Below are 56810 nucleotides of genomic sequence, written 5' to 3' on the forward strand. Positions count from 1 at the left end.
GTTCCCCAGGGACCGCGGCTGACGCCTTTCACTTGGCTGGAAGGCGGAAGCTCGAGATCCTCGGGCCCCTCCCCGGCGTTGTTCGCCGGCGGGCACAGGGTCCTCTCTTCCAGTCACCGATGACGCTTCCACTGGCCTGCTCGGCGAAGGTCGTCTGCGGACACGCGCCCTCACCGCAGCGGAACCGACGGACCTGTAACTCGATCACCAACCGACGCTGCCCGACCGCAAGGCCGCAAGGCCACGTACCTATCGGTGGTGCACCCACGCGGACCTCACCTCGCAGCCGGAACATCCGGCCCGCTCCGCAGTCGCCCGGGCCCGCACAACCACCAACGGGCGTACGAAGTTGCCTGGCTTTGGCAAGATTTTCGTAGGCGTAGATCATTTCGGTGCCGTGATCGACCGGTCCGCGCATTGGCGGCGGAGGTGGGCGATCAGGACGACGCGGTGGCGTAGAAGTGGGACACGGGCTCGTCCTGCCATGAGGCGCTTCTGGAGCTCGACGTCGGTGATGCGGCCTTCGTCGACAGCAGAACTGTGGATCGTGGCGATTCCTTGGTCGACAGCCTCCAGGTCTTCGCGCAGGGCTCCGGCGAGACAGGCAAGCGGTGGCAGTCCACTGCTGGCGGGTTCGTCGAGCCAGGCAGGCAGGGAGCCGGCGTCGCGGTTGTCGAGCATGACGGCGAACCGGCGGACCAGGTCGTGGGCGTATTTGAGTTCCGGGCAGCGCTCAAGGAGCCGGTGCAGGCGGGTGGTGACGTCAAGGCCGCGGCGATCGGGGTGAGTGGTTTCGCGCAGAAACCCGGACGAGCATCGGACTGGTCGATGTCGGCCGACGGCTCCGACGCCCATCTGGCCGCGTAGGTTCGCGCGCGCACCGCCTGGTCGGAGGTTCACCGCTAGTGGTCGCCGGGGGCATGCAGTCACACGACACTCAGCCGGTCGGGGCCGGTGAGCTCCAGCGCGTCCTCGATCGAGGGGAGCACTCCGTCGCGGCTGAAATCCCACTGGCGGCGCACATCGGCCGTGCGATTCGCTGCGGCCACGGAGGCAGGACGGAAGAAGGCCTCTGGGTTCGGAATGGACGTACTCGTCTGCCCGCCACCACACCCTGTCACCACCGAATGTGAGAAAGGACCGTTGATCAGACACTCCCGCTCCCCCTGGGCGGCGAGGCAAGGGCGCTGTCCAGGGGGAAGGAGGATCGGCGGCTGTGTCAGGGAGTTACGAGGCGTTGGTGAGCTTCTGGATCTCTGTGGGCAGGGGCTTGTCGAGGTCGGCCACGTAGATCTGCATCGTGTCGAGGGAATCGTCGACCGCGATGGCGATGCCGGGGTCGACACCGGGGATCTTGTATGCGGGCGATTCCGGCTGAGGGACGAGGCCGTCGTTGTTGTCGTCGGGTGTGTCGTTGCAGGCGACATGGACGGCCTTGCCCACCTTGTTCCCCGCCTTGAAGTCGTGGTGGACGGTGATGCCCGTGTAGACCTGGCCGGCGAATTCCACTTCCGCCGCGCAGGCGCTTTCAAGCAGCGGCGTTGCCGCCTCGGTCTTCGTGGTGGCGCCGTCGATGAGCTTCTGAACCCTGGCGGGCAGCTTCTTACCGGAGTTGACCACGTAGAAGACGTCGTCGACCGCGATGGCGATGCCGGGGTCGACACCGGGGATCTTGTATGCGGGCGATTCCGGCTGAGGGACGAGAGCGTCGTCCTTCCCGTCCGTGTCGTCGCACGTGACCGAGACGGCCCTGCCCGCCTTGCCACCGATTTCGAAATCGACGTTCTCGACGGCCCTGTAGACGCGGCCGTCGAACTCCACGTCGAGCGGTTCCGCGCAGGCAGCGGGGGCAAGCTGGGCCGGGCTCTCCGACCTGGTCTTCGAAATTGCCTGCTCCGGCTGGGACTTCGCGCTCGTGTCGTCCGACGTAGTCGACGAGCATCCGACGGCGAGAGAGGCGAAAGCAGCCGTCACCATCAGTATCTTCTTCACATTTCGGGCAGCAGTGATCGTAGTGGTCATGGTTCTTCTCCTTGATGACTGTTCGGCGGACAGGGAACTCTTCCCGTGCCGAGAGGGGGGCCTGCGTGGCTGCAGACCGCGATGCGAGGCCGCCGTACGGCGACCGAATGTTTCTGCCGCGCGTCGGATGCGGTGTGCCGACGTATGAGGCTGAAGTGCGATGGGGCGCCGCTGCGCCCCGCCAGCCGGGCGGCACGGCGCCTACCCGGGTTCGCTCATTTCCCGAAGGCCTGGCGGAACAGGTTCCTGTCCTGGTCCGTGGCCCGGACCGTTCCGCCGCACACCGGCACTACACCGTTCTCGGCGGTCACGAGGTAGTGCTGACCCGCCTCGAACACCCATCCCTCCGGCCAGTCCTCGTCGTTGCTGAGGCGGGCCGTGGTGGTGTCGCCGCCGCGGTACCAGTGGTCGATACGGAACTCGACCCTGTCGCCCGCTTCTGAGGTCACCGTGCCCTCGAAAGCGGTCGAATTGCCGCGCAGTGTGTCGACGGTGGGCTTCGCGCACGCGGCTGAGGGTGCCCCGCTGTCGACGCCCTCAACGGTCAGAGCCAGAGGGCCGGCCGAGGGCGACGGACCTTGGTTCGTCGTGATCCCCCAGGTGATACCGCCTCCCACGAGCAGCGCGGCGACCGCTGCCAGCGCGAGGAGGTTACGGCGGCCCGCGCCTGGGCGGCGCTTCGGCGGCAGAGCCGTGACGGTGGCGGCGCTGGGCGCCGAGTGGGTCCTGGTGTCATGGGTGATCGCGTCCTCCACAAGACGGTTGACGTCCGGCAATGGAGCGTTCGAGGTCAGTGCCGGGTCCACGGCCTTCAGGTGGGCCAGCAACTCGTCGTCGTTCACCGACTGCTCCTTCCTTCACTCGTCTCATGTCCGGCCGGTGCGCTGTTCTTTCGCTCGAGCAGTCCGGCGAGTTTCTTCTTCGCCCGGTGCAGCCGGATGCTCACGGCATTGGAGGTCATGCCGGTCACCTCCGCGATCTGGCGCGGCGTCAGCTCCTCCCACGCCCACAGGAGCACCACCTCACGATCCAGCGCGCCGAGCTTGTCGAGTGCGGCGTGCAGGTCGGTGTGGTCGGCCGGTGCGGTCGGGAGCGCCTCGCGCGTCCGGGTCAGCCGCTCCACCAGCCGCAGCCGACGTCTGTCCGCTCGGCGGGCGTTGGCCAGACAGCCGCGGGCCACGCCATAGCACCAGGGCAGTACGTCGTCGGGATCGACCGCGGGGCCTGCCCCGAGCCCCGGCACATCGTCGAGACGACGCCAGAGCACAAGCAGCGTCTCAGAGAGGACGTCATCGACCACGTCCACCTCCGCCCGCCGCACCAGATACCGGTACAGCGGCTCCACCACCACCTGCGCCAGAGCCTGGAAGCGGGCCTCTGGATCCCGGGTCGTTCCCTGTTCCGTCATAGATTCCACACCCTGCCCTGTCCGGCACCCGCCGCATCCTTTCAAATGAGCGACCCGGACCATCGGCAGGGAAACACCCCTGAGCGTGGGCCGTCACGCGCAAGCTGCTCGTGCGACGAGCGGCACCTGCGTGTGATGCGCTCCGGAGCGAGTTTTGCCCCGACGGTTCGTGCCCAGCCATCCGGTGGGCTGGACCGACAGATCGACCAGTGCAATCCGCGAAAATGCCTGGTCAAGAGTTCGATGGACAGGAGTGGGCGAGGCCGCCGGGTGAGTCTTGCTGCTCTGTGGCCGCTGCGGCGCCTCGCCGGATGTGTTGGCGTTCGGCGCGGGCCCAGCCGGTCTCCGCGCAGCTGTGGTTCGGCCGACACTGGGGTTATCGAATCATCAATGTCGAACATTCCGATCATCGCCCACGCCTTGTACCCGGCCGTCGCAGACGCGGACCACGTCGCGGACGCCCTGGTCAGGAAGGTGCCCGGCCGCCGGTCCCCGCCCACCATGTCCACGGCCACCCAACGGTGCCGGGTCGAGCCGTCGTGCACCCGGTCCGTGCCGAGCTCAGCGAAGAACTCGGTGATGTACTCGCTGGATCGGTAAGGGAAGTACTTCGGCTCCGACGAGGCGCCCGCATCGTCAGAGCCGAGGTTTCCGCACACCTACTCGCCCGGCGATTCGAGCGTTCCCTTCCTGGACTTCAGGGCAGAGCCCCCACGCCATCGCTGCCGCACCAGGTCGGCCGCGCGCACCCTGGCACGCGCATGAGCGCCCATGCACGTGACCTTCGCTGCCGCTAGGTCGATACTTCCTGCAGATGCGATCCCGCCGAGCCGTGCCCGACCACTCCAGACACCTGACGCCTCGTCATCAAAGTCAGCACTGAGTCCGCATTGAGTCAGCATTGAGTCAGCATTGAGTCAGCATCAGTACCGTTGGAGCCCGACCGCGACCGCCACGAACCGTCAAGGTCGACAACTGAACGAACCTGTGATGACCTGCAAAAGGCGCCGGCCGGAGGCTCGTCTCATCATCTCACCAGGAGGCACCCATGAAGATGTTGATCAACGTCGCGGAGAGCGTTGTCGCGGACGCGTTGCGGGGGATGGCGGCCGCGCATCCCGAGTTGACCGTGGACGTGGAGAACCGGGTGGTGGTGCGGCGGGACGCGCCGGTGGCCGGGAAGGTGGGGCTGGTTTCCGGGGGTGGCTCGGGGCACGAGCCGTTGCACGGTGGGTTCGTGGGGCCCGGCATGCTGTCGGCGGCCTGTCCCGGTGAGGTGTTCACGTCGCCCGTGCCGGACCAGATGGTCCGGGCCGCCGCGGCCGTGGACAGCGGGGCCGGGGTCCTGTTCATCGTGAAGAACTACACCGGTGACGTGCTGAACTTCGACATGGCGGCCGAACTCGCCGAGGACGAGGGCATCCGGATCGCCAAGGTGCTCGTCAACGATGACGTGGCCGTCACCGACAGCCTCTACACCGCCGGGCGGCGCGGCACGGGCGCGACCCTGTTCGTGGAGAAGATCGCGGGGGCCGCCGCCGAGGAGGGGCAGCCCTTGGAACAGGTGGAGGCACTGGCCCGGCAGGTCAATGAGAACTCCCGCAGTTTCGGGGTGGCCCTCAGCGCCTGCTCCACGCCGGCCAAGGGCAGCCCCACTTTTGATCTCCCCGCCGGGGAACTGGAGTTGGGCGTCGGCATCCACGGTGAGCCGGGGCGTGAGCGGCGCGCGATGATGACCTCGCGCGAGATCGCCGACTTCTCGGTGAACGCCGTCCTGGACGACATGAGCCCGCGCAATCCGGTGCTGCTGCTCGTCAACGGCATGGGCGCCACCCCCCTGCTGGAGCTGTACGGCTTCAACGCGGAGGTGCAGCGGGTCCTCACCGAACGCGGGGTCGTCGTCGCCCGCACCCTCGTCGGCAACTACGTCACCTCGCTCGACATGGCCGGCGCGTCGGTGACGCTGTGCCAGGTCGACGAGGAGTTGCTGCGGCTGTACGACGCGCCCGTGCGGACACCGGGACTGCGCTGGGGTGTGTGAGGCGGCCGACGGCCGCCCCGCCCGACGAAGGTCTCGCGACCGCGTCCTGACTGTCTGTCAATTCACGTATCACGCAAGGAGATTTTGTGCTCGACGCCGACTTCTTCCGTCGCTGGATGACGGTCGTCGCGGCCTCGGTGGAACGCGAGGCCGAGCGGCTCACGGCGCTCGACTCGCCGATCGGGGACGCCGACCACGGCAGCAATCTGCGCCGGGGGTTCGCCGCCGTGGCGGCCGTGCTGGAGAAGGAGGCGCCGGACACGCCCGGCGCCGTCCTCGTGCTCGCCGGACGGCAGCTGATCTCGACCGTCGGTGGCGCGTCCGGCCCGCTGTACGGCACTCTGCTGCGCCGCACCGGCAAGGCGCTCGGTGACACGGCCGAGGTGAGCGAGACTCAGTTGACGGACGCGCTGCGCGCCGGGGTCGACGCGGTGATGGCGCTGGGCGGGGCCGCTCCGGGCGACAAGACCATGATCGACGCGCTGGTCCCGGCGGTCGACGCGCTCGCCGAGTCGTTCGTCGCCGCACGGGCCGCCGCCGAGGAGGGCGCCCTGGCGACCACGCCGTTGCAGGCCCGCAAGGGCCGGGCCAGCTACCTCGGTGCGCGGAGCATCGGGCACCAGGACCCCGGTGCCACGTCCGCCGCGCTGCTGATCGCCGCCCTCGCCACCGCCGCCGGGAGCCCGGAGGCCACCGATGTCTGATGTGAAGCCGGTCGGCATCGTGCTGGTGTCGCACAGTGCCGCCGTCGCCGCCTCGGTCGCCGAGCTGGCGATGGGGCTCACCGGTGGGGGCGCCGCCGTTCCCGTCGCCGCGGCCGGCGGCACCGAGGACGGCGGCCTGGGCACCAGCGCCGAGCTGATCTCCGCGGCGGCGGCCTCCGTCGACCGCGGCGCCGGCGTCGCGGTCCTCGCCGATCTCGGCAGCGCGGTCCTCACCGTGAAGGCCCTCCTCGCCGAGGGCGACGAACTCCCCGCGGACACCCGCCTGATCGACGCCCCGTTCGTCGAGGGCGCCGTCGCCGCGGTCGTCACGGCCTCGACGGGCGCGGACCTCACGGCGGTGGCCGCCGCGGCTTCGGAGGCGTACGCGTACCGCAAGGAGTGATCATCCGAGGAACCCGGCACACGGGTTCGGGCCTGTCGCCCGATCGGCGACAGGCCCCGAACCGGTGAGGTCAGCCCGCCGCCCCGCCACGCATCGTCGCCCCTCTGCTCATCGCCACCCCTCCCACCCATTTCCGCGCCAGTTCCTCCCCCAGCTCCACCGCCGCCTCGTGGTCCTCGATCGGGGTCACCCTGGAGTCTTCGAAGAGGATGTAGGTGACGCCGGAGGCCGTACCGCCCTTGCGCGGGTCGGGGCGGATTCCGAGGGCCTCGGCCGTGGCGTACGAGGCCTCGCCGATGATGTTCTGGGGTCCGGTGTCGCCGACGACGGCGTACTGGACCCTGCCCTTGTACACGACGGCGGCGACCGAACCGCCCTTGATGCCGTGGACCCGGTAGTCCCAGACACGGCTCGCGACGGGGACGACGATGAACGGCAGGCTCTCGGAGCGTAGGTACCGGCCGTCGGACTGCAGGAACGACGTGGCGGGCTGGAACCACGGGTCGGTGCTCCTGTTGCAGCGCGGGCTCGGCCGACCGTCGCAGTCGATGTCCATGTCGGCCTTCCAGAACACCGCGCCGTCGACGCCGCAGACCGGGATGCCGGCGGGGGTGCCCGCGTCGCTTCTGTACAACCCCTCGGACACTCGGACGCAGCCACGCGCCTTGGCCAGCAGCTCGGCGGCGGTCACACCGCCCTCCCGGTGCACGGGCCGCTGCGGGTGGGCCAGGGCGGGCAGGGCGACGGGGGCCAGCAGGGCGGCGCCGACGGCGGCCAGCGTCAACGAGCGGACACGCACGATGAGGAACCCTCTCCTGGGGGAACATGACGGACACTCACCCAAAGGTGGTGCGCGTCGAAGAGGACGGCCACCGGGAGAGGGCCGGACGGATCACGGCGCCCGTCGCACAAGTGCGCGGCCGAGGGCCCGGGCCGGACTCGGCCCCGGCCGCTCGGCCGCTCTAGTCGGCGCGGGATCGGCGACGACAGCGGCCCGCGCCGTACGACGCGAACGGGCCTGGAAATCACGCGAGTTCACGCCGTGTCAGAGCACCAGCATACGTATCCGCCCGCCGTGCCGTGAACCGCGTCGCAGCCACCACGGCCATCGGGCGCGGCGCTGGGCGGCGGTCGTTCACTCCCCGCTCACCTCTTGATGTGACCGCGTCGGTCGTGCCATACAGGGAGATAGGTACAGACCAATCCCGCCATGGTTCGACGATCGGGGGGCAGGATCGTGCGACGCGTTCCCGTGCCGGCACTCGTCCCGGCACTCGTCCCGGTGTCGCTGATCTGCGGCGCGCTGCTCCTCACGTCCGCCTGCGCGACGGAGGAGAGCCCCGGTCGCCGGACGCCGTCGGCCCCACCCGGCGTGACCGCGGAGGCGGGCAGCGCCACCAGCGTGCACGTCATGTGGAACCGGGCATCCGGTGAGCCGGAGACAGCCGGGTACGAGGTGTACCGGGGCCGCACGAAGGTGAAGGACGTGCCGGGCGGTGAGCACATGGTGGACATCACCCGGCTCCGGCCGTCGACCACCTACGTGTTCACGGTCCGGGCCCGCGGCACCCACGGGGGCCTCGGGCCGCCCAGCGCGGAGGTCCGGGCCACGACGCCCGCCGCCGGGACGGCGGACCGCCGGGCCCCGACCCGCCCAGGGGGCCTCGGCGGAAAAGCGCTCGAGAGCAAGGCGGCGCAGTTGTCCTGGGGGCCGTCGACGGATGACCGGGACGTGGTGTCGTACGACATCCTGCAGGGCGACTCGAAGATCCACAGCGTTGGCGGGGAACAGACGGCGGCCGTGGTCACGGGGCTGCGGCCCGGCACCCGGTACTCCTTCACCGTGCGGGCGAGGGACGCGGCGGACAACGTCTCGCCCGCGAGCCGGGCGGTACGGCTCACCACCGAGCCGGGGGCGGACGACGGGCGGGGCACCGCGCCCACCGGGTTCCGCGCCGGCACCCGCCGGGCCGACGGGGCGTACTCCATCGACCTGTCGTGGCTGCCGCCGCGGGTCGACGGTGTGATCACGGAGTACGAGATCCAGCTCGACGGGCGGCGGGCGACCTCGCTCGTCTGGGGCGGGACCCCGCCCCGGGACCGGGCCTCCTACAGCTTCTACCTGGGCCGGGAGTCCGGGGCGTCATACCGGGTGCGGATCCGCGCGAAGCTCCCGGACGGGACCTGGGGCGGCTTCTCCGCGGAACGGACGGTGACCACCGGCGAGTGACCCGGGGACCCGGGACGCCATCGGCGAGTGACCCGGGAGGCCACGGCGGGCGGGTGAGCCGCGTCGAGCGCCGCCGGGCGAGCAGGTTCCCCCGCACGGCGGAGTCCGTCACCTGCCCGGGCCCCGTCCGCATGCGGTCGGGGCGAACTGCACGTTGGCTCACCCTGAGGCAGCACGGGTCTCCCGATCCTCGGCGGCGCACGGGACGTGCCGCCACCGTGCCGCTGGAGGGCAGACCATGCGTACGTCTCAGCTACTCCTCCGCTTCGGCCCGACCGCGGCCGCCGCCGTGCTGCCGATCGCCCTGGCCGCGCCGTCGGCCGTCGCCGCCCCCACGGGGATCTCGGTGAGCACCACGGGATCCGTGGTCGCCGTCACCACCAACGATTGCCCCACCAGCACCAACGGCACGTTCGGTACCGCCTCGCTGCTCTCCAGCGGGCAGGCGAACTTCTCCCAGGGTCGTCAGGCGACCCTCACCGGCACGAGCACCACCCAGGCCGCCTCCTGGGCGAACGTGGGCCCGGGTACGTACACCGTGATCGCGGTGTGCAAGGACGGAACCACGGCGGGCACCCAGTCCGTCATCGTCACCGCCTCCACCCCCGCCATCTCCACGACGGCCTCGCCTGCACGGGGCGTCATGGGCGGTGTCGGTGGCGCCACCCGGGAGTACGGCACCGTCACCCTCGTGGGCGGCGGGGCGCTGGTGGCCGTGGGCACGGGGGCGGCCGTCTGGTACCTGCGCCGCCGCGCGAAGCCCCACAGGCTGTGAGCCCCGGGTGCGCGGTCGCCCCGTGACGCGGACGGCCGCCTACTCGCTCCCCGTGCTCTCCGCACCGCCGCCGGTGCTCTCCGCACCGCCGCCGGTGTTCTCCGGCAGCGTCCCGAACTCCTCCAGAGCTTTCGTCAGCCACTGGGTCCAGAACGTCTGCAGGTCGATGCCCGCCCGCAGGATCAGATGCTGAAGCCGGTCCTGGGCCGTGTCCCGGCCGGGCCCGAAGTCCCGCTCCTCGATCTTCTCGTACTCCGCCAACTGTTGCCGATGCAGGGCGAGATGGCGCCGCAGATCGTCCTCCAGACCGGTCGTGCCCACGACAGCGGCGGCGCGCAGCCGGACGAAGAGCGCGTCGCGCCACGGCTTGGGGTCCTGGGGTGCCGAGGTCCAGCGGGCCAGTTCCTCGCGCCCGGCCGGCAGTACCTCGTAGCTCTTCTTCTGCCCCCGGGCGGGCCGCTCGGAGGGCAGGGCCCTGATGAAGCCCTCGCCCTCCAGTTTCCCCAGCTCGCGATAGATCTGCTGGTGCGTCGCCGACCAGAAGTAGCCGATCGACCTGTCGAACCGCCGGGTCAGCTCAAGGCCCGACGACGGCTTTTCGAGCAGGGCGGTGAGGATCGCGTGCGGGAGTGACATGGGCTCATCCTAGGAAGGCCGGAGATCACGACAGCCGCACGCACCCCGCGGCCAGGCTCCTACAGCGCCGCCGCCAGCTCCGTCCCCTGTTTGATCGCCCGCTTGGCGTCCAGTTCGGCCGCCACGTCGGCGCCGCCGATGAGGTGCGCGGACCGCCCGGCGGCGATCAGCTCGTCGTACAGGCCGCGGCGCGGGTCCTGACCCGTGCAGAGGACGACCGTGTCGACCTCCAGCACCTGGCGGACCCCGTCGACGGTGACGTGCAGTCCGGCGTCGTCGATCAGGTCGTACTGCACGCCGGGGACCATGGTGACACCGCGGTGCTTGAGCTCGGTGCGGTGGATCCAGCCGGTGGTCTTGCCGAGTCCGGCGCCGACCTTGGAGGTCTTGCGCTGGAGGAGGTGGACCGAACGCGGCGGGGCGGGGCGTTCGGGGGCGGCGAGGCCGCCGGGGACGCGGTAGTCCATGTCGACGCCCCACTGACGGAAGTACGCGGCCGGGTCCTCGCTCGTCTTGTCCCCGCCGTCGGTCAGGTACTCGGCGACGTCGAAGCCGATGCCGCCCGCGCCGAGGATCGCGACGCGGTCACCCACGGCGACGCCGTCGCGCAGGACGTCCAGGTAGCCCAGGACCTTGGGGTGGTCGACGCCGGGGAGTTCGGGGATGCGGGGGGTCACACCGGTGGCGACGACGACCTCGTCGTAGGCCGTGAGGTCGTCGGCCTCGACACGGGTGTCCAGGCGTACGTCGACGCCGTGCGCGTCGAGTTGGTGGCGGAAGTAGCGCAGGGTCTCGTCGAACTCCTGCTTGCCGGGGACCTTGCGGGCCACGTTGAGCTGGCCGCCGACCTCGCCCGCGGCATCGAACAGCGTGACCTCGTGGCCGCGCTCGGCCGCGCTCACGGCACAGGCGAGGCCTGCCGGGCCCGCGCCGACGACCGCGACACGTTTGCGCAGCCGGGTCGGGGAGAGGACGAGTTCCGTCTCGTGGCAGGCGCGCGGGTTGACCAGGCAGGAAGTGATCTCGCCGCTGAAGACATGGTCGAGGCAGGCCTGGTTACAGCCGATGCAGGTGTTGATGGCGTCGGAGCGGCCCTCACGGGCCTTGTTGACGAAGTCCGGGTCGGCGAGCATCGGGCGGGCCATGGACACCATGTCGGCGTGGCCGTCGGCGAGCAGCTCCTCGGCCACTTCGGGGGTGTTGATGCGGTTGGTCGTCACGAGCGGCACCGAGACCGCGCCCATGAGCTTGCGGGTCACCCAGGAGTACGCGCCGCGTGGCACCGAGGTCGCGATGGTGGGGATGCGGGCCTCGTGCCAGCCGATACCGGTGTTGATGATGGTCGCCCCGGCCGCCTCGACGGCCTTGGCCAGGATGACCACCTCGTCGAAGCTGGAGCCGCCGGGCACGAGGTCGAGCATCGACAGCCGGTAGACGACGATGAAGTCCTCCCCGACCGCCTCGCGCACCCGGCGCACGATCTCGACGGGGAAACGCGTCCGGTTCTCGTACGAGCCGCCCCAGCGGTCGTCACGGTGGTTGGTCCCGGCGGCGATGAACTCGTTGATCAGATAGCCCTCGGAGCCCATGATCTCGACGCCGTCGTACCCGGCCTGCCGGGCCAGGCGGGCCGCCCGCGCGTAGTCGTCGATCGTCTGCTCGACCTCGGCGTCGGTGAGTGCGTGCGGGACGTACGGGCTGATCGGGGCCTGGAGGGCGCTGGGCGCGACCAGGTCGCGGTGGTAGGCGTACCGACCGAAGTGCAGGATCTGCATCGCGATACGGCCACCCTCGCGGTGCACGGCGTCGGTGATCTCCCCGTGCTTCTCGGCCTCGGCGTCGGTGGTGAGCTTGGCGCCGCCCTCGTAGGGGCGTCCGGCCTCGTTGGGCGCGATGCCGCCGGTGACGATGAGGCCCACTCCCCCGCGTGCTCGGGCCGCGTAGAACTCCGCCATGCGCTCGAAGCCGCGCTCGGCCTCCTCCAGGCCCACGTGCATGGAGCCCATGAGCACGCGGTTGGGGAGCGTGGTGAAGCCCAGGTCGAGCGGGCTCAGCAGGTGCGGGTAACGGCTCATGGGGCCCTCCGTGCGTGGCGTCGTCATCAAGGTTGTAGACGACGCCACAGGGTTTATGCAACTAGTTGCACAATGGTTGAGGGCAAGGCCACATCAGGGCGCGGCGAGCCTTGAGTGAGCCCTTCGGTGCGTCAGGGTCTGGTGCCGAGGACCACGTGGGCGTACATCTCCTCCGAGACGGCCGTGCGTGCGGTGAGGCCGTTGCGGTGGAAGGTGTCGAGGGCGAGCGGCGCCTGGCGTTCGCTCGTCTCGACGAGCAGACAGCCGCCCGGGGCGAGCCATTCGGCGGCCTCGGCGGCGACTCTGCGCAAGACGTCGAGGCCGTCCCTGCCGCCGTCCAGAGCGACGAGGGGTTCGTGGTCGCGGGCCTCGCTCGGCAGGAGCGGGACCTCGCCGGTCGGGACGTAGGGGACGTTCGCCGCGAGGATGTCGACGCGGCTCCGCAGGCAGTCGGGCAGCGCCGCGAAGAGGTCTCCTTCATGGGCGTGGCCGTCGTGCGGGGCGATGTTGCGGCGGGCGCAGCGGACCGCCGTCGGGTCGATGTCGGCGGCGTGGAGTTCGGCCGCGTCGAGCGAGGAGGCCAGGGCGGCGCCCACCGCACCGGAGCCACAGCAGAGGTCGACGACTACCGAGGCGTCGGGGACGGTGGCGAGGGCCCGCTCGACGAGGAACTCGGTGCGGCGCCGGGGGACGAACACGCCGGGTTCCACGGTGATGCGCAGTCCCGCGAACTCGGCCCAGCCGAGGACGAGTTCGAGGGGCAGGCCTGCGATACGCCGGTCGACCATGGCGGCGGCCTCGTCCGGGGTGCGTGCGGTGGTGAGGATCAACTCCGCCTCGTCCTCGGCGAAGACGCAACCGGCGGCGCGAAGTGCCGTGACGACAGAGGAGGTTGAGAGAAGTGGCATGACAGCCGAGAAGCCTTTCGGTGGGCCGAAGGGCGCTCCCGCGGTGGCCTATCGGCGATGCACCGCGCCGCGTTGAGGTGAGAGCACCCGACCTGACACAGCGGTAATGGGTCCCACCTCCTCGGTTCACGTGCTGACTGGCCCGGTCACCCTACCCCATGATCAAGAGCCGTCTCCGAGGGTGCGACGGGCGAGACCGTGGTCCGCCTTCGCCCGCGCGGTCCGGCGGTGCCGGCACGACACGGGCCGGATCGGGTCGGGGCGGATCGGGGCGGATCGGGTCGGGTCGGGGCGGATCGGGTCGGGTCGGGTCGCACGGCAGGTGGCCGCCGCGATCGGCATCGCACCGCGCGCCGGAAGCTCCCGGCACTGCTGTGCGTCACCCGGCCCTTGGCCACGGCACTGCTTCCGGTCGTACGGCCGCCGGCCACAGCGGTCGGGCACGCATCGCACCACGGGAGGGGCCGGGCACATGTACTGTCCCACGGCAGCCGGCCGGCACGGCTTCCTGTCGCACCGTCGAGGCTCGGGACGCCCCCGGCCCACCGGTCCGGGCCCACCAGTCCAGGAGCGGGCTCCCCGCTCGGCCGCCCCCGGCCGAGCGGGGAGCCCGCTACACCACCACCCGCTGCTCCCCCGGCTCGACCACCGGCACCCTAGCCGCCATGAAGCGGGTGCTGCGGCGCAGGCGAAAGCCGAGGGATTCGTAGAGGCGGATGGCGGTCGTGTTGGTCGCGGCGGTGTGGAGGAAGGGGGTCTCGCCGCGTTCGCGGATGCCGTGGGCGACGGCGTGGACGAGGCGGGTGGCGAGGCCCGCGCCGCGGAAGGCCGGGTCGGTGCAGACCGCGCTGATCTCGGTCCAGCCCGGCGGGTGCAGCCGCTCGCCGGCCATGGCGACCAGGGCACCGCCCCGGCGGATACCGAGGTAGGTGCCGAGTTCGACGGTGCGGGGCAGGAAGGGGCCGGGCTGGGTGCGCTCGACGAGGTCGAGCATCTCGGGCACGTCGGCGGCGCCGAGGAGTACGGCCTCGTCGTCGGGGGCCGCGGCGACCCCGTCGTCGACGAGCTGTACGCCCGCCAGGTCGAAGGTCACCTCCCAGCCGGCCGGGAAGCCCCCGGTGTAGGCCGGGACCGGGACCTCGGCGCCGGGGCCGGCCAGCACCGCGAGGTCGGCCCAGTCGTCCGCGTCGGGCTCGTCGGGCAGGCCCAGCCACGGCGACACGTCCAGCGGGTAGCGCAGCACTCGGCCGCGCCGCTCGGCGAAGTGGGCGTGCGGCCCGGTGAGGGAGGCGAGGGCGGGGTTGTCGAGGACGTGCGGCGCGCTGCCCGCACCCTTGCTGCCACTCGCGTACTCGGACATGCGCTCTCCGCTCTGCTCTGCTGTCACCTGGTCGTCGGCCATCGGGTACGTCGGCAGCGACTGAAGGCGGCAAGGAAGATCGCCGAGGCGCTATTCCCGGGCTGGCGAAGAGTTCACGCGGCCGCAATGATCGCAGCGCGGCCCCGGGGTCGGAGCGCCTCCCACCGGCACGTACGGTGGGATGACTCAGCAGCCACCACCGTCACGTTGGACCCCCATGAACGTCACCCGAGGCTTCACCGGACGCCCTCGCGTCCACCATCCCGGACTGCCGCCCGGCCAGTACGACGCCGGCGACGACTGGCCCGTCCTGTCGGCCGAGGTCACCCCCGACCTCGCGCCCGCCGACTGGACGTTCCGGATCGACGGACTGGTGGCGGAACCGCGCTCCTGGGACTGGGACGAGGCGCACGCGCTGCCGGCGTCGCCGTACGAGGGCGACATCCACTGTGTGACGAGCTGGTCGAAGTTCGGGGTGCGGTTCGGGGGTGTCTCGCTGGACGCGTTCCTGGACGTGGTCCGGCCCGACGCGTCCGCCACCCACGCGGTCGCGTACTCCCACAGCGGCTACACCACGAACCTCCCGCTCGCCGACCTCACCGGCGGGCGCGCCTGGATCGCCTGGGAGTACGACGGCAAGCCGCTGCCCGCCGAGCACGGCGGCCCGGCGCGGCTGCTGGTGCCGCATCTGTACTTCTGGAAGAGCGCCAAGTGGATCGCGGGGCTGCGGCTCCTCGACCACGACAAGCCCGGCTTCTGGGAGCAGAACGGCTATCACGCGCGGGGCAACCCGTGGGAGGAGCAGCGGTACTCCGGTGACTGAGACGACACTGCCCGTGATGACGACCCAGCCTGGGACGGCACCGACCGAACCGGCCTTCACACCACCCGCACGGTTCGCCGTGCCCGGCCGTATCACTGTGAGCCAGCGGGCCGCGGCGCTCTGGCAGAGGGCCACGCTGACGGAGATCCGGCGGGAGACTCCGGCCGTGGCCACGTTCCGCTTCGCAGTGCCCGGGTGGGCGGGACATCTGCCGGGGCAGCATCTGATGCTGCGGCTGACCGCCGAGGACGGTTACACGGCGCAGCGCCACTACTCACTGGCGTCCCCGCCGGACGACACCGGACACATCGAGCTGACCCTGGACCATGTCGAGGGCGGCGAGGTCTCCGGGTGGTTCCACACCGAGGCCCGGCCCGGCGACGAGGTCGAGGTGCGCGGCCCGCTCAGTGGCTTCTTCGCCTGGCCCGGGGACCGGCCCGCGCTGCTGATCGGCGCCGGTTCCGGTGTCGTGCCGCTGATGTCGATGATCCGCCATCACCGGACGCACGGGCTCGACGTACCGCTGCGACTGCTGGTGTCCGCGCGCGGGCCCGAGGAACTGGTCTACGCGGCGGAGTACGGCACGGAGACCACGGCCGTCTTCACCCGTCGGGCACCCGAGGGGGTGCCAGTGGGACGGCTGTCGGCGGCGCATGTGGCGCCGCTGATGGCCGAGCGGCCGCCGGGCGGGTGGGAGGCCTATGTGTGCGGCTCCAACGCGTTCGCCGAACACGCCTCGCGGCTGCTGGTCGAGGCCGGGCAGCCCGTGGACCGCATCCGCATCGAGCGGTTCGGCTGACCGCTCGGCCGCTTCGGCTGCCCTTCGGACAGTCCCGCCGACGCTCCAGACGGCCCCACTGACACTTCAAACAGTCCCGCCGACGCTCCAGACGGCCCCACTGACACTTCAAACAGTCCCGCCGACGCTCCAGACGGCCCCACTGACACTTCAAACAGTCCCGCCGACGCTTTGACCGATTCGGCTGGACGCTTCAGGCAGCCCGGATGACGCTTCGGGAAGCCCGACCGACATCAAGTGGCCCGGCTGACTCTTCACGTGGCTGGCGTGCTTTTTGAGTGGCCCGGCTGCCCCTTCGGAGCGGTTCGGCTGCCCCTTCGAAGCGGTTCGGCTGCCCCTTCGGAGCGGTTCGGCTGCCCCTTCGGAGCGGTTCGGACGGCCCTCGGGCCCGGACATCGCAAGCTCCGGCGGCCTCGTTTCCATGATTTCCGACGCAAATCATGCCATCACGCCCGCTTTCGGGTACACCGGAAGTGCGGACCAGTCCTAACCGGGGTTCTCGCGTGCGAGGGCCGGGCCGGTGAGGGAGGGCGAGATGCGAGGCCAGGTGTTCGGGTGGCGTTGGCGGCCCAATCCACTGCGCCGACGGTCGGATGTCGTCGAGGCGTGGACGGTGCTGTTCGTCGCGCTTCTGCTCGTCCTCGGCGCCCCGACCGTCGGGTTCGCGGTGGGCCGGTGGGCCCACGGGGACGCGCGGGCGCACGCGGTGGCCGAGCGGGCCGCGCTCGACCGGGTCAGCGCGGTGATCGTCGAGCGGGCCCCGGCCTCGGTGCCCTCGGCGCACGACGACAAACAGCCCACGTTCTGGGTCCGGGCACGCTGGACGGAGCCCGACGGCGGCTCCCGTACCGGTGAGGCCCGGGTGCCGGCGGGCACCGAGCGCGGCGACCGCGCCGACGTCTGGCTGGACGAGGCGGGCCGCAGCGTCCAGCCGCCGCCGACCGACACGGCCGTCTGGCAGCACGCGATGGCCATGGGGACCTGCGCCACCGGCGGCGTCGTCGGCATCGTGCTGCTCGGGCACGTGCTCGTCCGCCGGGTCGCCATTCGGCATCGGCTCGCCGAATGGGAACAGGAGTGGGCGCGGACCGGACCCGACTGGGGACATCGCTGGGCCTGACGACAGAAACAAGAACATTGCTCAGCTAAAAAGCTGCGCACCGCATGTCGGCCAACCGCGAAACGTCCACAAAATTCATCCCGCCAACGCAGTTGATACTTCAATTGCGTTGCTGCCATACTCCGCCTTCTCCCCCACAGGCATAAGGCAGCGAAGAGGGTGCATTGTGTCCAACTACACGGCACGGCACGACAGTTCCCCACCGATTCCCCCCACACGAACAGGCCGGCAGCCGATACACGCACACCCTGAATTTCGTTCAATAAGCGCGGCATATCGCAGATTCGGAGTATGGGCGACCACCTTGTCCGTGGGGGGATTCCTGTCGTACGTCCTCCTGTCGAGTTTCGTTCCGGGAGTAATGAATCAGCGATTGATCGGACATCTGACGCTGGGGCTGGCCCTCGGCCTGGCGCAGTTCGCCGTCATGGGTGCGACCGCGTTCCTGTACGTACGGCACATGCGCAAGAACATCGACCCGGTCGTCCGTCGACTCCGTGCCCACCTGGAGGACCAGGAGGCCGAGCAGCGGCGCGTCCCGGCCGGACGGCGGTTCGGCGCATGGTGACCGTCTCCGCGAGCGTGGCGGACGCGTTCAGCCTGCGGCTGACGTTCGTGCTGTTCCTGTCCGTCGTCGTCATCACCCTGTTCACCGCGTTGCTGACGGCACCGCAGCGGGACGAGATCAGCGAGTTCTACCTCGGCAACCGTGACATGTCGCCGCTGCGCAACGGCCTCGCCATGTGCGGCGACTATCTCTCGGCCGCGACCCTGCTCGGCAGCACCGGCCTCGTCGCCCTGACCGGGTACGACGGGCTGCTCTACCTCGGCGGCACGGTCGTCGCCTGGATGATGGTGCTGCTGCTCATCGCCGAACCCCTGCGCAACTCGGGCAGGTTCACCCTGGGTGACGCCCTGGCCCGGCGGTTCCCGCTGCGGCACCGGCCCGTCCGGCTGGCGCTCGCCATCTGCACGCTCTCCGTGTGCACCCTCTATCTGGTGGCCCAACTGGTCGGCAGCATCGCGCTGATGACACAGTTCGTGGGCGAACCCGGCCCGACCACACGCACCATGGTCGTGATCATCATCGGCACGATCGTGACCATCTACGCGGCGATCGGCGGCATGCCGGGCGCCACCTTCATCCAGGTGGTCAAGGCCGTGATGCTCGTCGCCGGGGTCACGGTGGTCGCCGTGCTGGTGTTGAACCGCTTCGACTGGAACGTCGACGAGCTGATGGCGTCCGCGAAGGCGGGCAGCGGGCTGGGCGACGCGTACCTCCAGCCGGGCCTGCGCTACGGGGGCGGCCCCATCAGCAAGATCGACTTCTTCAGTCTGCAACTGGCCATCGTGCTCGGGCTCGCCGCGCTCCCCCACGTGATGATGCGGATGTTCGCCCCGCGCAGGACCCGGGTGCTGCGCGCCTCGGTGGTGTGGGCCGTGGGCCTCGTCGGGTTCGTGTGCCTGATGGCCGGCGTGCTGGGCCTCGGCGCCACCGCCGTCGTGGGCCGGGACACCATCTCGGACATCGACCACAAGGGTGACGCGGCCGTACTGCTGCTCGCCAAGGAACTCGGCGGCGAGGTCCTCACGGCGATCGTCTCGGCCCTGGCCTTCGTCACCCTGCTCGCCGTCGCCGCCGGCCTCATGCTCGCCGCCGCCTCGTCCGTCGCCCACGACCTCTTCGGCGAGGTCCTCCGCAAGGGAAAGGCGAAGGAGACGCAGGAGTTGGGCGTAGCCCGGATCGCGGCGGTGATCCTGGGCGTCCTCAGCATGATGTTCGCCCTCCTCGCCTGGGGCACCAACACCGCCACCCTGGCGTTCCTGGCCTTCGCGATCGCCGCGTCCGCCATCCTGCCGACCATCGTCTACAGCCTGTTCTGGCGCGGATTCACCGCCCGCGGTGCCCTGCTCAGCCTGTACGGCGGCCTGGTCACGTCCGTTCTGCTCGTGCTGTTCTCGCCGGTCGTCTCCTCCACTCCCGACTCGGTCTATCCGAACGCCGACTTCGCGTGGTTCCCGCTGCAGAACCCGGGCATCGTGTCGATCCCGGCGGGCTTCCTGCTGGGCTGGCTCGGCTCCTGCCTCGGTCCCCGGCAGGAGGAGACCGCGTACGAGGACTTCGAGGTCCGGGCACTGGTCGGGGCCGATCAGAGGTGAGCCTCGGGGCAGGCCGGAGATGAGGCGTGGGGCCGTCGCGGGCCCTGAAGACACCCTTGGCGGGCCCGCGGCGCCCCACGTACGGTGTGATCATCCGCACCTCAGAACTCAAAAAAGGTGGTCATCCATGGCCCTGTTCGACCTGCCGTTGGACGAGCTCCGTGGTTATCGAAGCGCTTCGACGGAGCCCGGCGACTTCGACGCCTTCTGGACGAAGACGCTCCAAGGAGCACGCGAACACGACCTCGACGCCCGTTTCGAACCGGTCGAGACCCACCTGAAGACCGTCGAGGTGTACGACGTCACCTACTCGGGGTTCGGCGGCCACCCGGTCAAGGGCTGGCTGGTCCTCCCGGCCGGAGCCGGCGAACCGCTGCCCACCGTCGTGGAGTTCATCGGCTATGGCGGCGGCCGCGGCCTGCCCCACACCCACCTCCTGTGGGCCGCGGCGGGCTACGCCCACTTCGTCATGGACACCCGGGGCCAGGGCAGCGCCTGGGGCGGAGGCGGCGACACCCCCGACCCGGTGGCCGGCGCCCCCGCCTTCCCCGGCTTCATGACCCGGGGCATCGACGCCCCCGAGAACTACTACTACCGCCGGGTGTACACCGACGCCGTACGCGCGGTGGAGGCCGCCCGCGCCCATCCGCGGACCGACGCGGCGCGCACGGCCGTCGTCGGCTCCAGCCAGGGCGGGGGCATCGCCATCGCCGTCGGCGGACTCGTCCCCGACCTGGTGGCGGTCGCGCCCGACGTGCCGTTCCTGTGCGACTTCCCGCGCTCCACCACTCTCACCGACCGCGATCCGTACCGCGAGATCGGCAAATACCTCAAGACCCATCGCGGCCGGACCGAGCAGGTCGGGCGCACCCTCGCCTACTTCGACGCCGTGCACTTCGCCGCGCGCGGCCGGGCGGCCGCCCTGTTCTCGGCGGCCCTGGAGGACCAGACCTGCCCGCCGTCCACGGTCTTCGCGGCCTTCAACGCCTGGGCCGAGGCCAACAAGCGCATCGAGGTCTACGACTTCAACGACCACGAGGGCGGCGGCCCCTTCCAGGAGGCGGTCAAGCTGCGCTGGCTGGCCTCACAGCTCTGAGCGGGCGGGACACGATGGACACGGCCGAGGCGGCCCGTCGCTTCGTGGGGGTGTGGCAGCGGGCGTGGGCCGCCCATGACGTCGACGCGATCCTGGAGTTGTACGCCATGGACTGCGTCCACCGCTCGATGCCGTTCCGGGAACCGCACCGTGGCCGGGACGGACTGGCCGCGTATCTGCGCCGGTCGTTCGCCGACGAGCGGGTGGCCGATGTGCGCTTCTCGGAGCCGATGATCGGCCCGGACGGTCTGGCCGTCGCCGAGTTCCGGGTGCTGTCCGACGAGAACGAGGCACCACAGACCCTCGCGGGCTGTGTGTTCGTACGGTTCGACGCGGCCGGACCGGCCGTGGAGACCCGGGACTACTGGCACACGGTCCGGGAGCACAGAGAGGCCATTCGTCCCATGTTCCTCCTCTGACTCGCTCCGGGGGCGGTGGCTGAGGTTCCACCGCGCGGCTTCCCTCCTGTCCGACCAGTCGGTATGTTCAGGGAGGCCGGGCGGCCCTCGCGCCGGCGAACGGCGGCGGACGACGGAGGGTTCATGTCCCAGTCACAGGTGCGGGGTCGCTGCGAGGCACGGTTCGAGGCCGTGCGCAACGCGTTCGAGGAGAACTTCGGCGAGCGGGACGAGCTGGGGGCGGCGGTCACGGTGACGCTGCACGGGCAGACCGTGGTGGACCTCTGGGGCGGCTGGGCCGACGCGGAGCGGACCCGCCCCTGGGAGCGGGACACCGTGGTCAACGTGTGGTCCACTACCAAGGGCGCGACCGCGCTGTGCGCGCACATCCTCGCCGACCGGGGCCTGCTCGACCTGGACGCTCCGGTGGCCGCGTACTGGCCGGAGTTCGCGGCAGCCGGCAAGGAGGGGGTGCTCGTCCGGCATCTGCTGTCGCACCGGGCGGGGCTCGCCGGGCCGCGTGAACCCCTCTCGTTCGAGCAGTTCTGCGACTGGGAGCTGACGGTCAAGCGGCTCGCGGCGCAGGAGCCCTGGTGGGAGCCGGGCACGCGGTCCGGTTACCACGCGACGACGTTCGGCTTCCTCGTCGGCGAGGTGGTCCGGCGGGTGTCGGGGCTGCTGCCGAGCGCCTTCCTGGCGCGTGAGGTCACCGGGCCGCTCGACATCGACTTCACGATCGGGCTGCCCGACGCCGAGGCGGCTCGGGCGGCCGAGCTGGTGCATCCGCCGACCGCGACGTCCAGTGAACAGGCCGCTGTCTTCGCCCAGTTGACGCCCACCGCACTGGCCGCCCTCGCCAACCCACTGGTCGGCGCCGCCGAGGCCAACACCCCCCGGTGGCGGGCCGCCGAGGTCCCGGCCGCCAACGGTCACGGCACCGCGCGGGCGGTCGCCGCGCTGTACGGGATCCTCGCGCTGCGCGGCACCTGGGGCGGGCGGCGGGTGCTGTCGCCGGAGGCGGCCGAGCGGGTCCGCGAGGGCCAGGGTGCCTGCCGTGACCTGGTGCTCGGCGCCGGGTTCGGCCGGGACACTGAGATCGGGCTCGGGCTGTGGCTGAGCGGCCCGCACGGCTCGTACGGGCCGAACCCGAGGGCCTTCGGCCACGACGGCTACGGCGGTTCCAGTGGCCTCGCCGACCCCGAGGCCGGCGTCTCCCTCGGCTATGTCATGAACCGTATGGGCCCGCACATCGCCGACGACCCGCGCAAGATGGCGCTCGTCGAGGCGCTGTACAGCGCGCTGTGACCACACCGGGAGAGGCGGGGTACGGCCGGAGCGCGTTGCGTCGCCCCGGAGAGAACGGGGGAACGGGGGAACGGGGGAACGGCTGGAGCGCGCCGCGCCACTTCTGCGGTGTCACCCTCGTACGCCTGGTGATCAGGTCCGGACGAGTTCACGGTGTCGGTGCCGAGCGCGGGCGCGCCCGTGCTCGGCGGCGAGGGCGTCCGTAGCCGCGTACAGGTGGTGTACGGGCAGGGAGGTCGACGAGCCGCAACTCGCCCGCGCCGGCCAGTACCCGCCGCTTGCGCGTTCCTCGTGGGTGACCGCGCACCGCACGGACACGTCCGCCATCGCCGCCCGGAAGGCCTCCGCCCACTCGTGCGCGAGCAGCTCGGCCGTGTCAGAAAGGATCACCGCGGCCCCCCTCCTCGCGTCCCCCCGGGCACAGGGAGTCGGCGGCACCCGGCGGCCACCCTGGCCGGGTCACCCCTTGCGGGTGGCCACGACCATCCGGCACCGGGGGCTGCCGTCGGGCCGTCGCCCGAACTCGGGCAGCGCGAACAGCTCGGCCTCGAACCCGGTGCGTTCCAGCTCACGCCGTACGACGCCGAGCCGGAACGGCCGGTAGTACATGACGAACGGCGGCCGCCAGAGCGCGTTGCGCACCCGCATCGCCGCGTCGAAGCCCAGGGCCGCCCAGTACCAGGGGGAGTTCGGCGGAGCGGGCGCGGGCAGCGGGAACGCGAAGCGCCCGCCCGGCCGCAGCGCGGAGTGCACCTCGGAGAACAGGCCCGGCAACTCCTCCGGCAGGAAATGCCCGAACGCGCCGAAGCTGACGGCCAGGTCGAAGACGGGGGCGAAGGGCAGCGCCAGGGCGTCACCACGCACCCAGGAGACGCGGGGGCCGCCGGAGCCGGGGGCGGCCGGACCCGGGCCTGCGGAGCCGGCGGAAGCCGCCCGCGGACCTGCGGAGCCAGGGGTGGGCGAACTCGGGCCGCCCGAGCGGGCGGAGGCGGTCCCCTCGTCTGCCGAGGTGCGGGAGCCCACCCGCTCCCTGCCCACCGCCAGCATCCCGGCGCTGATGTCGACGCCGGTGACACTCTCCCGGCACACCTCGCGCAGCACCTCCATCCCGGCCCCGGTGCCGCAGCAGAGGTCCAGCCCGTGGTCGAACGGGCCCAGCGGCGACAGGGCCGCCTCGACCGCTTCCAGGATGGCGTCCGGTGTCCGGAACGGGGTCTGGTCGAACTTGGGCGCGAGCAGGTCGTAGCCGTGTTCGACGGAGGAGAGCGCCTGAACGGCGAGTTCGCGGAGGCTGGGGCCTTGCGGGGTGAACATCACGTCAGCTTAGGCCCTGGCTCGGGGCAGCGGCCGGGGTGTGCCCTCGCCTATGGTCCAGGACATGACTTCGTTCCGTCCTGCCCCGACCTGGCTGGCCGACGCCGTCTTCTACCAGATCTATCCGCAGTCCTTCGCCGACTCCGACGGGGACGGCATCGGGGACTTCGCCGGGATCACCGACCACCTCGACCATCTGTCCTGGCTGGGCGTCGACACCGTCTGGCTGAACCCCTGCTTCGTCTCCCCGTTCCGCGACGCCGGGTACGACGTCGCGGACTATCTGAACGTCGCCCCGCGCTACGGCTCGAACGACGACCTCGCACAGCTCGTCGACGAGGCGGGCCGCCGGGGCATCAGGATCCTGCTGGACCTCGTCGCCGGCCACACGTCCATCGACCACCCGTGGTTCAGGGCCTCCGCGAACGACCCGGACGACCACCGCTACATCTGGACGGCGCAGGGCCGCCCGGAAGGCTTCGTGGCCTCCCCCGGGACCCGGCCGGGCGCGTACCTCCCGAACTTCTTCGACTCCCAGCCCGCCCTCAACTTCGGCTACGCGCGCGAGAATCCGGCCGAGCCCTGGCGGCTGCCGGCCGACTCCGACGGCCCGCGCGCCAACCGCCACGCCCTCCGCACGATCATGGACCACTGGCTGAGCCTCGGCCTTTCCGGCTTCCGTGTCGACATGGCCGCCTCGCTCGTCAAGGACGACCCGGACCGGGCCGAGACCGCCCGCGTCTGGACGGAACTGCGGCACTGGCTGGACGCCGCCCATCCGCACGCCGTATTGCTCGCCGAGTGGGGCGAGCCGGAGGTGTCGATCCCGGCCGGCTTCCACGCCGACTTCTTCCTCCACTTCGGCGGCCGCTCCGACGGCCTGGCGCTGCGCTCGCTGTGGAACAACGGCGGGGGCACGGTCCATGAGAACTGGGACCCCCTCGACTGCTTCTTCGACGCGAGCGGCCATGGCTCGCCGCGCCCCTTCGCCGAGGCCTGGCAGCAGGCGTCCACAGCCGTCGAAGGCACGGGCGTGATCGCGCTCCCCACCGCCAACCACGACTTCTCCCGCCTCAACTGCGGCCCCCGCACGGCCGATCAACTGCCCGCCGCGTTCGCCTTCCAGCTGACCTGGCCGACGCTCCCGGCGATCTACTACGGCGACGAGATCGGCATGCGCTACCTGCCGGGCCTGCCCGACAAGGAGGGCAGTGTCCTCGGCCCCCGCTACAACCGAGCGGGCTCCCGCACCCCCATGCAGTGGGGCGACACCCCGAACGCGGGCTTCTCCACCGCCCCCGCCGATCGTCTCTACCTCCCCGTCGACCCCTCCCCCGACCGGCCGACCGTCGCCGCCCAGCGCGCCGACGACACCTCGCTCCTCCACCTCGTACACCGTCTGATCGCCCTGCGCAGGCGCACGCCCGAGCTGGGCTCCGGCGGCTCGGTGGAAGTGCTGCACGCGGGGTATCCGTTCGTGTACCTCCGGGGCGGAAGGTATCTGGTGGTCGTCAACCCGCAGCGCCATGAGGCCGGTTACCCGTACACGCTCCCCGTCCGGAGCACTCTGGAGGGGCAGGGCGTGGACATCGTGGGCGGCACGATCACCGCACGGGGCTTCGGATACGGGATCTTCGAGCTCGGCGGTTAGCCGTCGGGGCCGGCTGCCCGGAGCCCCGCTCCGGGCAGCCGCTCACGCGGTGCGGACTTCTACGGCGAGGGCGAGCCGGCCACGTGCGGCTCCTCGCCGTACGCGGTGAGGAAGCGGTCGCGGAAGGAGTCCATGCGCCAGACCGGGGCGTCGTCGCCGGGCCGCAGACCGTCGGACCAGCCCCAGTCGTCGATCCTGTCGAGGATCTTCGGGTCGTGGGCGACGACGGTGACCGGTACGTCGTGGCCTGCGCCGTTGCCGCTGACGCTCGCCATGGGCTGGTGGTCGCCGAGGAAGACCAGCACGGTGTTCTCGTCGCCGTACTTCTCCACGTACTGCAGGAGGCTGTGCAGGGAGTACTGGACGGACCTGCCGTACTCCTCCTTCACCTTGACGGGGTCGGTGAAGACGTCCGCCGGGTCCTTGCCCGCCTTCTCGATGCCCTTGTACACGGAGCCGTCGCCGACCTCGTCCCAGCCGACCATCTCCGGCAGCGGCGCCCACGGCTGGTGACTGGAGGTCAGGATGATCTCCGACATCAGCGGCTTGTCGCCCTTCTTGGCGGCCTCCAGGCGTTCGAACGCGGTGAGCGCGTACTGGTCGGGCATCGTCGACCAGCTGAACTTCGGCCCCTGGTAGCCGAGATCGCGGGAGTCGTAGACCTTGTCGAGGCCGTAGAAGTCGCCCTCCGGCCAGTTCTTCTGCACCCCGGGCACGATGCCGACCGTCCGCCAGGCCCCGCTCTTGTGGAACGCGCCCGGCAGCGTGAGGCGTTCGCCGGCGGTGACCGTACGGTAGCGGCTCTGGTTGTCGATCCACAGGCCGGTCAGGAAGGTGGAGTGGCCGAGCCAGCTGCTGCCGCCGTACGTCGCGGAGGTCAGCCAGCCGCTCTTCGCCGCGAACCCGGCCCTGGTCAGCGCCTCGCCCTCCTCGTCGAGGGCCCCGTTCACGCCGGGCGCGACGGCCGGGTCCTCCAGGGCGGCGCGCCCGTAGCTCTCGATGAAGGTGATCATCACGTCCTTGCCGCGCAGCCCGGTCAGCAGCCGGTCGCCGGGCACATCGGCGAACCTGTCCCTCTTGGCCTCCTCGGCGAACGCGGCCTCGTCCCTGAGTGTCTCCTGGACCCGGGCCCAGCGGTCCTGCACGAAACCGATGGTGCTCCTGGAGGCGACCGCGGTGTTCTCGATGGGCGTCAGGCCCAGCGCCGCACAGGTGATCCACACGGCGCCGGCGATGATCGTGCCCCTGGTCGCCCGGTCCCGTTCACGGGCCAGGAGGTTCACGAGCCGTACCACCGCCAGGGCCATGACGACGAACAGCAGCAGCACCAGGGCCGCGAGACCGATCACGGCGGCCCGCGCGCCCGTGGAGCCGAGGGTGTCCTTGACGTAGGACTCGGCGTCGTCGAGCAGGCCCCAGTCGAGGACCACGTTGAAGCCGCGGCCGAGGAATTGGTTGAAGCCGATGTCCAGCGCCTTCACCACCACCAGCGCGGCCAGACCCACCCCGATGCCGACCGCCGCCACCAGCCTCGGCCGGCGGGGCAGCACCATCAGCAGGGCGGCGCCGAGGATCGGCTCCACCGGTATCCGCAGGAACTGCCGCACCTCGAAGAACTCGGCCTTGCCCGGCATGAGCAACGCGAAGTACACCAGGGCGGCGGCCAGCGCGGTGACCCCCCACGACAGACCTCGTGCGGCGAGCGGGTACTTGTCCTGGAACGCCGTGCGGTGTCTCAGCCATCGACGGACGGGGGCACCGGTCCTCGCCGGAGCGCCCGCGGCGGGATCGTCCGACGCCGACGCGTGGGCCGTCGACCGCTTGCTCGTCTCGTCCGTGGCGTCCGTGTCGGGTGATGGGCTGGAGCGCGTGAAGAGCGACACGCGACGTTCCTTCCGTGCGAAGACCGCTGGCGGTGCCCCCATCTGTACGAGGGGTCCGCGAGATCAGTTCAAAGGCCACGGGTAAGCCATCGGTAAGGAACTCCCCAACAGACGGCCACTGATGGTGGTACACTCGCCTTGGCACGTGTGTATCGCCCATTTTCGGGGCGCCGGTGCCGCTCTCTCTCAGATCCTGAGGTCTCTTCCGCTGAACCGCCCGTCGATTCCCGACCGGCCGTCAGTTTCCCCGCACCACCCGCGACACACAGGCCGCCACACCGCGCGGCCGTGAACGGCTCGGCCGTACCCCGGGTGTGCGCTCCCCCTCCCTTCCCCATGCGTTTTCCTCACGTCCTCGAAAGGACCCCCATCCATGACCACCACCACACTCGAACGCACTTCCACCGATCGGCAGCCTCCGGCACTGGTCACCGGCGTCCTGGAGATCGCACAGAGCGGGCAGGGACACCTGCGCGCCGAGTGCGGCCTGCTCAGCCCTTCCGACCCGCAGGTCCCCGCCGCGCTGATCCGCAGGTACGGCCTGCGCAAGGGCGACACCGTCGAGGGCGTACGCGACGGCCGGCGCGCCCTCACCGAGGTCGAACGGATCAACGGCCGTACGCCCCAAGAGCTGCGCGGCCGCCCGCACTTCCACGACCTCACCCCGCTGCACCCGCGCAAGCGGTTGCGGCTCGAACACCCGGCGAGCGGCCTGACGGGCCGTCTGGTCGACCTCGTGGCCCCCGTCGGCAAGGGGCAGCGCGGGCTGATCGTGGCCCCGCCCAAGACCGGCAAGACCGTGCTGCTGCAGCAGGTGGCCGCCGCGATCGCCGCCAACCACCCCGAGGCCCGCCTCATGGTGGTGCTGCTCGACGAGCGGCCCGAGGAGGTGACCGACATGCGGCGCTCCGTACGGGGCGAGGTGTATGCCTCGACGTTCGACCGGTCCCCCAAGGAGCACATCGCGCTCGCCGAACTCGTCGTGGAGCGCGCCAAGCGGCTCGTCGAACAGGGCGAGGACGTCGTGATCCTGCTGGACTCCCTGACCCGGTTGTGCCGGGCCCACAACAACGCGGCCGCCTCCGGTGGCCGCACCCTGAGCGGCGGTGTCGACGCCGCCGCACTGCAAGGCCCGAAGCGGCTCTTCGGCGCCGCCCGGCTGACCGAGGAGGCCGGTTCCCTCACCATCCTGGCCACCGCCCTGGTGGAGACCGGGTCCCGCGCCGACGACTTCTTCTTCGAGGAGCTCAAGGGCACCGGCAACATGGAGCTCCGCCTAGACCGCGCCCTCGCCGACCGGCGTGTCTTCCCCGCCGTCGACATCACCCCGTCCGGCACCCGCCGCGAGGAACTCCTCCTGACACATGGCGAGTTGACGGCCGTACGGGGGCTGCGCAGGGCCCTGCGGTCGCGCGAGGGGCAGGCGAACCTCGAAACGATCCTGGAGCGGCTGCGTGCCACACCGGACAACGCGACCTTCCTGCGGCAGGTGCAGCCCACGCTGCCGACCGCATGACATGAGGCATCCGGGTACTCGATCCGCGCCCTCGGCCCTGGCACCCCGGTCCACGGCGCGACCGTTCCTACGTTTGCGGTATGACCATCGGATTCTCATCCCGCGTCCCTCGTGTTACCCGCGTCGCCCTCTGCTGCTCCGCCGTCTGTGCGCTGGGGGCCCTGGCCGTCGCGACGAACCCGGAAGGTGCCGGCCTCCAGGTCGGGGCGGGCGCGCGGGACGCCAAGGCCGCGCAAGAGCCGCCGTCCCTGTACCGGTCGGGGACACAGGTACGGCCACGGCCCGGGGCGCCCCGAGTGCCCCAGGGCGTCTCCGCGGTGTCGTGGCTGGTGGCGGACGCCGACAGCGGCGCGGTACTCGCCGCGCACGACGCGCACCGAAAGCTTCCGCCGGCCAGCACGCTGAAGACCCTGTTCGCGCTCACCGTGCTGCCGGGGCTCCCCGCGGGCCTCAGACACACCGTCGAGGCCGAGGAGTTGGCGGGCATCGGCGCCGGCAGCAGCCTGGTCGGCATCAAGGAAGACCTCACCTACCGCGTGGCGGACCTGTGGCGGGGTGTCTTCCTCAGCTCGGGCAACGACGCCGTGCGTGTCCTGGCCGCCCTCAACGGCGGCTGGCGGGCCACCGCCGAGCAGATGCAGGACAAGGCCCGGTCCCTGGGCGCCCTGGACACCCATGTCGTCTCGCCCGACGGGTACGACGCGCCCGGCCAGGTGTCGTCCGCGTACGACCTCGCGGTGTTCGGACGGGCCGGGCTGCGCAACGCGGAGTTCGCCGAGTACTGCGCCACGGCCACCGCACAGTTCCCCGCGGGCGGCTGGTCCTACGGCATCCAGAACACCAACCGCCTGCTCACCGGCGCCGGCATCGAGCGCTATCCGGGACTCATCGGCGTCAAGAACGGCTACACCAGCAACGCGGGCAACACCCTGATCGCCGCCGCGAAGCGAGGTGGGCGCACCCTCGTCGTGACGGTGCTGCGTCCGCAGTCCGGCAGCGGCTACGCCGTCTACGAGGAGGCGCGCTCCCTTCTCGACTGGGGTTTCCGTGCCGCCGGGCGCGTCGAGGCCGTGGGCTCGCTGCTGCCGCCGCGCCCGGCGGCTGGGCCTCGGGCCGCCCCCGGGTCACCGCCCGCCCGTGAGGAGAACGAAGAGGTCACCGCCCCCGGCTGGTCGTCGGCAGGCACGGTCACGGGCGCGGCCGGAGTCGGTGCGGCCTGCGTGGCGCTGGCGCTGTGGCTCAGGAACGGCCGACTCAACCGCGGCTGACCGACCGGCAGCCACAGGAGCAGGCCGAGGGTGATCCACACATAGGTGTTGCTGCCGACGAAGCCGCCGATGCCGGACGCGTCGTCGAACCACAGCCAGACGACGCTGCTGCACAGCAGCACGTACAGCGCCGCCGCAAGCGGCAGCAGCCGGCGGTGCCTGAGCAGGACGGCGAAGGACGGCAGCAGCCAGACCAGATGGTGCACCCAGGTGATCGGGCTGACCAGACACGCGGTCAGCCCGGTGAGGGCGAACGCGGCCGTCCAGTCCTCGGTCCGCATCGCCGTACGGACCCGCCATACCCATACGCACAGCACGGCCAGGACGAGCGCCGCCCAGACGGCGCGGCTCGGTTCGTGCGGTGCCACGAGCCGGGCCAGGACGCCCTGCAGCGACTGGTTGGAGACATAGTCGAGGCGGCCGATGCGGCTGGTGTCCCACAGTGCCTCGGTCCAGTAGAAGCGCGAGGCGGCCGGGGCGATCCAGGCCGCCGCCGCGGTGGCGGCCGCGGCGACGGCCGCGGCGACGGCCGTCGCGAGCCCGGCGGCCCGCCACCGCCGGGCGAGCAGCAGCAGCCCGATGAAGATCGCGGGCGTCAGCTTGACCGCCGCCGCCAGGCCGATGCCCACCCCCGCCCAGCGGCCCCGGCCGGTGGCCAGCAGCCAGGCGTCGGCGAGCACCAGGGCGAGCAGCAGGAGGTTCACCTGGCCGAAGCTGACGGTGTCCCGCAGCGGCTCGAACAGGGCGAGCACGCAGAGGGCGAGCGAGACGCCGAACCAGCCGTAGCGGCGCAGGACAGGCCCCACCAGCACGTACAGGACCGCTGCGAGCGCCACCAGGTCGAGCGCGAGGCACAGCACGATCGCGGTGCTCAGCCCGACCAGCGCCATCGGCAGCATGACGACCGCGGCGAACGGCGGATAGGTGAATCCGTAGGTCGTGCCCGGCACCAGATAGTCGTAGATGCGGCCGCCGTGGTGGACCCAGGTGTCGATGGCGCCGTGGTAGACGCGCAGGTCGAACCAGTCGCGCAGCAGCGGGACGGTCGCGGTGAAGACGGTGACGGCGGCGGCCATGCCGAGCACGAGGAGGACGCGGGCGCGGTCGGTGCGCGGCCGGAACCACCTCTGGCACGGTTCGCTCATGCCGTGCGCTCCAGAGCCGGTGCCCGGGAGGCCTGTTCTGCCTGCCACAGCACGACCACCGCGAGCACTCCCCCGCACACCGCCAGAACGACCTGCGCGGTGTCCGCCGGATCACCGCTCGGCAGGACGGCGAGCGCGAGCATCCCGCTGGCGACCGCGACCCGCCGCTGCACCAGGACGCTCCGGGCGGCCGCGGCGATGAGGAACAGGCCCCACAGCGCGTACCAGGGGCGGATCGCGGGGCCCAGCGCGGCGACGACGGCCAGGCTGAGGCCGAGCGCGTACACCGGTCCGGGTCTCAGTCGGAGCCATATGAAGAGGACGACGGCGAGGGTCAGCAGGAGACCGGCCGCGCGCCAGGCCGGGAGGGCGAGGGGGGCCAGGTCGCTGCCGAGGTCGTGGAGCAGGGTGCCGGTGGCGCGGCCGAGGACGCTGGTGGGCGACCAGTTCTGCGGGGACACGGGGGTGCGCAGGGCGGCGATCCAGCCGTATCCGGTGCCGGCCAGGGCGGTCACGGCCGCCGTGGTGCCCGTCGCGACGGCCAGGGTGGCCACGCTCGTCCGGATCCATCCGGTACGGCCACGCATCACGACCACCGCCAGCAGGCCGAGCGCGGCGGGTGCCTTGACCAGGGCGGCGAGCGTGACGAGGACGACGCCGAGGAGGTAGCGGCGGCCCCGCGCGAGCACCAGTCCGACGCCCAGCAGTCCCAGCATCATCGCGTCGTTGTGGGCCCCGGCCACCAGATGCAGGAGCACGAGCGGGTTGAGCGCGCCCAGCCAGAGGGCGACGGAGGGGTCGGCTCCGCCGTGCCGGGCGAGGCGGGGCAGCGCCGCGGCCATCAGGGCCACCCCGAGGAGGGCGATCACACGCATCCCGATGAGCCCGGCCGGTATCCGGCCCTCGGTCAGGCCGGACAGCCCGGAGGCGACAGCGAGGAAGACGGGGCCGTACGGCGTGGCCGTGTGGCGCCACATCGGTGCGACCTCGTCGGCGAGCGGCCCGCCGAGCCGGGCGGGACCGTGCAGATAGACGTCCATGTGCGCGTCGACCATGGCGCCCTGGGCGAGATAGCTGTACACGTCCCGGCTGAACAGCGGCGGCGCGAGGAGGAGGGGTGCCGCCCAGACGGCCAGCACAAGGAGCAGCGCACGGGGGGCCGGGGGTTCGGGGCCCCGTATCACCTTTCCCAGCAGCGCCCAGGCGGCTATCAGCAGGACGACGCCGAAGTAGACACCGACCAGACCCAGCGCACCGCGCCCCGAGGTCGGCGACAGCAGCCCCTGGACCGGCAGCGCACCGGCGGTCTCACCTCCCAGGGCGAGAAAGGCGGATCCGGCCAGGCCGAGCGCCTGGCAGCAGCGGAGATCGACGGGGAAAGCGATGGCCAACACTCGGTCAGCGTGTCAACGCCGAGTGGCGCGGAGACGACGCGGCGCCTTCGTGACGGGTACCGGGGCGTGACCCGTGCGCGAACCCGCCCCCGCGTTCGGTCCACGGGTTCGCTCCACGGGGTCGGTCCACAGGTTCGGTGCCGACGGCGACGGTGGCGCCGATGGCCGTCAGAAAACGGACAGTCCCGTCAGGGTCGTGAAGCGTTCCAGCGCCGCCACTCCCGCCACCGAGTTTCCCCGCTCGTCCAGCCCCGGACTCCACACACAGAGCGTGCAGCGCCCCGGTACGACGGCGATGATGCCACCGCCCACCCCGCTCTTGCCGGGCAGGCCCACACGGTAGGCGAACTCGCCGGCCGCGTCGTACGTGCCGCAGGTGAGCATCACCGCGTTGACCTGCTTCGCCTCACTCCGCGTCAACAGGCGGGTGCCGTCGGCGCGGACGCCGTGGCGAGCGAGGAAGGTGGTGGCGAGGGCGAGGTCGGCGCAGGAGGCGGTGAGGGAACACTGCCGGAAGTACTGGTCGAGGAGGGCCGGTACGGGGTTGTCGATGTTGCCGTACGACGCCATGAAGTGCGCGAGGGCCGCGTTGCGGTCGCCGTGCGCGGACTCGGAGGCGGCGATCTGCGCGTCGAAGTCCAGGTCCGGGTTGCCGCTCTCCGATCGCATGAAGGAGAGCAGCTCGCCGGCCGCGTCACCGGTACGGGTGTGGAGACGGTCGGTGACGACGAGGGCACCCGCGTTGATGAAGGGGTTGCGCGGGATGCCGTTCTCGTACTCCAGCTGGACCAGGGAGTTGAAGGGGTTGCCCGAGGGCTCGCGGCCCACGTGCTCCCAGAGGTCGTCGCCCTCCCGGGCCAGGTCGAGGGCGAGGGTGAACACCTTGGTGATGGACTGCGTGGAGAATGGCTCCCGCCAGTCCCCCACGCCGTACACCGTGCCGTCCGGCTCCGCGACGGCCATGCCGAAGCGGCGCGGGTCGCGGGCCGCGAGCGCCGGGATGTAGTCGGCGGGCCGGCCGCGGCCCGGGGTCCGTCCGATCTCCTCGGCGATACGTTCCAGCACCGGCTGGAAGGTGGTGGCCTCCATCAGGCCGAAGGGGTGCCGCTGCCCGCGAGCACCTCGGGCCGCAGCAGTTCCCGGAGCCGCTCGGCGGGCAGCAGGCCCTTCTCCTGGACGAGTTCGGCCACGCCCCGGCCGGTGGCGAGGGCCTCCTTGGCGATGTCGGTGGCCGCCGTGTAGCCGATGTACGGGTTGAGGGCGGTGACCAGGCCGATGGAGTTCTCCACGCTCGCGCGCAGCGCCTCGGTGTTGGCGGTGATGCCGTCCACGCAGCGTTCGGCGAGGGTGAGGCAGGCGGCGCGCAGGTGGGTGATGGACTCCGACAGGGAGTGCAGGATGATCGGCTCGAAGGCGTTGAGCTGGAGCTGTCCGGCCTCGGCGGCCATCGTGATGGTGACGTCGTTGCCGATGACCTCGAAGGCGACCTGGTTGACGACCTCGGGGATCACCGGGTTCACCTTGCCGGGCATGATGGACGAACCCGCCTGCACCGGCGGCAGGTTGATCTCGTTCAGGCCCGCGCGCGGTCCGGAGGACAGCAGCCGCAGGTCGTTGCAGCTCTTGGAGAGCTTCACGGCGATGCGCTTGAGGACGCCCGACATCTGCACGAACGCGCCGCAGTCCTGGGTGGCCTCGACCAGGTTGGCGGCGGTGACCAACGGCAGCCCGGTGATCTCGGCGAGATGGCGGCGCGCCGACTCCGCGTATCCGGCGGGGGCGTTGAGGCCGGTGCCGATCGCGGTGGCGCCCAGGTTGATCTCGTGGACCAGTTCCACGGCCTCCGCCAGGCGGCTGCGGTCCTCGTCCAGCATCACCGCGTACGCGGAGAACTCCTGGCCAAGCGTCATCGGTACGGCGTCCTGGAGCTGGGTGCGCCCCATCTTCAGCACGTCACGGAACTCGACGGCCTTGCGGGCGAACGAGTCCTGCAGCACCGCCATCGCCTTGAGCAGCTCGCGCACGGCGTAGACGGTCGCGATCTTCACGGCGGTCGGGTAGACGTCGTTGGTGGACTGGCCGAGGTTGACGTCCTCGTTGGGGTGCAGGTACTCGTACCGGCCCTTGGTGTGGCCCAGCAGCTCCAGCGCCCTGTTGGCGACGACCTCGTTGGCGTTCATGTTGGTGGAGGTGCCGGCTCCGCCCTGGACGACGTCGACGACGAACTGGTCGTGCAGCTTGCCGTCGCGGATCTCCCGGCAGGCCTCGATGATCGCGGCGGCCTTCGCGGGCGCCAGCAGCCCGAGTTCCTCGTTGGCGCGGGCGGCGGCCTCCTTCACGGCGGCGAGCGCGTCGATCAGATGAGGGTAGGCGGAGATCGTGGTGCCCGTGATGGGGAAGTTCTCCGTGGCGCGCAGGGTGTGCACGCCCCAGTACGCGTCGGCGGGGACGTCACGGTCTCCGAGCAGATCGTGTTCACTGCGGGTCACTGCGGCGGTCATGACTGGGCAGGCCTTCTTTCGTGATGTGCGGGTGGCCGGGTGGTGAGTGCGTGCCTACGGGTGGGTGGGGGCTGGTCGCGCAGTTCCCCGCGCCCCTGAAAAGCAGGGGCCGCGCCCCGTGCCTTTTCGGTCCGAGAGGGCCGCGGGCCCTCCAGGGGCGGGGAACTGCGCGAGAAGCCCCACCGAACCCGCACCACGGGGGTCGAAGGGGCGCAGCCCCTGGTGATGGGAAGGGCAGGCGCGGCGGGGGCGATCGAAGTTCGTTACTGACGCGGCAGTGGATCCAACGCCCGGACCGCACTGACACGACCGACCGCACGGCCACCCCCGAGCAGAGCCTCACCCGCGAACTCCGCGAGGACCTCGGGAGCGACCCCCGCCCGCACGAGCGCGGCCGCGGTCACCGGCACCCGGGCCCGGTTGGCGCCATCGGCGATCTTCACGGCGACGGCCCGGCCGTCCGGCAGCGCGGCGGCCTGGACGCCCTCGAAGCCGTCCTTGGTGAGCAGTCCGGGCACGGCCCGCATCAGCCCGGCCACGTCGCGTCCCGCGCCGGACGCCATCTCGGCGTGCGCGCGCATGGCGTCGGCGACCGTGCGCTCGGGGGTGCCCTCGGTGGCGGTGGTGATCCGGGCGAGTGCGCGGGCCAGGCCGTGCAGGGAGACGGAGAAGAGGGGGGCGCCGCAGCCGTCGACGGTCACCTGGGCGATGGCCTGTCCGGTGAGGTCCTCGACGATCTCTGCGATGGCCTGCTGCAACGGGTGGGCCGGGGCGAGGTAGTTCTCCAACGACCAGCCGTTGAGCCGGCACGTGTACAGCATGGCCGCGTGTTTGCCGGAGCAGTTCTGCGCAAGACGGGAGGGCTGCCTCCCCTCGCGTATCCACCGGTCCCGGACGGCCGGGTCGTACGGCATGTCGGTGACGTTGCGCAGGTCGTCCTCGGTCGCCCCGGCCAGCTCCAGGATCTGCCGGGCTCCGGCGAGGTGGCGTTCCTCGCCGGAGTGGCTGGCCGCGGTCAGGGACAGCAGTTCGCCGTCCAGGGGAAGTCCGGCGCGCAGCATGGCCACGGCCTGGACCGGCTTGAGTGCCGACCGGGGGTAGAACGCCGCCTCGATGTCGCCGAGTTGGAGTTCCACCTCCCCGTCGGCACCCAGCACCACGACAGAGCCGTAGTGGATGCCCTCGATGACACCTCCGCGTACGAGGTGGGCGACGGGGGCGTGGAGCGGTTCCCGGATCGCGGGGGCCGCGGCCACCGGAGCCGCAGGGATCGCCGCGGCGCCGGTGGTCGTGGGGTCGTACGTCACTGCCTGAATCACTTCTTCACTCCGGCCGACTGCTGGGCGACCCGGCGACGTACGCCGAACCACCCCGCGATCAGCGCCAACACGATGAGGGGGAGGCACAGCACGGTCGTGCGGCCCGCGCCGCCGTCCGCGTACATCAGGACGAGGACCGACGCCAGGAAGAACAGCGTCACCAGCTCGGTCCACGGGGAGCCCGGCAGCCGGTAGCTCGGGCGGGTCAGCTCGCCCTTCTCGGTCTTCTGCCAGAACACCAGGTGACAGATCATGATCATGCCCCAGGTGCAGATGATGCCGATCGCGGCGAAGTTGAGCACGATCTCGAACGCGTCGGCCGGGACCACGAAGTTCAGCCCGACACCCAACACGCAGATACCGCTGGTGAGCAGGATGCCACCGTACGGGACCTGGCTGCGGCTCATCACACCGGTGAACTTCGGGGCGGAGCCCGCCATCGCCATCGAGCGCAGGATGCGGCCGGTGGAGTACAGGCCCGAGTTGAGCGAGGACATGGCCGCGGTCATCACGACCAGGTTCATGATGCCGCCGGCCGCCGGGATGCCGATGTTGGAGAGCACGGTGACGAAGGGGCTCTCGCCGGCCTTGTACGAGGACCAGGGCAGCAGCATCGCCAGGAGCAGGACGGAGCCGACGTAGAACAGACCGACGCGCCACATGATCGAGTTGATCGCCTTCGGCATGATCTTCTCGGGGTTCTCGGTCTCGCCCGCCGCGACGCCGACCAGTTCGACGGAGGCGTAGGCGAAGACGACGCCCTGGATGATCAGCAGCATGGGCAGCAGACCGTTGGGGAAGATGCCGCCGTTGTCGGTGATCAGGGACGGGCCGGGGGTGTGGCCGTCGACGGGCTGCTGGGTGACCAGCAGGAAGATGCCGATCAGCATGAAGATGACGAGCGCGCTGACCTTGATGATCGCGAACCAGAACTCCAGTTCGCCGAACATCTTCACCGAGATCAGGTTCACGGCGAGGACGACCCCGAGCGCGATGAGCGCGATCACCCACTGCGGGATGTCGGAGAACATGCCCCAGTAGTGGGTGTAGAGGGCGACCGCGGTGATGTCGGCGATACCGGTGGTGGCCCAGTTCAGGAAGTACATCCAGCCGGCCGTGTACGCGCCCTTCTCGCCGAGGAACTCCCGGGCGTAGGACACGAAGGCGCCGGACGAGGGCCGGTAGAGGACCAGTTCGCCGAGGGCGCGGACCACGAGGAACGCGAAGATTCCGCAGACCGCGTACGCGATGAAGAGGGACGGGCCTGCGTCGGCGAGGCGGCCGCCGGCGCCGAGGAAGAGGCCGGTGCCGATAGCGCCGCCGATGGCGATCATATTGACGTGGCGGGACTTCAGGGACTTGCTGTAGCCGGCGTCTCCGGCGTCGACATGCGCCGGGGCCTGTCCGGGGTCAGCCTGTACGACGTCTTTGTCGAGGGACTGCTCGCTCACGTCTCGCGTCCGCCTTCCGTGGAGCTGTCCGTGCGCGGGGAACGCACGATGTCGGTGAGGGTGGTCTCGACGCGGTCGAGGTGGTGGGACATGGCCTCCACCGCGTCGTGTTCGGAACCGTCGATCAGCGCCTCGACGATGGCCCGGTGCTCACGGTTGGACTGCTCGCGCCGGCCGCCCAGCTCGTTGAGGAAGGCCGACTGGCGGGCCAGTGCGTCCCGGATCTCCTCGATCACCCGGCGGAACACCGGGTTCTGGGCGGCCTCGGCCACGGCCAGGTGGAAGAGCGTGTCCATCGCGACCCAGGCGGTGGTGTCGGTCTCCCGTTCCATCCGGTCCAGGAGGTGGGCCAGGTGGTCCAGGTTCTCCGGGGTGCGGCGCACCGCCGCGTACCCGGCGACCGGGATCTCCACGTGCCGGCGCACCTCCAGCAGGTCGCTCGCCGCGTAGTCGCCGAAGGTGGGGTCCTCGACGGCGTTCCCGATCACGAAGGTGCCCTTGCCGGTGCGGGACTGGGTCAGTCCCATCACCTGCAGGGCGCGCAGCGCCTCGCGGAGTACCGGACGGCTCACTTCGAGCTGGCGGCAGAGCTCCGCCTCCGAGGGGAGCTTGTCCCCGATGGCGTACTTGCCGCGCTCGATGGCGTCGCGGAGGTGGGTGAGCACCGCTTCCATGGCGCTGACGCGCCGGGGTGCCGAGCCACCTGTCTGGCTGTCTGACAGGTTCACGGGGGTGATCCTGCGGGTGACGGGACGGGGCTGTCAAGGGGCCCCGGATTCGATCTTCCAGGTCACGGGCGGTCGTGGATCAGCCACACGGCGCCTGCGGCGTGTGCTGTCAGCTGAGGCCACCCGCGCCGAGCAGCCCGAAGAGGAGGACCCCGACGACGATCCGGTAGGACACGAACACGTTGAAGGAGTGCCTGGTCACGAACTTCAGCAGCCAGGCGACGGAGGCGTACGCGACCGCGAACGAGACGGTGGTGCCGACGATCAGCGGGGCCGCACCCACCCCCGCACCGAGGGCGTCCTTCAGTTCGTAGAGCCCGGCGCCGGTGAGGGCCGGGATGCCGAGGAAGAAGGAGAGCCGGGTGGCCGCGACCCGGTCGAGGTCGAGCAGCAGCGCGGTGGACATGGTGGCGCCGGAGCGGGAGAAGCCGGGGAAGAGCAAAGCGAGGATCTGCGAACCGCCGACGAGCATCGCGTCCCTGAACCGGGTGTCCTCCTCAGCGCGCCTGCGCCGGCCCACCTGTTCCGCGACCCACATCACACCGCTGCCGACGATCAGCGAACCGGCCACCACCCACAGCGAGGCGAGCGGCCCCTCGATGAGCGACCGGGCGGCCAGCCCGACGACCACGATCGGGATCGTCGCGGCGATCACCCACCACGCGAACCGGTAGTCGCGGTCCTGCCGCTGCGCCGAGTGGAAGATCCCCCGGAACCAGGCGGAGCCGATCCGAACGATGTCCCCGCGGAAGTAGACGAGCACCGCCGCGATCGCGCCGACCTGGATGACCGCCGAGAACCCGACGACCGCCTTGTCCTCGACCTGGATCCCCATGAGCCCTTCGGCGATCTTCAGATGCCCGGTGGAGGACACCGGCAGGAACTCGGTCACCCCCTCCACCGCTCCGAGGACGACGGCCTGACCGACGGTGATGGTGCTCATGGGGTCCAGTTCTGCTCGGCGAGGGCATGGCTGACAAGGGCACGGCTGAGGTACGGCCGGCCACGGGTCACGGCGGGGCGTGATCGCGCCGGGGAGGCAGTCGTACTACGGCCGGGTAAGGGTTAGGCGCTCAGGACCAGAGGGCCTGCGCCGCCGCAAGCCCCACGAAGACCGCGCCCAGCCCGGCCGTCACGCTCGCGACCACGTTGGCGGCGGCGTGGAAGCGGGCGCCGCTCCGGGCCAGCAGCAGGGTCTCGTACGAGAAGGTCGAGTACGTGGTGAGCGCCCCGCACAGTCCGGTGCCGAGGAGAAGCTGCAGGTCGGAGGTTGCGGCACCGGCCGTCACGGCACCGGTGAGGGCACCGAGGACCAGGGATCCGGTGACGTTGACAGCGAACGTGCCCCAGGGGAAGTCCGTGTCGTGCCGCGACTGCACGGCACGGTCGGTGAGATAGCGCAGGGGCGCGCCGACCATTCCGCCGACGATGACGAGCACCCAGTTCACGACGGCCTCTTACCTTTCTCACGCGTTTCGGTGGGCCCGGTGTGCGGGAGCCCGGTCCGCAGGGCCAGACGCGCTGTCGCCGCCGCGAGCCAGACCGCCGTGAGGGCGGCCAGGAGGGTCGCGGCGAGGTAGGCGAGGGCGGTGCCGGGGTGGCCCTCCTCCAGCAGGCGCCGGATGTCGACGGCGTACGTCGAGAAGGTGGTGAAGCCGCCGAGTACTCCGGTGCCGAAGAAGGGGCGGACCAGGCGGTGGGCCGCCCATCTCTCCGTGATCGCGATCATGAAGAGCCCGATGACGAGACAGCCGACGACGTTCACCCAGAACGTGGTCCAGGGAAAGCCGGCCGGGCCCGTGGGCCAGAGGAGGGAGGCGCCGTACCGGGCCGTCGCGCCGATGCCGCCGCCGACCGCCACGACCGCGACCACGGGTGCCTGACCGTGCCCGAGGGCGGGCCGGGGCGGGTCGGCCACGGGGGCGTCCGGGGACGGTGAGGCTTCGGGCCCGTCGGGGTGCGGGGCTGGCATGGGCGTACGTCTCCTACTCGCCGGGGCCCGGGTGTCCGCCGGGCGCGCTCCGTCGCAAGCAGGGACCGTTGTCGGCACCGATGCCGCGGTTCGGGTACGGCGGGCCCCACCGCCGCGCCGCGAAGGGGATCGCGGCTGGTCGACAGCCTATCTCCGCCGCTGTCACCCCCGCACGCGCCCCGTACCCGATCCCGGCCGGACCTCAGCCCGGCTTCCCCGGCAGCTCGCACACCGCGATCCCCCGCTCCCACAGGCTGCCCAGGATCAGCCGCCCCTCGGCGACGCAGACGCCGGTGACCATACGGAACCGGGAGTGGTGATCGACGAGGGTGTGCGCGACATGCCCCTCGTCGTCGACCGCGACGACCCCGGCGAACCCGAGCGGGCGGAAGGGTGCCCGTACCGCCACCCGGCTCGCGGCCCGCCGCACCGCCGGACTCGCGCGGTGCAGACGGTCGAGGGCGCCGATGCGGGGCCCGGCCAACGCCACCCACATCAGCCCGTCATGGCCGCGCCACATGTTGTCGGGCGTGCCCGGCAGGTCCTCGACGAAGGGCTCGCTCGTGCCGGCCTTCGCTCCGGTGAGGTGGACGCGGGTGAGCCGGCGGGCGCCCGTCTCCGCGAGCACCAGGAACGACTCGTCGGCGGAAGGCGCGAGACCGTTGGCGAACTGGAGCCCCTCCAGGACGACTTCGGGCGTACCCTCCCCCGGCGCGAGACGCAACAGCCTTCCGGTGCCGGTGTGTTCGACGATGTCGCCGATCCACTGGTCGAGGGGGTAGCGGCGGCTGGAAACGGTGAAGTAGACCGTCCCGTCGGAGAGCGCCACGACATTGCTGCAGAACCGCAGCGGCTCACCGTCCGCCTCGTCGGCGAGCACTCGCACGGTGCCGTCGCCGGTCGCGACCCGCAGCAGCCCCCGCTCGGCGTCGCACACCAACAGGTCTCCGTCCGGGAGTAGTTCGAGACCCAGCGGCCTGCCACCGGTCTCGGCGAGCGTCTCGACCCGCGCCCGCCCCGGCTCCGCGAGCCCGTCCACCCGCAGGACGCGTCCGTCCTCGACACCGGTCAGCACCCGCCCGCGCTCGTCGACGATCACATCCTCGGGTCCGCGTCCGCCGATCCCGACGAACACCTCCGGTACGAGTCCGGCGCCCCTCGCGTCCATCATGTCCGCCTCCTCATCGTCCGCCCGCCAAGCCCCCGCCGGTCCATCCTGGCAGGGGGCCGGGCTGCCCTTGGTGACCTCGGGTTAAGTTGGCCGTCACCGACCAGGGAGACCGCCGTGCCCGCCCGCCCCAGCCTGCTGTACGTCACCGACCTCGCCTACCCGGCCCGTGGGCGGCGCTACTGCGACGAGGACATCCTCCTCACCTCCCGGCTGCGCACGGACTTCGACCTCGCCCTGTGCCACCCGCTGGACGCGGCGGCGCTGATGGACGGCTTCGACGCGGTCGTGGTCCGCAACAGCGGCCCCGTTCTCCACTACCAGGAGGCGTACGACGCCTTCCGCGAACGGGCGACGGCACTCGGCACCCCCGTCTACAACCCGCTGACCGGCCGGGCCGACATGACCGGCAAGCGGTACCTGCTGGACCTCACCCGGGCCGGGTACCCGGTCATCCCCACCGTCGACCGGCCCGAGGACCGGACACGCCTGCCCGACACCGTCTCGTACGCGGTCAAGCCGAAGGCCGGCGCGGACTCGATCGGCCTGCGCTTCGTGAGCGGTGCCGAACTGGCGGGCCTGACCTGGGGTGACATCCTGGTGCAACCACGCGTCGACTTCCGCTACGAGGTGTCCTTCTACTACGTCGACGACGCCTTCCAGTACGCCCTGTACGCGCCCGACCCCGACCGGCGCTGGGTCCTGGAACCCTACGAGGCCTCGGAGGCCGACCTCGCCTTCGCCCGGCGTTTCATCGACTGGAACACCCTCGACCACGGCATCCAGCGCGTGGATGCCTGCCGCACCCGGGACGGTGACCTCCTGCTGGTCGAGTTGGAGGACCTCAACCCGTATCTCTCCCTGGACCGGGTGTCCGAGCAGGTCCAAGACACGTTCGTGGACGCCATGACAGCCTCGCTGCACCGCTTCCTGGACACGACGGTCGCCTCCTGACGACCGAAGGGGGCCGCGCGCCAAGGCGTGCGGCCCCCTTCATGGACGGGGAGCGCTACCGGTGGCCGAACCACGCCATCGCCGGAAGCGCCCTGTCGTCATAGCCGAACAGCGCCTGGTTCTCCCAGCCGTTCCCGGAGGACGAGTCGGTCGGGTCCCAGCCGTTGCCGCTGCGTGCGGTCCAGGTCGACTCCCAGTAGAAGATCCCGAGACCGCGGCCGTTCGGGACGGCCTCGACGATGCTCGCGACGTCCTTCATCCAACGGGTCTGACCGGCGGTCGTGGCCGGGTAGCCGGACACGAGTTCACTGCTCAGGTCGATGATGTTCTCGTGCGAGTCCTCGCTGTCGAGACGGAAGGGGTAGGCCGTCTCGGCGAGGAACACCGGCTTGGAGTAGCGGGAGGCCGCGTCGTCCAGCGTGGTCTGGAAGTCGGCCAGGGTGCCGTGCCAGTAGCCGTAGTACGACAGGCCGATGACGTCGAACTTCACGCCATTGGAGACTGCGCTGTCGAACCACCAGCGGGTGCCGGACAGGTCGCCGCCCTTGGCGAGGTGCAGTGCCACCTGGGTGGAGGAGTTGACCGCCTTGACCGCGTCGTAGCCGGAGTTGAGCAGCCCGGCGAGCTGGGACCAGTTGGAGGTGGAGCCGGCGGACCACAGCATGCCGCCGTTGATCTCGTTGCCGACCTGGACCATGTCGGCGGTGGTGCCCTGGGACTTGAGGGCGTTGAGGACGTCGTAGGTGTGGTTGTAGACGTCCGTCTTCAGCTGGCTGTAGGAGTGGCCTGCCCACGAGGACGGCACGGTCTGTGCGCCCGGGTCGGCCCAGGTGTCCGAGTAGTGGAAATCGACCAGCAGCTTCATACCCTGCGCCTTGATGCGCTTGGCGGCGGCGAGCACGCGCGTCTTGTTGTTGTAGCCGTCGGCGGGGTTCACCCAGACCTTGACGCGCGCGTAGTTCTGTCCGGCGCTCTTGAGGATGGCGAGCGCGTCGCCGGTGGTGCCGGAGCTGTTCTTGTAGACGCCGCCCTTGGCCTCGCTCTTGATGAGCGACGACACGTCGGAGCCCTTGACGGTCAGGCCCGTCGTACCGGACGTGAAGGTCAGGTCGTCGACGTTGATCCAGTTACCGGCGTTGGCGTCGGAGTTGACGCTGATGGTGCACTGGTTGTTCGTCACCGCGATCGAGGTGACGATCCGGATCCAGCCGCCGGCGGAGACCGGGATGTCGGTGCGCTGTTCGGCGCTGCCGCAGTTCTTCAGCGCGAGGTACGCGGAGTTCTGGCCGCCGCCGGAGCGCACCCACGCGGTGAGCTTGTAGTTCCCGTTGGTCAGGCCGGACAGGTACTGGTAGGTCTCCACTTTGTAGGCCGAGGCCGAGTAGTGGGACAGGCGGTAACTGCCTCCGTGGCCACCGGACTCGGTGAAGGAGGCGGAGTTCTGCCCGGCCGCCGAGTACGTCGACCAGCCGGCCGGCGTCGCGGTCCCGGTGCCGCCGGACTCGAAGCCCCCGTTGGTGAGCGTGGAGGCGGCGTGTGCCGACGTGGCGGGCAGGGTGGTGAGCGCCAGGCCTGCGAACAGCGGTATCAGCAGGGCCCTGAGGGCGCGTCTCGCGTGGAACATCGTCGTCCCTTCGACGAAGGTGGGGATCTGGTTGCGCGATGCTGTGGCGGCGCCGCGCCCGAAGGCCGTGGGCGCGGCGCCGCCGGTACCGGCCGGATGTCCCCAGAGATCAGGCCGGTGTTCGGGGGTGGCCCGGGGCTGGAGATCAGCCTCGGGCGGGGCCCGGAGCCGGGGCGGCTCCGGGTGGGTGACCCGGAGCCGGAGATCGCCCCGGGCCGGCCCGGGGCCGGTGATCGGCCCTGGGCCGGGAGCGGCGGTCGTCACCCTCTACGGCTCGGTGACCGGTCGCCGCCCACATCCGGTGGTCAGGCGTCGAGGCGTACGACCCTGACGGCGCCGGCGGGTACGACGAGGTGGCCCGCCGCGCGTTCGCCGGTGAGGAGTTCGGTGCCGTCGGTGTCGAGCGGCACCTTCGTGTCGAGGGCGGTGTGGTTGATCGCGAAGAGGAAGTCGCCCGACTCCCCCGCTCGGCGGACCACTTCGACGTCGCGCGGCAGATCCGCGCGGGGCGCGATGCCCGCGTCGTCGGCGGCCCAGCCGAGGAGCACGTCGAGGCCGTGCGCGTCCAGGCGGGTCGACACGTACCAGGCGGAGCCCTCGCCGAGCCGGTGCCGGGTGACGGCGGGCCGGTCGGCGGCGAGCCCGTCGGCGTACGTCCACACGGCCTCGGCACCGTGCGGCACCACGAACTCCGTCCACACGTCACCGGTCAGTTCGGAGCCGTCGGGCCCGGTGATCCGTACGTTCTCCCCGCCGAGCAGCGGCGAGAACTCCTCGACGGTCAGGCCGAGAACGTCCCGCAGGGCGCCGGGGTACGGGCCCTCGTGGACGGCGTCGTGCTCGTCGACGATCCCGGAGAAGTAGGAGACGACGAGGGTGCCGCCGTTGTCGACGTACTCCTTGAGGTTGTTCCCCGCGGCTTCGGTCATCAGGTACAGCGCCGGAACGACGACAAGGCGATAGGCCGACAAGTCGGCTTCCGGGTGGGCGAAGTCGACCGTGAGGTGGCGGTCGTAGAGGGCCTCGTAGAACGCGTCGGCGCGCTCGCGGGCCTCGTGGTCCTCGTTGGGGCGCCAGGCGAGGTTCTGCGCCCACCAGGACTGCCAGTCCCACAGGACGGCCACGTCGGCGACGGTCCGGCTGCCGCGGATCTGGCTGAGCGAGTCGAGGGAGGCACCCAGCTCGACGACCTCGCGCCACACCCGGGAGTCGGTGCCGGCCTGCGGCAGCATCGCCGAGTGGAACTTCTCGGCGCCGCGCCGGGACTGCCGCCACTGGAAGAACATGGCGCCGTCGGAACCGCGCGCCACATGGGCGAGGGAGTTGCGGGCCATCTGCCCGGGGGCCTTGGCAGGGTTGCGGGCCTGCCAGTTGACGCCCGAGGTGGAGTGCTCCAGGAGCAGCCAGGGGGCGCCGCCGCCCACCGAGCGGGTGAGGTCGGCGGCCATCGCGAGGTTCACGTGGGTGCGGCGGCCGTCGGTGATCAGATAGTGGTCGTTGGTGACGAGGTCGACCTCACGGCCCCAGGCCCAGTAGTCGATGGAGTCGCACTGGCTGAGCGCGGTCATGAAGTTGGTGGTGACCGGGATGCCGGGTGCCAGTCGGTGCAGGATGTCCCGCTCGGCGACGAAGTTCTCGCGGATGGTGTCGTCGGCGAACCGCTTGTAGTCGAGTGTCTGTCCGGGGTTGCCGACCGTGGGGGCCACGCGCGGTGGGTTGATCTGCGCGAAGTCCGTGTAGTGCTGGCCCCAGAAGGCCGTGCCCCAGGCCTCGTTGACCGCCTCGACCGTGCCGTACGACCGCTCCAGCCAGCGGCGGAAGTGGGCGGCGCAGGAGTCGCAGTAGCAGGCGGAGACGGGGACGCCGTACTCGTTGTGCACGTGCCACAGGGCGAGCGCCGGGTGGTCGGCGTAGCGCTCGGCGAGCTTGGTGGTGATGTGCGCGGCGGCGGCCCGGTAGTCGGCGTTGCTGTGGCAGATGGCGCCGCGTGAGCCGAACTCGTAGCGGGTGCCGTCGGCGGTCACGGGCAGCGCCTCGGGATGCTCGCGGTAGAACCAGACCGGCGGGACGACGGTGGGGGTGCCGAGGTCGACGCGGATGCCGTTCTCGTGCAGCAGGTCGAGCAGGCGGTCGAGCCAGGCGAAGTCGTACACCCCGCGCCCGGTCTCCAGCAGGGCCCAGGAGAAGATGCCGACACTCACCATCGTGACGCCGGCCTCGCGCATCAGCCGGACGTCCTCGTGCCAGACGGTTTCCGGCCACTGCTCGGGGTTGTAGTCCCCACCGAAGGCGAGCCTGGTGAGGCCCGTGGGGGTGGTCTCCGGCATGGATCTCTCCCGTTTGGTCGATCATCTGGGAACGTGCACACACAATGGCGACGGTGCGAGCCCAACATAACCGCACAGCAACAACCATTGACAAGTGTCCGGGATGTTTCTCTACTGTGAACGCTCACAGAAGCATGACACGGTCTTCGCAGTGGGCGAGGACCCAGGTCAGGGGAGAAAGATCCATGCCCAACATCTCGAAGCACCGGCGCTTTGTGGCCACTACCGTCGCAGTCACGCTCGGCGCCACCACACTGGCCGCCTGTGGCGGGTCGTCCGACGACAGCGGGGACCGGTCGGGGCCGGCGAAGCTGACGTACTGGACCTGGACGCCGGGCATGGACAAGGTCGTGGACCTGTGGAACAAGGGTCCCGGCAAGGAGCAGCAGATCACCGTCACGGTGAAGAAGCAGGCCTCCGGCGACACCCTCGTCACCAAGATCCTCACCGCGCACAAGGCGGGCAAGGGCCCGGACCTGGTACAGGCCGAGTACCAGGCGCTGCCGACGCTGGTCAGCAATGACGCGGTCGCCGACATCGCGAAGGAGGCGGGCGACGCGAAGAGCAAGTTCGCCGACGGTGTCTGGCAGCAGACCACGCTGGGCACGGACGCCGTGTACGCGATCCCGCAGGACATCGGGCCGATGATGTTCTACTACCGCGAGGACCTCTTCAAGAAGTACGACCTGACGGTTCCGAAGACCTGGGACGAGTTCGCCGAGACCGCGCGGAAGCTGAAGAAGGAAGACTCCGACGTCGACCTCACCACGTTCTCCGCCAGCGACTCCGGTCTCTTCGCCGGTCTCGCCCAGCAGGCGGGCGCCCGGTGGTGGACCACCGAGGGCCAGAAGTGGAAGGTCGGCATAGACGACCCGGCGACGCAGAAGGTCGCCGACTTCTGGGGCGGCCTGGTCGAGGAGGGCGCCGTCGACAACCAGCCGATGTACACCCCGGCCTGGAACAAGGCACTCAACACCGGCAAGCAGATCGCCTGGGTCAGCGCCGTGTGGGCGCCGGGCACACTGACCACCGCCGCGCCCGACACCGAGGGCAAGTGGAAGGTGGCGCCGCTGCCGCAGTGGTCCTCCTCCGAGAACACCACCGGCAGCTGGGGCGGTTCCTCGACCGCGGTGACCACGGACTCGGACGACAAGGGTGCCGCCGCGAAGTTCGCCGCCTGGCTGAACACGGACCCTCAGGCGCTGACCGCGCTGGCCAAGGAGGGTGGCATCTACCCGGCCGCCACGACCGCGCAGACCAGTGGCGCGTTCACCGAACCGCCGGCCTTCTTCTCCAACCAGGCCGACTTCTACACCGTCGCCTCCGAGATCGCGAAGACGACGGCGCCCTCCGCGTGGGGCCCGAACGTGAACGTCGCCTACACCTCCTTCAAGGACGCCTTCGGCGCCGCCGCCAAGGACAAGTCGGACTTCGGCGCCGCCCTGAAGACCATGCAGGACGACACCGTCGCCGACATGAAGAAGCAGGGCTTCGAGGTCGCGGAGTGACCAGCGCACGCCGGAGGTCGTACGGGGTCAGAACGGCCCCGTACGCCTTCCTCCTCCCCGCGACGATCCTGTTCGCCCTCTTCTTCGCGCTCCCGATCGGCTACGCGGTCTGGCTCAGCCTGCACAAGGTGCAGGTCAAGGGGCTGGGCCTCGGCTCGGGGGCGCGGAGCGAGGTGTGGGCGGGGTTCGAGAACTACACCGACGCCCTGACCGACTCCGAACTGCTCGACGGTGCCCTGCGCGTCCTCGGCTACGGCGCGATCGTGGTCCCGGTCATGCTCGGCCTGGCCCTCGTCTTCGCCCTCATGCTGGACAGCGACAAGGTCAGGCTCGCCCCCTTCACCCGGCTGGCGATCTTCCTGCCGTACGCCGTCCCGGGCGTCGTGGCGGCCCTGCTCTGGGGCTTCCTCTACCTCCCGGACGTCAGCCCCTTCTACTTCGTCCTGGAGAGACTGGGTCTCCCGCAGCCGGATCTGCTGGACGGCGGCGGCCTGTACGCGGCGCTGTCGAACATCGCGATCTGGGGCGGCACCGGCTTCAACATGATCGTCATCTACACCTCGCTGCAGGCGATCCCCGTCGAGGTGTACGAGGCGGCGAGGCTGGACGGCGCGACGCCACTGCAGATCGCGCTGCGGATCAAGATCCCGATGGTGGCGCCGTCCCTGGTGCTGACCTTCTTCTTCTCGATCATCGCCACGCTCCAGGTGTTCAGCGAGCCGACCACCCTCAAGCCCCTCACCAACTCGGTCTCCACGACGTGGAGTCCGCTGATGAAGGTGTACCGGGACGCCTTCGGCGAGGGCGACATCTATTCGGCGGCCGCCGGCGCGGTGATCATCGCCGTGGCCACGCTGGTCCTCTCCTTCGGCTTCCTGAGAGCCGCGAACTCCCGTACCAAGCAGGAGGCAGCACGATGAGTTCTCTTGCCGTCAGCAAGACCGCCCCGGCGGGCACCACGCCGGGCACCGTCCAGGGCCCGCCGCTGCGCCGCCGGATCGCACTCGTCCCGACGCTCACCCTGCTGCTGGGCGCGGTCTACTGTCTGCTCCCCGTGGCCTGGGTGCTGATCGCGGCCACCAAGTCGGGCAGCGAACTGTTCTCCACCTTCACCTTCCTGCCGGGCAGCGGCTTCGCGGACAACCTGTCCGACCTGAACGCCTACCGCGACGGCATCTACTGGCAGTGGATGGGCAACTCCGCCCTGTACGCCGGCGTCGGCGCCCTCCTGTCGACGGCCGTCTCCGCGGTCAGCGGCTACGCGCTGGCGATCTACCGTTTCAAGGGCCGTGAGACCGTCTTCAACGTGCTGATGGCGGGCGTGCTGATGCCGCCGGTGATCCTCGCGATCCCGCAGTATCTGCTGATGGCGAAGGCCGACCTGGCGGACAGCTACTGGTCGGTGCTGCTGCCGCTGGTCCTCTCCCCGTACGGCGTGTACCTGTCCCGGATCTACGCCGCTGCCGCCGTCCCCTCCGACGTGGTCGAGGCGGGTCGGATGGACGGGGCGAGCGAGTGGCGGATCTTCACCGGGATCGCGCTGCCGATGATGGTGCCGGGCCTGGTGACGGTCTTCCTGTTCCAGTTCGTCGCCGTCTGGAACAACTTCCTGCTGCCGTACATCATGCTCAGCGACGACGAGAAGTTCCCGATCACCCTGGGCCTGTTCACACTCCTCGAACAGGGCGCGAACACTCCGGCGCTCTACACCCTGGTGATCACGGGTGCGCTGCTCGCGGTGATCCCGCTGATCGCGCTCTTCCTGGTCATCCAGCGGTTCTGGAGTCTGGATCTCCTCTCCGGAGCCGTAAAGTCATGACCATGAGCAGCACGGGGGGCAGGCGCAAGCCGCCGACCATTCACGATGTGGCGCGCGAGGCGGGAGTCTCCCGGGGAACGGTCTCGCGCGTGCTCAACGGCGGTCACTACGTCAGCCCGACGGCCGCCGAGGCCGTCAACGCCGCGATCCGCAAGACGGGTTACGTCGTCAACCGGCACGCCCGCTCGCTGATCACGGGCCGCTCCGACTCGATCGGCTTCCTGCTCACGGAACCGCAGGAGAAGCTGTTCGAGGACCCCAACTTCAACGTCCTGCTGCGCGGTTGCACCCAGGCACTGGCCACGCACGACATCCCCCTGCTGCTGATGGTGGCCGGCACGGAGGACGAGCGGCGCCGGATCACGCGGTACATCACGGCGGGCCACGTCGACGGGGTGCTGCTGGTGTCCAGCCACTCCGGGAACCCGGTCGCCCAGGAACTCCGCGAGGCGGGCATTCCCCTCGTGCAGTGCGGCAAGCCCATGGCGCCCGGCTCCAAGGTGAGTTACGTGGCCGCCGACGACCGGGACGGTGCCCGCGACATGGTGCGCCATCTGCTGTCGCTGGGCCGCCGCCGCATCGGCGTCGTGACCGGTCCACTGGACACCCCCGGCGGTGTCGACCGCCTCGCCGGCTACAAGGAGGTGCTCGCCGAGGCGGGCGTCGAGATCGACGAACGGCTCATCGTCTCCGGCGACTACAGCCGGGCCAGCGGCGAGGCGGGCACCGAACGGCTGTTGGCCCAGGCACCCGACATGGACGCCGTGTTCGTGGCCTCCGACCTGATGGCGCAGGGCGCCCTGGCGGCGCTGCGCCGGGCGGGCCGCCGGGTCCCCGACGACGTGTCCGTGGGCGGCTTCGACGACTCGGCCGCGGCGACGGAGGCCGTCCCCGCCCTCACCACCATCCGCCAGCCCTACGACCGCATCAGCAACGAGATGGTGCGGGTCCTGCTGGCCCAGATCGGCGGCGAGGACCCGGCGGCGGTGATCCTCCCGACGGAGCTGGTGCGGCGGGAGTCGACATGAGGGTCCGCCGCGCACGAGCGGCGGCGGACGTCAGCGGTTCGCGGGTACCCGTCGAGGCTTCTGCGTCTCTTCGGTGACCCGCGTTCCCGGATGCCGCAGCGCGCACAGGAAGGCGATGCCGAGCGCGATGGCCATCCCGTAGAACACCCACTGGTTGGCCTCGGCGAAGTCCATGCGGATGGCGTCCATCGAGTCACGCATCGCCGTGGCGACGGTGCCCTCGCCACTCGGCACCTGACTGTCCGGGTTTCCGGTGACCGCTTCGGAGATGTCGCGGGCCGCCTCCCGCGCCTGGTCGTCCGGCACTCCCCTGGACCGCAGCGTCTCGACGATGTTGTCGGTGGTGACGTGCGTCAGAATCGTGCCGAACACCGCGAGGCCCACGGCCGCCGCGTAGTTGCGCACGGTCTGGGTGATGCCGGTGACCTCGCCGTACGAGGCGTTGAGAGAGCGGTTCACGGCGTCCGTCGAGGCGGGTGCGAGCAGGAGGCCGATACCGGCGCCCGCGAGGGCTGCGTAGGGCCACTGGTCGTGCATCGAGAGGTCCGTCAGTTTGTTCGCCCACAGCGCGAAGCCGACCGCGCCGAGGGCCGTGCCCAGTTTCATGGCGGGCCGCGCGCCGCGGTTGTCGAGGATCCGGCCGCCCCACTGGGAGGCGAGTCCGAAGCCGATGAAGAAGTACAGCAGGAACAGCGCGGCCTGGTTGGGCGAGGCGCTGAGTGAGACCTGGGCGTACACCGAGGCGAAGAAGAACACCGGGACGAAGGCGAGCATCGCGAAGAACAGGACGGCCGAGTCGACGCTGAACGCCTTGTCGCGGAAGACCTGGAGCTTGATGAGGGGTTCGTCGACGCGGAGTTCGTAGGCGCAGAACAGCACGAGGACCGCGAGCCCGCCGATGATGCAGGCCCAGGTGGCGAAGCTGCTCCAGCCCCAGGCCGAGGCCTGTTGCAGGCCGAGCACGCTCAGGCCCATGCCGACGGCGACGAGGACGGCGCCGGGCAGGTCGAGGCGTTCACGGCGGGCCTGGTGGGGGATGCGGGCGAGCGCGGTCAGGACGAGGGCGACGATCGCGACGGGCACGTTGATCCAGAAGATGGCGCGCCAGGTCCAGTCGGTGAGCCAGCCGCCGAGGAGCGGGCCGAGCGCGGTGAGGGCACCGGACAGGCCGAAGAACAGGGCGAGGGCCCGGCCACGTTTGTCGACCGGGAAGACGGCGACGACGACGGCGAGCGCGGCGGGGAACATCAGGGCGGCGCCCAGGCCCTGCGTGGCGCGGAACACGATCAGCCAGCCCAGGGCGAAGCTGTCGTCGGGGACACAGCCGCAGAGCACGGAGGAGACGACGAACAGCAGGGTGCCGATCACCATCATCCGGCGGTGCCCGAGAACGTCTGCGAGGCGGCCGCCGAGCGCGAAGAACGCGGCCAGGGCGAGCAGATAGGCGTTGACCACCCACTGCATGCCCGAGGAGGACAGGCCCAGCTCGTCCACGATGCTGGGGGCGGCGATGGCGACGATCGTCTGGTCGATGAAGGTCATCGAGACGGCGAACAGCATCGCCGCGAGAGCCATGGTCTGGTGGGGCGGTGCAAAGCCGGGGGCAGCCGGCCCGGGCCCGGATCTTTCCCTTGTGTCGGCCATGAGTGGAATCCTCCCCTCATCCGGCGCGTGGCGCATGCGCGGGAGGACCGCGTAAGAACCCAGAACTCCCGGTCATCACCCGAACGGTCGTCCGAGGATCGCGTCCCCACCGGGATCGGAGCGCCGACACGGGGTACTCGACGGGCACCGGCCCCGGATCCGGTTGGACACTGGAGTGCGGCCGGGGTGTGCCGGCGGACGAGACCAGGACGCGACTGCCATGAACAGCGACAGCAAATTCGAGGGCTCGGAGAGCGTCGTCTCCAGCCATTCCGTCTTCGGGGCGCCCTGCTGGGTGAGCCTCACCAGCCGGGACCTGCCGGCCACGGAGAATTTCTACGCCGCCGTGCTGGGCTGGCGATGGCGTACCGCGAAGCTCGGCGACCACTTCCGGATCGCGCTGGCGGACGGGGTGCCGGTCGCCGGGATCGCCGGGGTGGCGTCCCTGTGGCAGATGGCGGTCGCCTGGACCCCCTACTTCGCCGTGTCCGACGCGGACGCGGCGGCGTCCCGGGCCAGGGAGCGCGGCGGCACGGTCGCGGTCGGCCCCCTCTCCTTCCCACCCGGCCGGGCGGCCCTGCTGGCGGACCGCCACGGAGCCTCTTTCGGGATCTGGGAGGGCACGCTCTTCACCGACTGGGAGACCTGGCGCAAGGCCGCCCCGGCCTTCATCCGCCTCCACACCCGCGACGCCTTCGACGCCGCGATCTTCTACGGCGAGGTCCTGGAGTGGGCCACCGAGAAGCCCGGCTGCTGCGAGGTCCACTACGAGGGGAACGAGGTCGTCCTGCGCAGCGAGGGCGAGGCCGTGGCCCGGATCACCTCCGGCGCGCTGGAAGCCGCGCCTGACCCCACGATCCGTCCGCACTGGCAGGTCCACTTCTCCGTCTCCGACGTGGCGGCCCGCGTCGAGGCCGCCCAGCACCACGGCGGCACGATCCTCACGCACGACGCGCAGGAGGCGGTGCTCCGCGACCCGGACGGCGCCCAGTTCACGATCACTTCACGCACCGCGCGCTGACCCGGCGACGCCCCGCCGACCGCACTCCGGCGGGGTCAGCCGGCCCGGGACGGCCGCGACAGCAGCACCAGCCCCCTGGCCTCGACGGAGATCACGGTGCCCGCCTTGTGCTCGGCCTCGTCCGGGACGCCGTCCGGCTCCGCAGCCGTGTCGACGAGGGTCGCCCAGCGTTCGCCGTACGCGGTGCCGGGCAGGCGGAAGTCCATCGGCTCCCAGTGGCTGTTCAACAGGAGCAGGAAGGAGTCGTCGACGACCGCGTTGCCGTGGGCGTCGGGTTCGGCGATGGCGTCGCCGTTGAGGAAGACGGCCACGGCGTGGGCGTCGGAGCGGTCCCAGTCGGTGTCGGTCATCTCCGTGGCGTCCGGCAGCAGCCACACCAGGTCGGGGAGCGGCTGGTCCGCGCGGATCGGAGTGTCGCCGTGGAAGAAGCGGCGGCGGCGCAGCACGGGGTGGTCGGCACGCAGGGCGATGAGGTCACGGGTGAACGCCAGCAGCGCACGGCGTTCGACGTCCATGCGCCAGTCCAGCCACGAGACCTCGTTGTCCTGGCAGTAGGCGTTGTTGTTGCCGCGCTGGGTGCGGCCCGACTCGTCGCCTTGGCAGAGCATCGGGATGCCCTGGGACAACAGCAGCGTGGCCAGGAGGTTGCGCTGCTGGCGGGCGCGGAGCGCGCGGACGCGCGGGTCCTTGGTGGGGCCTTCGACTCCGCAGTTCCAGGACCGGTTGACGCTCTCGCCGTCCCGGTTGCCCTCGCCGTTGGCCTCGTTGTGCTTGTCGTTGTACGAGACCAGGTCGCGCAGGGTGAATCCGTCGTGCGCGGTGACGAAGTTGACGCTGGCGCGCGGGCGACGCCGGCTGTGCTCGTACAGGTCGGAAGAGCCGGTCAGGCGGGAGGCGAACTCGCCGAGCGTGTGCGGGCGTCCGCGCCAGAAGTCCCGTACGGCGTCCCGGTACTTCCCGTTCCACTCCGACCACAGCGGCGGGAAGTTGCCGACCTGGTAGCCGCCTTCGCCCAGGTCCCAGGGTTCGGCGATCAGCTTGACGCGGCTGATCACGGGGTCCTGCTGGATCAGGTCGAAGAACACCGAGAGGCGGTCCACCTCGTGGAACTGCCGGGCCAGCGTGGCCGCCAGGTCGAAGCGGAAGCCGTCGACGTGCATCTCGGTGACCCAGTACCGCAGTGAGTCCATGATCAGCTGGAGGACGTACGGATGCCGCATCAGCAGGCTGTTGCCGGTCCCGGTGGTGTCGTAGTAGTGGCCCCAGTCGCCGTCGACCAGCCGGTAGTACGAGCTGTTGTCGAGGCCCCGGAAGGAGAGGGTGGGGCCCTTCTCGTTGCCCTCGGCGGTGTGGTTGTAGACCACGTCGAGGATCACTTCGAGGCCGGCCTCGTGCAGCGCCTTGACCATCGACTTGAACTCGGTGACCTGTTGGCCGCGGGTGCCGTGGGCGGCGTAGGCGTTGTGCGGTGCGAAGAAGCCGATGGTGTTGTAGCCCCAGTAGTTGGTGAGGCCGCGGTCCTGGAGGACGCCGTCCTGCACGAACTGGTGGACGGGCATCAGCTCGATCGCGGTCACGCCCAGCGAGGTGAGGTGCTCGACGACGGCGGGATGGGCCAACCCGGCGTAGGTGCCGCGCAGTTCGGCGGGGACCTCGGGGTGGGTGCGGGTGAGGCCGCGGACGTGTGCCTCGTAGATGACGGTGTCGGCGTACGCCCGCTGGGGCGGACGGTCGTCCCCCCAGTCGAAGAAGGGGTCGGTGACCACGCCGAGCATGGTGTGCCCGGCGCTGTCGGCACCCGGTTCGTACAGGGAGGGGTCGTTGTCCGTCCGCCCGTCCACGGCCCTGGTGTACGGGTCCAGCAGCAGCTTCGCCGGATCGCAGCGGTGGCCGGCGGCGGGGTCCCAGGGGCCGTGCACGCGGTAGCCGTAGCGCTGTCCCGGTCCGACGCCGGGAAGGTGGCCGTGCCAGACGAAGCCGTCGACCTCGGTGAGCGGGACGGAGCGGTGGTCGCCGTCGTCGTCCACGAGGACCAGGTCGACGCGTTCGGCGACCTCGCTGAACAGCGCGAAGTTGGTGCCGGTGCCGTCGAAGGACGCACCCAGCGGGTAGGGGTGCCCGCTCCACACGGGCACCCCTTTCCGGTCCGGCCGCACGGTCACCGCGCGGCCGCGCACGGGTCCGCCGCTTCGCCTCGGGGCGAACCGGCGAGCACGGCGACGGGCGTCTCGCGGGGCACCTGGAGCACTTCGCGCAGGGCCGGCTCGGGCACGGTCGGCACCAGGGGCACGCTCTGGTCGACCGGCGCCCGCTGGGTGAACCAGATGACCGTGCTGCCGGTGGCCGTCGAGCAACAGCCCCAGCCGTCGCTCAGCGCGGCGATACGGGTCAGGCAGGGACGCAGTTCCCGGTCCGGGCGCATCTCCCGGTCGTTCGCACCCGCCGCCGCAATGAGGTGCTGACCGTTCCACCACATCTCGATCGAGGTGTTCTTGTCCGTCGCGTGCTCCTCGATCGCGCGCAGCAGCAGTTCTGCACTGTGGCAGACGGGCCCGACGAGGGCCTCCAGGTCCCAGAACCGGAGGTGAGCGGCCATGATGCGGCTGACCTGTCCGACCCGTTCCGGAGTGACGTCCACGTCGAGGTGGTAGTAGCGAGGCACTGCGGTCTTCATCGTCGTTGGCTCCTCACCGGCGAAGTTCCCGCTCACGAGCACGAAGCGTGAGCAATGACCACTTCTGAGTCATCTCCAGAGTGGGAGTGCTACGCCATTCGTGCAACACGAGCGACTCCTGGGGTAGTTGAAGAACCAACAAGACGCCTGGTGGCTATCTGTGCACCATGAGTGAAGGCATCGGCTCCGTGAGGCGTCGGTGCCCCTCCGTGCACGACCTCCCCCGGGAAGCGTGCTCCGCCGAGAGTGCCGGGAGGGACCAGCACATGCTGCTGCCCGCCAAGAACGAGGTGGCCAGACATCTGCGGCGCTACCGCACCTGGGAACGCGTGATGCTCGCGTCCCCGACCGACCGCGCGGCCCGGGACAGCTTCGAGGACTCGGGCTACACGCTGTGTGTGCTGATGGGGAAGCGCTGTGCGCGCGAGGCCGTGACGGCCGCCGAGCGCTACCTCCGGACGAGCCTGCCCGCCTATCTCCAGGAGCAGACCGGCCGTCCCAAGCAGGAGCAGACCGGCCGTCCCAAGCAGGAGCAGACCGGCAAGGCCCGCAAGGACCAGTCCGGCAGGCCCCGCAAGGGCCAGTCCGACAGAACCCGTTCCGCCCGACGCGGTCCGCCGTCCGGCCGGCGTTTCACC

At 70.8% G+C, this 56810-nt stretch carries 52 protein-coding genes and 1 pseudogene (1 of these 53 only partly in view); 25 read left to right on the forward strand and 28 right to left on the reverse strand.

The genetic code is table 11. The annotated features are described in order from the left end of the window. Nucleotides 1–558 precede the first annotated feature (558 nt). The gene (locus OG858_RS03770) at nucleotides 559–867 is read left to right on the forward strand and encodes a hypothetical protein (RefSeq protein WP_179201105.1); all 309 of its coding nucleotides are present in this window, start codon (nucleotides 559–561) and stop codon (nucleotides 865–867) included. Nucleotides 868–926: 59 nt separating this feature from the next. Here OG858_RS03770 and OG858_RS03775 read toward each other — a convergent pair whose 3' ends face one another. From OG858_RS03775 to OG858_RS03790, 4 genes are all read right to left on the reverse strand, one after another. Beyond that, entirely contained in the window at nucleotides 927–1049 is a 123-nt protein-coding gene (locus OG858_RS03775) for a hypothetical protein (RefSeq protein ID WP_256960567.1), read from the reverse strand. 178 nt (nucleotides 1050–1227) lie between these two features. Beyond that, a complete protein-coding gene (locus OG858_RS03780) occupies nucleotides 1228–2022 on the reverse strand; it encodes a DUF6281 family protein (protein WP_143677263.1) in 795 nt (264 codons plus the stop codon). Nucleotides 2023–2237: 215 nt separating this feature from the next. Further along, nucleotides 2238–2864, reverse strand: a complete 627-nt coding sequence (locus tag OG858_RS03785; protein ID WP_328545142.1) for a hypothetical protein — start codon at nucleotides 2862–2864, stop codon at nucleotides 2238–2240. Continuing rightward, nucleotides 2861–3430 carry an RNA polymerase sigma factor gene (locus tag OG858_RS03790; protein ID WP_256960566.1) on the reverse strand — a complete coding sequence of 190 codons (570 nt, stop codon included), beginning with the start codon at nucleotides 3428–3430 and terminating at the stop codon, nucleotides 2861–2863. The genes OG858_RS03785 and OG858_RS03790 overlap by 4 nt, the downstream gene beginning before the upstream one ends. 390 nt (nucleotides 3431–3820) lie before the next feature. Between OG858_RS03790 and OG858_RS03795 the strand changes: the two genes are divergently transcribed. The 4 genes from OG858_RS03795 to OG858_RS03810 all read left to right on the forward strand — a co-directional run bounded on the left by OG858_RS03795 (nucleotide 3821) and on the right by OG858_RS03810 (nucleotide 6578). Beyond that, entirely contained in the window at nucleotides 3821–4030 is a 210-nt protein-coding gene (locus OG858_RS03795; RefSeq protein WP_086749465.1) for a hypothetical protein, read from the forward strand. Between the two features lie 448 nt (nucleotides 4031–4478). Next, the gene (gene dhaK, locus OG858_RS03800; RefSeq protein ID WP_086749464.1) at nucleotides 4479–5471 is read left to right on the forward strand and encodes a dihydroxyacetone kinase subunit DhaK; all 993 of its coding nucleotides are present in this window, start codon (nucleotides 4479–4481) and stop codon (nucleotides 5469–5471) included. Between the two features lie 86 nt (nucleotides 5472–5557). After that, nucleotides 5558–6175 carry a dihydroxyacetone kinase subunit DhaL gene (gene dhaL, locus OG858_RS03805; protein ID WP_319266317.1) on the forward strand — a complete coding sequence of 206 codons (618 nt, stop codon included), beginning with the start codon at nucleotides 5558–5560 and terminating at the stop codon, nucleotides 6173–6175. After that, entirely contained in the window at nucleotides 6168–6578 is a 411-nt protein-coding gene (locus OG858_RS03810) for a PTS-dependent dihydroxyacetone kinase phosphotransferase subunit DhaM (RefSeq protein ID WP_319068211.1), read from the forward strand. The genes dhaL and OG858_RS03810 overlap by 8 nt, the downstream gene beginning before the upstream one ends. Before the next feature lie 70 nt (nucleotides 6579–6648). On the opposite strand, the gene OG858_RS03815 is transcribed toward OG858_RS03810, so the two are convergent. Then, the gene (locus OG858_RS03815) at nucleotides 6649–7377 is read right to left on the reverse strand and encodes a glycoside hydrolase family 75 protein (RefSeq protein WP_319266319.1); all 729 of its coding nucleotides are present in this window, start codon (nucleotides 7375–7377) and stop codon (nucleotides 6649–6651) included. Nucleotides 7378–7815: 438 nt separating this feature from the next. On the opposite strand from OG858_RS03815, the gene OG858_RS03820 reads away from it, so the two are divergent. Beyond that, nucleotides 7816–8808 (forward strand): fibronectin type III domain-containing protein, encoded by a 993-nt coding sequence (locus OG858_RS03820; RefSeq protein ID WP_328545141.1) that lies wholly within the window; start codon nucleotides 7816–7818, stop codon nucleotides 8806–8808. A gap of 238 nt (nucleotides 8809–9046) precedes the next feature. Continuing rightward, a complete protein-coding gene (locus OG858_RS03825; protein WP_037689057.1) occupies nucleotides 9047–9583 on the forward strand; it encodes a hypothetical protein in 537 nt (178 codons plus the stop codon). Nucleotides 9584–9622: 39 nt separating this feature from the next. On the opposite strand, the gene OG858_RS03830 is transcribed toward OG858_RS03825, so the two are convergent. The 4 genes from OG858_RS03830 to OG858_RS03845 all read right to left on the reverse strand — a co-directional run bounded on the left by OG858_RS03830 (nucleotide 9623) and on the right by OG858_RS03845 (nucleotide 14562). Next, nucleotides 9623–10219, reverse strand: coding sequence for a PadR family transcriptional regulator (locus tag OG858_RS03830; protein WP_319068206.1), 597 nt, complete (start codon nucleotides 10217–10219; stop codon nucleotides 9623–9625). Nucleotides 10220–10278: 59 nt separating this feature from the next. Further along, a complete protein-coding gene (locus tag OG858_RS03835) occupies nucleotides 10279–12294 on the reverse strand; it encodes an NADPH-dependent 2,4-dienoyl-CoA reductase (RefSeq protein WP_327723269.1) in 2016 nt (671 codons plus the stop codon). Nucleotides 12295–12425: 131 nt separating this feature from the next. Continuing rightward, the gene (locus tag OG858_RS03840) at nucleotides 12426–13202 is read right to left on the reverse strand and encodes a putative protein N(5)-glutamine methyltransferase (protein ID WP_328545140.1); all 777 of its coding nucleotides are present in this window, start codon (nucleotides 13200–13202) and stop codon (nucleotides 12426–12428) included. Between the two features lie 613 nt (nucleotides 13203–13815). Then, the gene (locus OG858_RS03845) at nucleotides 13816–14562 is read right to left on the reverse strand and encodes a GNAT family N-acetyltransferase (protein ID WP_319068201.1); all 747 of its coding nucleotides are present in this window, start codon (nucleotides 14560–14562) and stop codon (nucleotides 13816–13818) included. 217 nt (nucleotides 14563–14779) lie between these two features. Here OG858_RS03845 and OG858_RS03850 point away from each other — a divergent pair, with 217 nt between their 5' ends. From OG858_RS03850 to OG858_RS03885, 8 genes are all read left to right on the forward strand, one after another. Next, nucleotides 14780–15385, forward strand: coding sequence for a sulfite oxidase-like oxidoreductase (locus OG858_RS03850; RefSeq protein WP_319318360.1), 606 nt, complete (start codon nucleotides 14780–14782; stop codon nucleotides 15383–15385). A 16-nt stretch (nucleotides 15386–15401) separates the two neighbouring features. After that, the gene (locus OG858_RS03855) at nucleotides 15402–16184 is read left to right on the forward strand and encodes a ferredoxin reductase (protein ID WP_328545139.1); all 783 of its coding nucleotides are present in this window, start codon (nucleotides 15402–15404) and stop codon (nucleotides 16182–16184) included. Between the two features lie 535 nt (nucleotides 16185–16719). Beyond that, on the forward strand, nucleotides 16720–17304 hold the full coding sequence (locus OG858_RS03860; RefSeq protein ID WP_319068197.1) for an Rv1733c family protein: 585 nt from the start codon (nucleotides 16720–16722) through the stop codon (nucleotides 17302–17304). Between the two features lie 166 nt (nucleotides 17305–17470). Continuing rightward, complete coding sequence (locus tag OG858_RS03865; protein WP_319068196.1) at nucleotides 17471–17872, forward strand: DUF485 domain-containing protein; 402 nt, start codon at nucleotides 17471–17473, stop codon at nucleotides 17870–17872. After that, on the forward strand, nucleotides 17866–19464 hold the full coding sequence (locus OG858_RS03870; RefSeq protein WP_319068195.1) for a solute symporter family protein: 1599 nt from the start codon (nucleotides 17866–17868) through the stop codon (nucleotides 19462–19464). Before OG858_RS03865 ends, OG858_RS03870 begins: the two co-directional genes overlap by 7 nt. Nucleotides 19465–19591: 127 nt before the next feature. Next, on the forward strand, nucleotides 19592–20560 hold the full coding sequence (locus OG858_RS03875; RefSeq protein ID WP_319269893.1) for an acetylxylan esterase: 969 nt from the start codon (nucleotides 19592–19594) through the stop codon (nucleotides 20558–20560). Between the two features lie 14 nt (nucleotides 20561–20574). Next, on the forward strand, nucleotides 20575–20979 hold the full coding sequence (locus OG858_RS03880) for a nuclear transport factor 2 family protein (RefSeq protein ID WP_327749337.1): 405 nt from the start codon (nucleotides 20575–20577) through the stop codon (nucleotides 20977–20979). Nucleotides 20980–21102: 123 nt separating this feature from the next. Next, complete coding sequence (locus tag OG858_RS03885) at nucleotides 21103–22263, forward strand: serine hydrolase domain-containing protein (protein ID WP_319318364.1); 1161 nt, start codon at nucleotides 21103–21105, stop codon at nucleotides 22261–22263. 132 nt (nucleotides 22264–22395) lie between these two features. Here OG858_RS03885 and OG858_RS03890 read toward each other — a convergent pair whose 3' ends face one another. Further along, entirely contained in the window at nucleotides 22396–22653 is a 258-nt protein-coding gene (locus OG858_RS03890; protein WP_328545138.1) for a hypothetical protein, read from the reverse strand. Between the two features lie 69 nt (nucleotides 22654–22722). Next, nucleotides 22723–23577: a class I SAM-dependent methyltransferase gene (locus OG858_RS03895; RefSeq protein WP_319068189.1), complete on the reverse strand. Its 855-nt coding sequence runs from the start codon at nucleotides 23575–23577 to the stop codon at nucleotides 22723–22725. A 64-nt stretch (nucleotides 23578–23641) separates the two neighbouring features. Here OG858_RS03895 and OG858_RS03900 point away from each other — a divergent pair, with 64 nt between their 5' ends. Next, nucleotides 23642–25228: an alpha-amylase family glycosyl hydrolase gene (locus tag OG858_RS03900; RefSeq protein WP_319068188.1), complete on the forward strand. Its 1587-nt coding sequence runs from the start codon at nucleotides 23642–23644 to the stop codon at nucleotides 25226–25228. Nucleotides 25229–25287: 59 nt separating this feature from the next. Here OG858_RS03900 and OG858_RS03905 read toward each other — a convergent pair whose 3' ends face one another. Beyond that, nucleotides 25288–27111, reverse strand: a complete 1824-nt coding sequence (locus OG858_RS03905) for a sulfatase-like hydrolase/transferase (protein WP_319068187.1) — start codon at nucleotides 27109–27111, stop codon at nucleotides 25288–25290. Between the two features lie 373 nt (nucleotides 27112–27484). Here OG858_RS03905 and rho point away from each other — a divergent pair, with 373 nt between their 5' ends. Continuing rightward, complete coding sequence (gene rho, locus OG858_RS03910; protein WP_319068186.1) at nucleotides 27485–28627, forward strand: transcription termination factor Rho; 1143 nt, start codon at nucleotides 27485–27487, stop codon at nucleotides 28625–28627. Nucleotides 28628–28707: 80 nt separating this feature from the next. Then, nucleotides 28708–29595: pseudogene (locus OG858_RS03915) on the forward strand (D-alanyl-D-alanine carboxypeptidase family protein); the annotation flags it as partial. A gap of 41 nt (nucleotides 29596–29636) precedes the next feature. Here OG858_RS03915 and OG858_RS03920 read toward each other — a convergent pair. From OG858_RS03920 to OG858_RS03970, 11 genes are all read right to left on the reverse strand, one after another. Beyond that, complete coding sequence (locus tag OG858_RS03920; protein WP_328545137.1) at nucleotides 29637–31040, reverse strand: glycosyltransferase 87 family protein; 1404 nt, start codon at nucleotides 31038–31040, stop codon at nucleotides 29637–29639. Next, the gene (mptB, locus tag OG858_RS03925; protein WP_328545361.1) at nucleotides 31037–32425 is read right to left on the reverse strand and encodes a polyprenol phosphomannose-dependent alpha 1,6 mannosyltransferase MptB; all 1389 of its coding nucleotides are present in this window, start codon (nucleotides 32423–32425) and stop codon (nucleotides 31037–31039) included. Before mptB ends, OG858_RS03920 begins: the two co-directional genes overlap by 4 nt. A 177-nt stretch (nucleotides 32426–32602) precedes the next feature. Continuing rightward, nucleotides 32603–33523 (reverse strand): glutaminase, encoded by a 921-nt coding sequence (locus tag OG858_RS03930; RefSeq protein WP_319269901.1) that lies wholly within the window; start codon nucleotides 33521–33523, stop codon nucleotides 32603–32605. Beyond that, nucleotides 33523–34935 carry an aspartate ammonia-lyase gene (gene aspA / locus OG858_RS03935; protein WP_327723275.1) on the reverse strand — a complete coding sequence of 471 codons (1413 nt, stop codon included), beginning with the start codon at nucleotides 34933–34935 and terminating at the stop codon, nucleotides 33523–33525. The genes OG858_RS03930 and aspA overlap by 1 nt, the downstream gene beginning before the upstream one ends. 263 nt (nucleotides 34936–35198) lie before the next feature. Continuing rightward, complete coding sequence (locus OG858_RS03940; RefSeq protein ID WP_319320670.1) at nucleotides 35199–36242, reverse strand: asparaginase; 1044 nt, start codon at nucleotides 36240–36242, stop codon at nucleotides 35199–35201. A gap of 8 nt (nucleotides 36243–36250) precedes the next feature. Continuing rightward, entirely contained in the window at nucleotides 36251–37705 is a 1455-nt protein-coding gene (locus tag OG858_RS03945) for an amino acid permease (RefSeq protein WP_319068181.1), read from the reverse strand. Continuing rightward, nucleotides 37702–38433: a FadR/GntR family transcriptional regulator gene (locus OG858_RS03950; protein WP_078935705.1), complete on the reverse strand. Its 732-nt coding sequence runs from the start codon at nucleotides 38431–38433 to the stop codon at nucleotides 37702–37704. The genes OG858_RS03945 and OG858_RS03950 overlap by 4 nt, the downstream gene beginning before the upstream one ends. 109 nt (nucleotides 38434–38542) lie before the next feature. Next, on the reverse strand, nucleotides 38543–39376 hold the full coding sequence (locus tag OG858_RS03955; protein ID WP_319068180.1) for an undecaprenyl-diphosphate phosphatase: 834 nt from the start codon (nucleotides 39374–39376) through the stop codon (nucleotides 38543–38545). Nucleotides 39377–39506: 130 nt separating this feature from the next. Further along, complete coding sequence (gene crcB, locus OG858_RS03960) at nucleotides 39507–39881, reverse strand: fluoride efflux transporter CrcB (protein WP_319269776.1); 375 nt, start codon at nucleotides 39879–39881, stop codon at nucleotides 39507–39509. After that, nucleotides 39878–40405: a fluoride efflux transporter CrcB gene (crcB, locus tag OG858_RS03965; protein ID WP_319269779.1), complete on the reverse strand. Its 528-nt coding sequence runs from the start codon at nucleotides 40403–40405 to the stop codon at nucleotides 39878–39880. Before crcB (OG858_RS03965) ends, crcB (OG858_RS03960) begins: the two co-directional genes overlap by 4 nt. 202 nt (nucleotides 40406–40607) lie before the next feature. Next, nucleotides 40608–41573: an SMP-30/gluconolactonase/LRE family protein gene (locus OG858_RS03970; RefSeq protein ID WP_319269798.1), complete on the reverse strand. Its 966-nt coding sequence runs from the start codon at nucleotides 41571–41573 to the stop codon at nucleotides 40608–40610. Nucleotides 41574–41690: 117 nt separating this feature from the next. Between OG858_RS03970 and OG858_RS03975 the strand changes: the two genes are divergently transcribed. Continuing rightward, nucleotides 41691–42527 carry an ATP-grasp domain-containing protein gene (locus OG858_RS03975; protein ID WP_319269780.1) on the forward strand — a complete coding sequence of 279 codons (837 nt, stop codon included), beginning with the start codon at nucleotides 41691–41693 and terminating at the stop codon, nucleotides 42525–42527. A gap of 55 nt (nucleotides 42528–42582) precedes the next feature. Here the strand turns inward: OG858_RS03975 and OG858_RS03980 are convergent, their stop codons facing one another. Both OG858_RS03980 and OG858_RS03985 read right to left on the reverse strand, forming a co-directional pair. Then, nucleotides 42583–44151 (reverse strand): glycoside hydrolase family 53 protein, encoded by a 1569-nt coding sequence (locus tag OG858_RS03980; protein ID WP_319269783.1) that lies wholly within the window; start codon nucleotides 44149–44151, stop codon nucleotides 42583–42585. A 305-nt stretch (nucleotides 44152–44456) separates the two neighbouring features. Continuing rightward, nucleotides 44457–46478, reverse strand: coding sequence for a beta-galactosidase (locus OG858_RS03985; RefSeq protein WP_319269786.1), 2022 nt, complete (start codon nucleotides 46476–46478; stop codon nucleotides 44457–44459). Between the two features lie 185 nt (nucleotides 46479–46663). Here OG858_RS03985 and OG858_RS03990 point away from each other — a divergent pair, with 185 nt between their 5' ends. The 4 genes from OG858_RS03990 to OG858_RS04005 are packed head-to-tail and all read left to right on the forward strand — an operon-like array spanning nucleotide 46664 to nucleotide 50833. Continuing rightward, nucleotides 46664–47986 carry an extracellular solute-binding protein gene (locus OG858_RS03990; protein ID WP_328545136.1) on the forward strand — a complete coding sequence of 441 codons (1323 nt, stop codon included), beginning with the start codon at nucleotides 46664–46666 and terminating at the stop codon, nucleotides 47984–47986. Then, on the forward strand, nucleotides 47983–48906 hold the full coding sequence (locus OG858_RS03995) for a carbohydrate ABC transporter permease (RefSeq protein ID WP_328545135.1): 924 nt from the start codon (nucleotides 47983–47985) through the stop codon (nucleotides 48904–48906). The genes OG858_RS03990 and OG858_RS03995 overlap by 4 nt, the downstream gene beginning before the upstream one ends. Beyond that, nucleotides 48903–49805 (forward strand): carbohydrate ABC transporter permease, encoded by a 903-nt coding sequence (locus OG858_RS04000; RefSeq protein WP_328545134.1) that lies wholly within the window; start codon nucleotides 48903–48905, stop codon nucleotides 49803–49805. The genes OG858_RS03995 and OG858_RS04000 overlap by 4 nt, the downstream gene beginning before the upstream one ends. Next, nucleotides 49802–50833, forward strand: coding sequence for a LacI family DNA-binding transcriptional regulator (locus tag OG858_RS04005; RefSeq protein WP_086749416.1), 1032 nt, complete (start codon nucleotides 49802–49804; stop codon nucleotides 50831–50833). Before OG858_RS04000 ends, OG858_RS04005 begins: the two co-directional genes overlap by 4 nt. Nucleotides 50834–50863: 30 nt before the next feature. On the opposite strand, the gene OG858_RS04010 is transcribed toward OG858_RS04005, so the two are convergent. Continuing rightward, the gene (locus OG858_RS04010) at nucleotides 50864–52477 is read right to left on the reverse strand and encodes an MFS transporter (RefSeq protein WP_086749415.1); all 1614 of its coding nucleotides are present in this window, start codon (nucleotides 52475–52477) and stop codon (nucleotides 50864–50866) included. Nucleotides 52478–52697: 220 nt separating this feature from the next. On the opposite strand from OG858_RS04010, the gene OG858_RS04015 reads away from it, so the two are divergent. After that, nucleotides 52698–53498, forward strand: a complete 801-nt coding sequence (locus OG858_RS04015; RefSeq protein WP_086749414.1) for a VOC family protein — start codon at nucleotides 52698–52700, stop codon at nucleotides 53496–53498. A 35-nt stretch (nucleotides 53499–53533) separates the two neighbouring features. Here the strand turns inward: OG858_RS04015 and glgX are convergent, their stop codons facing one another. After that, nucleotides 53534–55660, reverse strand: a complete 2127-nt coding sequence (glgX, locus tag OG858_RS04020; RefSeq protein WP_086749418.1) for a glycogen debranching protein GlgX — start codon at nucleotides 55658–55660, stop codon at nucleotides 53534–53536. After that, the gene (locus tag OG858_RS04025) at nucleotides 55657–56172 is read right to left on the reverse strand and encodes a pep a2 (RefSeq protein WP_086749417.1); all 516 of its coding nucleotides are present in this window, start codon (nucleotides 56170–56172) and stop codon (nucleotides 55657–55659) included. The genes glgX and OG858_RS04025 overlap by 4 nt, the downstream gene beginning before the upstream one ends. 266 nt (nucleotides 56173–56438) lie before the next feature. On the opposite strand from OG858_RS04025, the gene OG858_RS04030 reads away from it, so the two are divergent. Further along, nucleotides 56439–56810, forward strand: the 5' portion of a protein-coding gene (locus tag OG858_RS04030) for a DUF5133 domain-containing protein (RefSeq protein WP_086749413.1). The gene runs 12 nt beyond the window's last position; 372 of the gene's 384 nt are visible here — the first part of the coding sequence; its start codon is at nucleotides 56439–56441; the stop codon falls past the right edge of the window.

Source organism: Streptomyces europaeiscabiei (assembly GCF_036346855.1).
Lineage (GTDB): Bacteria > Actinomycetota > Actinomycetes > Streptomycetales > Streptomycetaceae > Streptomyces > Streptomyces europaeiscabiei.

Bases quoted from the DNA above. Each gene is read 5' to 3' on its own strand.
- OG858_RS03780 (WP_143677263.1), bottom strand. From the start codon at position 2,022: ATGACCACTACGATCACTGCTGCCCGAAATGTGAAGAAGATACTGATG.
- OG858_RS03790 (WP_256960566.1), bottom strand. From the start codon at position 3,430: ATGACGGAACAGGGAACGACCCGGGATCCAGAGGCCCGCTTCCAGGCT.
- OG858_RS03795 (WP_086749465.1), top strand. From the start codon at position 3,821: ATGTCGAACATTCCGATCATCGCCCACGCCTTGTACCCGGCCGTCGCA.
- dhaK (WP_086749464.1), top strand. From the start codon at position 4,479: ATGAAGATGTTGATCAACGTCGCGGAGAGCGTTGTCGCGGACGCGTTG.
- OG858_RS03810 (WP_319068211.1), top strand. From the start codon at position 6,168: ATGTCTGATGTGAAGCCGGTCGGCATCGTGCTGGTGTCGCACAGTGCC.
- OG858_RS03825 (WP_037689057.1), top strand. From the start codon at position 9,047: ATGCGTACGTCTCAGCTACTCCTCCGCTTCGGCCCGACCGCGGCCGCC.
- OG858_RS03830 (WP_319068206.1), bottom strand. From the start codon at position 10,219: ATGTCACTCCCGCACGCGATCCTCACCGCCCTGCTCGAAAAGCCGTCG.
- OG858_RS03835 (WP_327723269.1), bottom strand. From the start codon at position 12,294: ATGAGCCGTTACCCGCACCTGCTGAGCCCGCTCGACCTGGGCTTCACC.
- OG858_RS03840 (WP_328545140.1), bottom strand. From the start codon at position 13,202: ATGCCACTTCTCTCAACCTCCTCTGTCGTCACGGCACTTCGCGCCGCC.
- OG858_RS03845 (WP_319068201.1), bottom strand. From the start codon at position 14,562: ATGTCCGAGTACGCGAGTGGCAGCAAGGGTGCGGGCAGCGCGCCGCAC.
- OG858_RS03850 (WP_319318360.1), top strand. From the start codon at position 14,780: ATGAACGTCACCCGAGGCTTCACCGGACGCCCTCGCGTCCACCATCCC.
- OG858_RS03855 (WP_328545139.1), top strand. From the start codon at position 15,402: ATGACGACCCAGCCTGGGACGGCACCGACCGAACCGGCCTTCACACCA.
- OG858_RS03860 (WP_319068197.1), top strand. From the start codon at position 16,720: ATGCGAGGCCAGGTGTTCGGGTGGCGTTGGCGGCCCAATCCACTGCGC.
- OG858_RS03870 (WP_319068195.1), top strand. From the start codon at position 17,866: ATGGTGACCGTCTCCGCGAGCGTGGCGGACGCGTTCAGCCTGCGGCTG.
- OG858_RS03875 (WP_319269893.1), top strand. From the start codon at position 19,592: ATGGCCCTGTTCGACCTGCCGTTGGACGAGCTCCGTGGTTATCGAAGC.
- OG858_RS03880 (WP_327749337.1), top strand. From the start codon at position 20,575: ATGGACACGGCCGAGGCGGCCCGTCGCTTCGTGGGGGTGTGGCAGCGG.
- OG858_RS03885 (WP_319318364.1), top strand. From the start codon at position 21,103: ATGTCCCAGTCACAGGTGCGGGGTCGCTGCGAGGCACGGTTCGAGGCC.
- OG858_RS03895 (WP_319068189.1), bottom strand. From the start codon at position 23,577: ATGTTCACCCCGCAAGGCCCCAGCCTCCGCGAACTCGCCGTTCAGGCG.
- OG858_RS03900 (WP_319068188.1), top strand. From the start codon at position 23,642: ATGACTTCGTTCCGTCCTGCCCCGACCTGGCTGGCCGACGCCGTCTTC.
- rho (WP_319068186.1), top strand. From the start codon at position 27,485: ATGACCACCACCACACTCGAACGCACTTCCACCGATCGGCAGCCTCCG.
- OG858_RS03920 (WP_328545137.1), bottom strand. From the start codon at position 31,040: ATGAGCGAACCGTGCCAGAGGTGGTTCCGGCCGCGCACCGACCGCGCC.
- OG858_RS03930 (WP_319269901.1), bottom strand. From the start codon at position 33,523: ATGGAGGCCACCACCTTCCAGCCGGTGCTGGAACGTATCGCCGAGGAG.
- aspA (WP_327723275.1), bottom strand. From the start codon at position 34,935: ATGACCGCCGCAGTGACCCGCAGTGAACACGATCTGCTCGGAGACCGT.
- OG858_RS03955 (WP_319068180.1), bottom strand. From the start codon at position 39,376: ATGAGCACCATCACCGTCGGTCAGGCCGTCGTCCTCGGAGCGGTGGAG.
- crcB (WP_319269779.1), bottom strand. From the start codon at position 40,405: ATGCCAGCCCCGCACCCCGACGGGCCCGAAGCCTCACCGTCCCCGGAC.
- OG858_RS03970 (WP_319269798.1), bottom strand. From the start codon at position 41,573: ATGGACGCGAGGGGCGCCGGACTCGTACCGGAGGTGTTCGTCGGGATC.
- OG858_RS03980 (WP_319269783.1), bottom strand. From the start codon at position 44,151: ATGTTCCACGCGAGACGCGCCCTCAGGGCCCTGCTGATACCGCTGTTC.
- OG858_RS03985 (WP_319269786.1), bottom strand. From the start codon at position 46,478: ATGCCGGAGACCACCCCCACGGGCCTCACCAGGCTCGCCTTCGGTGGG.
- OG858_RS03990 (WP_328545136.1), top strand. From the start codon at position 46,664: ATGCCCAACATCTCGAAGCACCGGCGCTTTGTGGCCACTACCGTCGCA.
- OG858_RS04000 (WP_328545134.1), top strand. From the start codon at position 48,903: ATGAGTTCTCTTGCCGTCAGCAAGACCGCCCCGGCGGGCACCACGCCG.
- OG858_RS04005 (WP_086749416.1), top strand. From the start codon at position 49,802: ATGACCATGAGCAGCACGGGGGGCAGGCGCAAGCCGCCGACCATTCAC.
- OG858_RS04010 (WP_086749415.1), bottom strand. From the start codon at position 52,477: ATGGCCGACACAAGGGAAAGATCCGGGCCCGGGCCGGCTGCCCCCGGC.
- OG858_RS04015 (WP_086749414.1), top strand. From the start codon at position 52,698: ATGAACAGCGACAGCAAATTCGAGGGCTCGGAGAGCGTCGTCTCCAGC.
- OG858_RS04025 (WP_086749417.1), bottom strand. From the start codon at position 56,172: ATGAAGACCGCAGTGCCTCGCTACTACCACCTCGACGTGGACGTCACT.